This is a genomic window from Streptomyces sp. NPDC006551 (genome assembly GCF_040611675.1).
GTDB lineage: Bacteria > Actinomycetota > Actinomycetes > Streptomycetales > Streptomycetaceae > Streptomyces.
In genome coordinates this window covers 57,415-112,321 of record NZ_JBEXOT010000020.1, presented here as the reverse complement: position 1 = coordinate 112,321, position 54,907 = coordinate 57,415, and the positions used below count along the sequence as shown (strand labels likewise).

General features: G+C 71.7%; 53 protein-coding genes, 2 tRNA genes and 2 pseudogenes (1 of these 57 cut by a window edge). 26 read left to right on the top strand and 31 right to left on the bottom strand.

Going from position 1 to position 54,907, the window contains the following annotated elements; all coding sequences use genetic code 11:
- On the bottom strand, positions 1–1,316 hold the 5' portion of the coding sequence (locus ABZY12_RS19680) for a M1 family metallopeptidase (protein ID WP_356891953.1). The gene continues 43 nt to the left of window position 1, outside the view; only the first 1,316 of its 1,359 coding nucleotides appear in the window; its start codon is at positions 1,314–1,316; the stop codon falls past the left edge of the window.
- A 171-nt stretch (positions 1,317–1,487) separates the two neighbouring features.
- Positions 1,488–2,027, bottom strand: a complete 540-nt coding sequence (locus tag ABZY12_RS19675; RefSeq protein ID WP_356891917.1) for a heme-binding protein — start codon at positions 2,025–2,027, stop codon at positions 1,488–1,490.
- A gap of 159 nt (positions 2,028–2,186) precedes the next feature.
- Here ABZY12_RS19675 and ABZY12_RS19670 point away from each other — a divergent pair, with 159 nt between their 5' ends.
- From ABZY12_RS19670 to ABZY12_RS19655, 4 genes are all read left to right on the top strand, one after another.
- Complete coding sequence (locus ABZY12_RS19670; protein ID WP_356891951.1) at positions 2,187–3,395, top strand: sensor histidine kinase; 1,209 nt, start codon at positions 2,187–2,189, stop codon at positions 3,393–3,395.
- On the top strand, positions 3,392–4,021 hold the full coding sequence (locus tag ABZY12_RS19665; RefSeq protein WP_356891915.1) for a response regulator transcription factor: 630 nt from the start codon (positions 3,392–3,394) through the stop codon (positions 4,019–4,021). Before ABZY12_RS19670 ends, ABZY12_RS19665 begins: the two co-directional genes overlap by 4 nt.
- 64 nt (positions 4,022–4,085) lie before the next feature.
- Complete coding sequence (locus tag ABZY12_RS19660) at positions 4,086–5,417, top strand: FAD-dependent monooxygenase (RefSeq protein WP_356891913.1); 1,332 nt, start codon at positions 4,086–4,088, stop codon at positions 5,415–5,417.
- Positions 5,418–5,595: 178 nt separating this feature from the next.
- Positions 5,596–6,096, top strand: coding sequence for a hypothetical protein (locus ABZY12_RS19655; RefSeq protein ID WP_356891911.1), 501 nt, complete (start codon positions 5,596–5,598; stop codon positions 6,094–6,096).
- Positions 6,097–6,194: 98 nt separating this feature from the next.
- Here ABZY12_RS19655 and ABZY12_RS19650 read toward each other — a convergent pair.
- Positions 6,195–6,865, bottom strand: a pseudogene (locus ABZY12_RS19650) (pentapeptide repeat-containing protein).
- A gap of 108 nt (positions 6,866–6,973) precedes the next feature.
- On the opposite strand from ABZY12_RS19650, the gene ABZY12_RS19645 reads away from it, so the two are divergent.
- Positions 6,974–8,149, top strand: a complete 1,176-nt coding sequence (locus tag ABZY12_RS19645) for an NAD(P)-binding protein (protein ID WP_356891909.1) — start codon at positions 6,974–6,976, stop codon at positions 8,147–8,149.
- Between the two features lie 80 nt (positions 8,150–8,229).
- Positions 8,230–9,255: a zinc-binding dehydrogenase gene (locus ABZY12_RS19640; RefSeq protein ID WP_356891907.1), complete on the top strand. Its 1,026-nt coding sequence runs from the start codon at positions 8,230–8,232 to the stop codon at positions 9,253–9,255.
- 58 nt (positions 9,256–9,313) lie between these two features.
- On the opposite strand, the gene ABZY12_RS19635 is transcribed toward ABZY12_RS19640, so the two are convergent.
- Positions 9,314–9,784: a GNAT family N-acetyltransferase gene (locus ABZY12_RS19635; protein WP_356891905.1), complete on the bottom strand. Its 471-nt coding sequence runs from the start codon at positions 9,782–9,784 to the stop codon at positions 9,314–9,316.
- A gap of 18 nt (positions 9,785–9,802) precedes the next feature.
- Positions 9,803–10,699, bottom strand: coding sequence for an aminoglycoside phosphotransferase family protein (locus ABZY12_RS19630; protein ID WP_356891949.1), 897 nt, complete (start codon positions 10,697–10,699; stop codon positions 9,803–9,805).
- A 198-nt stretch (positions 10,700–10,897) separates the two neighbouring features.
- Between ABZY12_RS19630 and ABZY12_RS19625 the strand changes: the two genes are divergently transcribed.
- Positions 10,898–12,289: an FAD-dependent oxidoreductase gene (locus ABZY12_RS19625; RefSeq protein WP_356891903.1), complete on the top strand. Its 1,392-nt coding sequence runs from the start codon at positions 10,898–10,900 to the stop codon at positions 12,287–12,289.
- A 255-nt stretch (positions 12,290–12,544) separates the two neighbouring features.
- Here the strand turns inward: ABZY12_RS19625 and ABZY12_RS19620 are convergent, their stop codons facing one another.
- The 3 genes from ABZY12_RS19620 to ABZY12_RS19610 form a co-directional block, all read right to left on the bottom strand.
- Positions 12,545–12,832 carry a DUF3303 family protein gene (locus ABZY12_RS19620; RefSeq protein WP_356891901.1) on the bottom strand — a complete coding sequence of 96 codons (288 nt, stop codon included), beginning with the start codon at positions 12,830–12,832 and terminating at the stop codon, positions 12,545–12,547.
- A gap of 204 nt (positions 12,833–13,036) precedes the next feature.
- Positions 13,037–13,116: transfer RNA gene (locus ABZY12_RS19615), tRNA-Thr, on the bottom strand.
- 454 nt (positions 13,117–13,570) lie between these two features.
- Positions 13,571–14,335 (bottom strand): hypothetical protein, encoded by a 765-nt coding sequence (locus ABZY12_RS19610; protein ID WP_356891899.1) that lies wholly within the window; start codon positions 14,333–14,335, stop codon positions 13,571–13,573.
- A gap of 864 nt (positions 14,336–15,199) precedes the next feature.
- On the opposite strand from ABZY12_RS19610, the gene ABZY12_RS19605 reads away from it, so the two are divergent.
- Positions 15,200–15,700 (top strand): tyrosine-type recombinase/integrase, encoded by a 501-nt coding sequence (locus ABZY12_RS19605; RefSeq protein ID WP_356891947.1) that lies wholly within the window; start codon positions 15,200–15,202, stop codon positions 15,698–15,700.
- 68 nt (positions 15,701–15,768) lie between these two features.
- On the opposite strand, the gene ABZY12_RS19600 is transcribed toward ABZY12_RS19605, so the two are convergent.
- Positions 15,769–15,845: transfer RNA gene (locus tag ABZY12_RS19600), tRNA-Thr, on the bottom strand.
- A 182-nt stretch (positions 15,846–16,027) separates the two neighbouring features.
- Between ABZY12_RS19600 and ugpC the strand changes: the two genes are divergently transcribed.
- The 3 genes from ugpC to ABZY12_RS19585 all read left to right on the top strand — a co-directional run bounded on the left by ugpC (position 16,028) and on the right by ABZY12_RS19585 (position 18,539).
- Positions 16,028–17,125 (top strand): sn-glycerol-3-phosphate ABC transporter ATP-binding protein UgpC, encoded by a 1,098-nt coding sequence (gene ugpC, locus ABZY12_RS19595; protein WP_356891897.1) that lies wholly within the window; start codon positions 16,028–16,030, stop codon positions 17,123–17,125.
- Positions 17,126–17,354: 229 nt separating this feature from the next.
- Positions 17,355–17,768, top strand: coding sequence for a hypothetical protein (locus ABZY12_RS19590; RefSeq protein ID WP_356891895.1), 414 nt, complete (start codon positions 17,355–17,357; stop codon positions 17,766–17,768).
- Between the two features lie 54 nt (positions 17,769–17,822).
- Entirely contained in the window at positions 17,823–18,539 is a 717-nt protein-coding gene (locus tag ABZY12_RS19585) for a nucleotidyltransferase family protein (protein ID WP_356891893.1), read from the top strand.
- Between the two features lie 296 nt (positions 18,540–18,835).
- Here ABZY12_RS19585 and ABZY12_RS19580 read toward each other — a convergent pair whose 3' ends face one another.
- The 6 genes from ABZY12_RS19580 to ABZY12_RS19555 all read right to left on the bottom strand — a co-directional run bounded on the left by ABZY12_RS19580 (position 18,836) and on the right by ABZY12_RS19555 (position 25,287).
- On the bottom strand, positions 18,836–20,431 hold the full coding sequence (locus ABZY12_RS19580) for a DoxX family membrane protein (protein WP_356891891.1): 1,596 nt from the start codon (positions 20,429–20,431) through the stop codon (positions 18,836–18,838).
- A gap of 145 nt (positions 20,432–20,576) precedes the next feature.
- Positions 20,577–21,536 (bottom strand): 23S rRNA (guanosine(2251)-2'-O)-methyltransferase RlmB, encoded by a 960-nt coding sequence (rlmB, locus tag ABZY12_RS19575; protein ID WP_356891889.1) that lies wholly within the window; start codon positions 21,534–21,536, stop codon positions 20,577–20,579.
- 94 nt (positions 21,537–21,630) lie between these two features.
- Positions 21,631–23,031 carry a cysteine--tRNA ligase gene (cysS, locus tag ABZY12_RS19570; RefSeq protein ID WP_356891887.1) on the bottom strand — a complete coding sequence of 467 codons (1,401 nt, stop codon included), beginning with the start codon at positions 23,029–23,031 and terminating at the stop codon, positions 21,631–21,633.
- 128 nt (positions 23,032–23,159) lie between these two features.
- Positions 23,160–23,657: a 2-C-methyl-D-erythritol 2,4-cyclodiphosphate synthase gene (gene ispF / locus ABZY12_RS19565; RefSeq protein ID WP_356891885.1), complete on the bottom strand. Its 498-nt coding sequence runs from the start codon at positions 23,655–23,657 to the stop codon at positions 23,160–23,162.
- Positions 23,647–24,396, bottom strand: coding sequence for a 2-C-methyl-D-erythritol 4-phosphate cytidylyltransferase (gene ispD, locus ABZY12_RS19560; RefSeq protein ID WP_356891883.1), 750 nt, complete (start codon positions 24,394–24,396; stop codon positions 23,647–23,649). Before ispD ends, ispF begins: the two co-directional genes overlap by 11 nt.
- Positions 24,397–24,804: 408 nt before the next feature.
- Positions 24,805–25,287: a CarD family transcriptional regulator gene (locus tag ABZY12_RS19555; protein ID WP_003953493.1), complete on the bottom strand. Its 483-nt coding sequence runs from the start codon at positions 25,285–25,287 to the stop codon at positions 24,805–24,807.
- A 711-nt stretch (positions 25,288–25,998) separates the two neighbouring features.
- Between ABZY12_RS19555 and ABZY12_RS19550 the strand changes: the two genes are divergently transcribed.
- Positions 25,999–26,613 carry a DUF461 domain-containing protein gene (locus tag ABZY12_RS19550; protein WP_356891881.1) on the top strand — a complete coding sequence of 205 codons (615 nt, stop codon included), beginning with the start codon at positions 25,999–26,001 and terminating at the stop codon, positions 26,611–26,613.
- A 105-nt stretch (positions 26,614–26,718) separates the two neighbouring features.
- On the opposite strand, the gene ABZY12_RS19545 is transcribed toward ABZY12_RS19550, so the two are convergent.
- On the bottom strand, positions 26,719–27,399 hold the full coding sequence (locus ABZY12_RS19545; protein WP_015035162.1) for a response regulator transcription factor: 681 nt from the start codon (positions 27,397–27,399) through the stop codon (positions 26,719–26,721).
- On the bottom strand, positions 27,396–28,661 hold the full coding sequence (locus tag ABZY12_RS19540; protein WP_356891879.1) for an ATP-binding protein: 1,266 nt from the start codon (positions 28,659–28,661) through the stop codon (positions 27,396–27,398). The genes ABZY12_RS19545 and ABZY12_RS19540 overlap by 4 nt, the downstream gene beginning before the upstream one ends.
- 263 nt (positions 28,662–28,924) lie before the next feature.
- Between ABZY12_RS19540 and phoU the strand changes: the two genes are divergently transcribed.
- Together phoU and ABZY12_RS19530 are read left to right on the top strand one after the other, a co-directional pair.
- Positions 28,925–29,605: a phosphate signaling complex protein PhoU gene (gene phoU / locus ABZY12_RS19535; protein WP_356891877.1), complete on the top strand. Its 681-nt coding sequence runs from the start codon at positions 28,925–28,927 to the stop codon at positions 29,603–29,605.
- A 98-nt stretch (positions 29,606–29,703) separates the two neighbouring features.
- Positions 29,704–29,853, top strand: coding sequence for a hypothetical protein (locus ABZY12_RS19530; protein ID WP_356891875.1), 150 nt, complete (start codon positions 29,704–29,706; stop codon positions 29,851–29,853).
- Between the two features lie 83 nt (positions 29,854–29,936).
- On the opposite strand, the gene ABZY12_RS19525 is transcribed toward ABZY12_RS19530, so the two are convergent.
- Positions 29,937–30,404: a GNAT family N-acetyltransferase gene (locus ABZY12_RS19525; protein WP_356891873.1), complete on the bottom strand. Its 468-nt coding sequence runs from the start codon at positions 30,402–30,404 to the stop codon at positions 29,937–29,939.
- Between the two features lie 81 nt (positions 30,405–30,485).
- A complete protein-coding gene (locus ABZY12_RS19520) occupies positions 30,486–31,151 on the bottom strand; it encodes a DUF1326 domain-containing protein (protein WP_356891871.1) in 666 nt (221 codons plus the stop codon).
- 256 nt (positions 31,152–31,407) lie between these two features.
- Between ABZY12_RS19520 and ABZY12_RS19515 the strand changes: the two genes are divergently transcribed.
- On the top strand, positions 31,408–32,208 hold the full coding sequence (locus ABZY12_RS19515) for a DUF2182 domain-containing protein (protein ID WP_356891945.1): 801 nt from the start codon (positions 31,408–31,410) through the stop codon (positions 32,206–32,208).
- A 60-nt stretch (positions 32,209–32,268) separates the two neighbouring features.
- Here the strand turns inward: ABZY12_RS19515 and ABZY12_RS19510 are convergent, their stop codons facing one another.
- Positions 32,269–33,027, bottom strand: a complete 759-nt coding sequence (locus tag ABZY12_RS19510; RefSeq protein WP_356891869.1) for a phosphoglyceromutase — start codon at positions 33,025–33,027, stop codon at positions 32,269–32,271.
- A gap of 126 nt (positions 33,028–33,153) precedes the next feature.
- On the opposite strand from ABZY12_RS19510, the gene ABZY12_RS19505 reads away from it, so the two are divergent.
- Positions 33,154–34,515 (top strand): MFS transporter, encoded by a 1,362-nt coding sequence (locus ABZY12_RS19505; protein ID WP_356891867.1) that lies wholly within the window; start codon positions 33,154–33,156, stop codon positions 34,513–34,515.
- On the opposite strand, the gene ABZY12_RS19500 is transcribed toward ABZY12_RS19505, so the two are convergent.
- From ABZY12_RS19500 to mshA, 3 genes are all read right to left on the bottom strand, one after another.
- Entirely contained in the window at positions 34,505–36,169 is a 1,665-nt protein-coding gene (locus ABZY12_RS19500) for a glycosyl hydrolase family 28-related protein (RefSeq protein WP_356891865.1), read from the bottom strand. The genes ABZY12_RS19505 and ABZY12_RS19500 overlap by 11 nt on opposite strands.
- A 119-nt stretch (positions 36,170–36,288) precedes the next feature.
- The gene (locus tag ABZY12_RS19495; RefSeq protein WP_356891863.1) at positions 36,289–36,789 is read right to left on the bottom strand and encodes a YbjN domain-containing protein; all 501 of its coding nucleotides are present in this window, start codon (positions 36,787–36,789) and stop codon (positions 36,289–36,291) included.
- Positions 36,782–38,167, bottom strand: a complete 1,386-nt coding sequence (gene mshA, locus ABZY12_RS19490) for a D-inositol-3-phosphate glycosyltransferase (protein ID WP_356891861.1) — start codon at positions 38,165–38,167, stop codon at positions 36,782–36,784. Before mshA ends, ABZY12_RS19495 begins: the two co-directional genes overlap by 8 nt.
- 204 nt (positions 38,168–38,371) lie before the next feature.
- Between mshA and ABZY12_RS19485 the strand changes: the two genes are divergently transcribed.
- The 3 genes from ABZY12_RS19485 (at position 38,372) to ABZY12_RS19475 (ending at position 41,949) form a co-directional block, all read left to right on the top strand.
- Positions 38,372–39,196, top strand: a complete 825-nt coding sequence (locus tag ABZY12_RS19485) for a class I SAM-dependent methyltransferase (protein WP_356891859.1) — start codon at positions 38,372–38,374, stop codon at positions 39,194–39,196.
- 212 nt (positions 39,197–39,408) lie between these two features.
- The gene (locus ABZY12_RS19480) at positions 39,409–40,485 is read left to right on the top strand and encodes a C40 family peptidase (protein WP_356891857.1); all 1,077 of its coding nucleotides are present in this window, start codon (positions 39,409–39,411) and stop codon (positions 40,483–40,485) included.
- A 219-nt stretch (positions 40,486–40,704) separates the two neighbouring features.
- The gene (locus ABZY12_RS19475; RefSeq protein WP_356891855.1) at positions 40,705–41,949 is read left to right on the top strand and encodes a fused response regulator/phosphatase; all 1,245 of its coding nucleotides are present in this window, start codon (positions 40,705–40,707) and stop codon (positions 41,947–41,949) included.
- Positions 41,950–42,121: 172 nt separating this feature from the next.
- On the opposite strand, the gene ABZY12_RS19470 is transcribed toward ABZY12_RS19475, so the two are convergent.
- From ABZY12_RS19470 to ABZY12_RS19460, 3 genes are all read right to left on the bottom strand, one after another.
- Positions 42,122–42,463, bottom strand: coding sequence for a DUF2516 family protein (locus tag ABZY12_RS19470; RefSeq protein WP_356891853.1), 342 nt, complete (start codon positions 42,461–42,463; stop codon positions 42,122–42,124).
- A 114-nt stretch (positions 42,464–42,577) separates the two neighbouring features.
- Positions 42,578–43,168, bottom strand: a complete 591-nt coding sequence (locus ABZY12_RS19465) for a hypothetical protein (RefSeq protein WP_356891851.1) — start codon at positions 43,166–43,168, stop codon at positions 42,578–42,580.
- A 20-nt stretch (positions 43,169–43,188) separates the two neighbouring features.
- The gene (locus tag ABZY12_RS19460) at positions 43,189–43,605 is read right to left on the bottom strand and encodes a helix-turn-helix transcriptional regulator (RefSeq protein ID WP_356891849.1); all 417 of its coding nucleotides are present in this window, start codon (positions 43,603–43,605) and stop codon (positions 43,189–43,191) included.
- A gap of 108 nt (positions 43,606–43,713) precedes the next feature.
- On the opposite strand from ABZY12_RS19460, the pseudogene ABZY12_RS19455 reads away from it, so the two are divergent.
- From ABZY12_RS19455 to ABZY12_RS19445, 3 genes and pseudogenes are all read left to right on the top strand, one after another.
- A pseudogene (locus ABZY12_RS19455) lies at positions 43,714–43,822 on the top strand (VOC family protein); the annotation flags it as partial.
- 356 nt (positions 43,823–44,178) lie between these two features.
- Positions 44,179–44,616, top strand: a complete 438-nt coding sequence (locus ABZY12_RS19450; protein WP_356891847.1) for a helix-turn-helix transcriptional regulator — start codon at positions 44,179–44,181, stop codon at positions 44,614–44,616.
- Between the two features lie 9 nt (positions 44,617–44,625).
- Positions 44,626–45,042 (top strand): VOC family protein, encoded by a 417-nt coding sequence (locus tag ABZY12_RS19445; RefSeq protein WP_356891845.1) that lies wholly within the window; start codon positions 44,626–44,628, stop codon positions 45,040–45,042.
- A gap of 42 nt (positions 45,043–45,084) precedes the next feature.
- Here ABZY12_RS19445 and ABZY12_RS19440 read toward each other — a convergent pair whose 3' ends face one another.
- Positions 45,085–45,618 carry a hypothetical protein gene (locus ABZY12_RS19440; protein WP_356891943.1) on the bottom strand — a complete coding sequence of 178 codons (534 nt, stop codon included), beginning with the start codon at positions 45,616–45,618 and terminating at the stop codon, positions 45,085–45,087.
- Between the two features lie 432 nt (positions 45,619–46,050).
- On the opposite strand from ABZY12_RS19440, the gene ABZY12_RS19435 reads away from it, so the two are divergent.
- Together ABZY12_RS19435 and ABZY12_RS19430 are read left to right on the top strand one after the other, a co-directional pair.
- On the top strand, positions 46,051–46,536 hold the full coding sequence (locus ABZY12_RS19435; protein WP_356891843.1) for a MarR family winged helix-turn-helix transcriptional regulator: 486 nt from the start codon (positions 46,051–46,053) through the stop codon (positions 46,534–46,536).
- 98 nt (positions 46,537–46,634) lie between these two features.
- A complete protein-coding gene (locus ABZY12_RS19430) occupies positions 46,635–48,125 on the top strand; it encodes an MFS transporter (protein ID WP_356891841.1) in 1,491 nt (496 codons plus the stop codon).
- Between the two features lie 28 nt (positions 48,126–48,153).
- On the opposite strand, the gene ABZY12_RS19425 is transcribed toward ABZY12_RS19430, so the two are convergent.
- The 3 genes from ABZY12_RS19425 to ABZY12_RS19415 are packed head-to-tail and all read right to left on the bottom strand — an operon-like array spanning position 48,154 to position 51,597.
- On the bottom strand, positions 48,154–50,175 hold the full coding sequence (locus tag ABZY12_RS19425; RefSeq protein ID WP_356891839.1) for an AAA family ATPase: 2,022 nt from the start codon (positions 50,173–50,175) through the stop codon (positions 48,154–48,156).
- Between the two features lie 52 nt (positions 50,176–50,227).
- Positions 50,228–50,833 carry a TetR family transcriptional regulator gene (locus ABZY12_RS19420; protein WP_356891837.1) on the bottom strand — a complete coding sequence of 202 codons (606 nt, stop codon included), beginning with the start codon at positions 50,831–50,833 and terminating at the stop codon, positions 50,228–50,230.
- Entirely contained in the window at positions 50,830–51,597 is a 768-nt protein-coding gene (locus ABZY12_RS19415; protein WP_356891835.1) for a TetR/AcrR family transcriptional regulator, read from the bottom strand. Before ABZY12_RS19415 ends, ABZY12_RS19420 begins: the two co-directional genes overlap by 4 nt.
- 110 nt (positions 51,598–51,707) lie before the next feature.
- Here ABZY12_RS19415 and ABZY12_RS19410 point away from each other — a divergent pair, with 110 nt between their 5' ends.
- Positions 51,708–52,703, top strand: coding sequence for an ATP-binding cassette domain-containing protein (locus tag ABZY12_RS19410; protein WP_356891833.1), 996 nt, complete (start codon positions 51,708–51,710; stop codon positions 52,701–52,703).
- Positions 52,696–53,451: an ABC transporter permease gene (locus tag ABZY12_RS19405; RefSeq protein ID WP_356891831.1), complete on the top strand. Its 756-nt coding sequence runs from the start codon at positions 52,696–52,698 to the stop codon at positions 53,449–53,451. The genes ABZY12_RS19410 and ABZY12_RS19405 overlap by 8 nt, the downstream gene beginning before the upstream one ends.
- 7 nt (positions 53,452–53,458) lie before the next feature.
- Here ABZY12_RS19405 and ABZY12_RS19400 read toward each other — a convergent pair whose 3' ends face one another.
- Complete coding sequence (locus tag ABZY12_RS19400) at positions 53,459–54,703, bottom strand: GNAT family N-acetyltransferase (RefSeq protein WP_356891829.1); 1,245 nt, start codon at positions 54,701–54,703, stop codon at positions 53,459–53,461.
- Between the last annotated feature and the right edge of the window lie 204 nt (positions 54,704–54,907).

The following is a 54,907-nucleotide window of genomic DNA, read 5'->3' as shown; positions in this document are numbered from 1 at the left end:
TCCCACAGCTCACTCAGGTCCTCACCCGCCACGTCCTCCACATACGCGGTGAAGTCCTCCGTGGAGGCGTTGCCGTGCCGGTGCTTCGCGGGCCAGCCCGCCAGGATCTCGTAGAAGGTGTCGTCGCCGACCGTCTGCCGGATCTTGTGCAGCACCATCGCGCCGCGCTGGTACACCGGCGGGTCGAACAGGTTCTCCGCCGACGGCGGTTCGGCGGGCGGGAAGGCCCAGTTGGCCTGCTCGGCGAAGGCCGTCTCGAAGCTGCGCTGGGCCGGGACGTTCTCGAAGTCCTCCGCGTACAGCCACTCCGCGTACGTCGCGAAGCTCTCGTTGAGCCACATGTCCCGCCAGGTCGCGGGCGAGACGGAGTTGCCGTACCACTGGTGCGCGAGCTCGTGGACGAGGGTCGAGGCATCGAAGGAGTCCTGCGGGAAGACGGGCCGGGTCTGGGTCTCCAGGGCGTAGCCGACGTCACCGGCCGCTTCGACGATCGCGCCGGTGGAGGTGAAGGGATAGGGCCCGAAGTTCTCCTGCTGCCACTCCAGGATCTCGGGGATGCGGTCGAGCAGCGCGGAGCTGTCGGCGGCGACGGAGGGGTCGACGGCGGTGTGCACGGCGACGCCGGAGGGGGTCGTGGCGGTCCTCGTCTCGTACCGGCCGATCGCGACCGTGGCGAGGTAGCTCGCCATCGGCTCGGCGCTGTGCCAGACGGCGGTGGTCCGGCCGCCGGCCGTCCGTTCGCTGCGCAGGGTGCCGTTGGAGACGGCCCGCAGTCCCGCCGGGACGGTGAGGGTGATGTCGTACGTCGCCTTGTCGGACGGATGGTGGTTGCCGGGGAACCAGGCCATGGAGCCGACCGGTTCGCCGAGCGCGAGCGCCCCGTCCTTCGTCCTCAGCCAGCCCTCCCCCGCCCCGTCGGCGTCGGTGATCTTCCGCGGTACGCCGGAGTACGTGACCGTCGTCCGGAAGATCTTTCCCTTGCCGATCTCCTCGCGGGGCCGGAGCGTCAGTTCGCCGCCCGCCCGGTTGACGGCGGCCGGGGCGCCGTCGACGGTGGCGCGGCCGACGGTGAGACCGGAGAGGTCGAGGTTGAAGGCGCTCAGGTCCTGGGTGGCGCGAGAGGTGATCTCGGCGGTGGCTTCGAGGCGGCCGCTCGCGGGGTCGTAGTCGAGCGTGAGGGCGTAGTGCCGGACGTCGTAGCCGCCGTTGCCGAGCTTGGGGAAGTACGGATCGCGCAGCCCCGCGGCGCCGGGGGTGCCGTCCACCGGCCCGCCCGTCTCACCGGTGCAGCCGGCGGAGCCGACGAGGAGCAGCAGCGTCGCGGCGGCTGCCAGGGCGGCTCGGGTACGTCTCTCCACGGAACGATCTTAGGCGGGGGTACGAATCCGGTGGCGCCCGGCGGGGGCCCGGGCGCCACCTCCCCCGCACCGGGAGGCTGTTGGGGGCCGGGGGTGATACGCCTGGGTCCCGGACAGGACCTACAGGACCTAGTTGTCGAGCGCCTCGGCGCCGGCGCGGGCGAACTTCTCGTCCAGGTCGCCGCTGGGCGCGCCGGCCACGCCGATGCCGGCGATCGGGGCGCCCTTGGCCGTGACGGGGACGCCGCCGCCGAGGAACAGGGTGCCGGGGATGTCCTTCAGGTTCGGGGCCTGGGCCAGGCGCCCGGCGAGGACGGAGGTCGGGGCGTTCCAGGAGACCGCGGTGAACGCCTTGCGCTCGGCCGACTCGTAGGACTGCGGGCCCGCGCCGTCGCCGCGGAGGGTCACGACGGTGTTGCCGTTGCGGTCCACGACGGCGACCGTCACGCGCTGGTTCTCGGCCTCGGCGGCGTCCAGGGTGGCCTGCGCGGCCCTGGTCGCGGCGTCGATCGTCAGGTGCGTGGTCTGCTGGAGGTTCTTGTTCGAGGCGTCGGCCTTGACGGCGGCGGCGGGGGCGGCGGCCGGAGCGGAGGCGTTCGCGGAGACGGCGCCGAAGGTGCCTGCGGCGAGGGCGGCGGCCGCGGTGGCGCCGATGAGCATCTTCTTCATGGTGAACTCCCTGGGATGGCTGCGTGAGTCGCTCTGCCATCGATCCTCCGGCCGGATCCGGTCCCCCACCGTCGACGGAGCGGCTGCCTCCGCCGCGCGGTACGGATGACACGCGGGTCAGCCGATCGGTTGATGCCCCTGTGGTCCCCCAGGGCCACCATGGAGACGTACACCCAGGTCAGGACCCGTACGGAAAGGCATGTGATGGAGCAGGACCCGGACGCCCGCTGGCTGGCGCGGGTCATGCACGTCGCCTTCTTCCTCCTGCTCGGCGCGTCCCTGGTCCGCTTCCTGCTGCGGCACCCGTGGGAGGACCGCGGCCCGTGGATCGTCGCCCTCTCTGGCGCCCTCGCCTCCCTCTACGTCCTCGGCCCGGTGCTCGGCACCCGCGCAACCCCCCGCCGGATCGCCTGGCTCTTCACCGTCGTCGCCGTCTGGGTGCTGCTGGTCGTCCTCGCGCCGAGCTTCGCCTGGTGCGCGGTCCCGCTCTTCTACACCGGTCTGCGCACCCTCCCGCCGCGCGCCGCCCTCGTCCTGGTCGCGCTGCTGACGGTCTTCGTCGTGGCCGCCCAGGTCCAGCTCTCGCACGGCGGCTGGGACCCGAACCTGATCATCGCCCCGCCGGCCGTCGCCGCCATCGCCACCGCCGTCTTCGTGCACGCGCAGCGCCAGGCCGACCGGCAGCGTGCGCTGATCGACGACCTGATCCGGACCCGCCGCGAACTGGCCGCGATCGAGCGTCGCGAGGGCACTCTGGCCGAGCGCCAGCGGCTCTCGATGGAGATCCACGACACCCTCGCCCAGGGCCTGTCCAGCCAGCAGATGCTGCTCCAGGCCGCGGACCGCACCTGGGACAGCGACCCGGCGACCGCCCGCCGCCACGTCCGTACCGCCGAGTCCATCGCCGAACGCAACCTCGCCGAGGCCCGCCGCTTCGTCCACGATCTCGCCCCCGCCGACCTCGCCGAGGGCGGCGGCCTGGAGGAGGCGCTGCGCACCCTCGCGGGCCGCGAGTCCGCCGCGTTCCGGGTCGACGGGGTGCCGGTGCCGCTGCCCGACCGGGTGCAGTCGGCGCTGCTGCGCATCGCGCAGGGCGCCCTCGCCAACGTCCGCGAGCACGCCGCCGCCACCTCCGCGGCGCTGACCCTGACCTACCTCGACGACCAGGTCGTCCTCGACATCGCCGACGACGGCCGCGGCTTCGACCCCCCGGCGTCCCCGGAACCGGGGGTACGCGGCCACGGCCTGCCCGCCATGCGGGTGCGTGCCCAGCAGCTCGGCGGCACGCTCACCATCGAATCCACGCCAGGCGAGGGCACGGTGCTCTCGGCCGCGATCCCCCTCGCACCCCCTCTGGAGACCTCATGACGGCGGTACGGATCCTGCTGTGCGACGACCACGCCGTCGTACGCGCCGGGCTGCTCGCCCTGCTCGGCAGCGCGCCCGACATCGAGGTCGTCGGCGAGGCCGGCAGCGGCGAGGAGGCCGTCGCGATGGCCGCGAAGCTGGCCCCGGACGTCGTCCTGATGGACCTTCAGCTCGGGCCGGGCATCGACGGCGTCGAGGCGACCCGCCGGATCGCGGGGTCGGGCGCCGGCGTCCACGTCCTGGTCCTCACCACGTACGACACGGACGCCGACATCACCCGCGCCATCGAGGCGGGCGCCACCGGCTACCTCCTGAAGGCCGAACGGCCCGAGGAGCTGTTCGCCGCGATCCACTCCGCCGCCCAGGGCCGCACCACCCTGTCCCCGCCCGTCGCCAGCCGCGTCATGGACCGGATGCGCGGCGCGGCCGGGCCCACGCTCACCGACCGCGAGCGGGACATCCTCGGCCAGCTCGCCCACGGCCTGGGGAACCGTGAGATCGCCCGCGCGCTCTTCATCAGCGAGGCGACCGTGAAGACCCACCTCGGCCGGATCTACGCCAAGCTCGGCGTCGACACGAGGGCGGGCGCCGTGGCCGTGGCCAAGGAACAGCGCCTTCTGCCCTGAGCCTCCCCCTCCTGCTACGCTTCGCTACCGTTCCATCACACGGTGTGAGACAACGGGAGGGCGCGTGAAGATCGCCTGCGTCGGCGGCGGGCCCGCCGGCCTGTACTTCTCGATCCTGATGAAGCGACAGGACCCGTCCCACGACATCACCGTCTATGAACGCAACCCCGCCGGCTCCACCTACGGCTGGGGCGTCACCTACTGGGCCGGGCTCCTCGACAAGCTCCGGGCCGGCGACCCCGAGTCCGCCGACGCCATCAGCGAGGCGTCCGTGCGCTGGACCGACGGCGTCGCCATCGTCCGCGACGAGCGGACCGTCCACCGCGGCGACGAGGGTTTCGGCATCGGCCGCCGCCGGATGCTCGCCCTCCTCGCCGAGCGGGCCGAAGCCCTGGGCGTACGGGTCGAGTTCGAGCACGCCATCACCGGCGAGGACGCCCCAGAACTCGCCGGCGCCGACCTGATCGTCGCCGCCGACGGGGTCAACAGCGTGCTGCGCGAGGCCCACAGCGACCACTTCGGCGCGGAGGTGACCACCGGCCGCAACCCGTACATCTGGCTCGGCACCACCAAGGTCTTCGACTCCTTCAGCTTCGCCTTCAAGGAGACCGAGCACGGCTGGATCTGGTGCTACGCCTACGGATTCAGCGGTGAACAGTCCACGTGTGTCGTCGAATGCTCCCCGGAGACATGGGCCGGCCTCGGCCTCGACACGCGGGGCGAGGCCGACAGCCTGAACCTGCTGGAGAAGTTCTTCCACGACCTCCTCGACGGCCATCCGCTGATCGGCCGGTCGCAGGCAGACGATGCCGCGCGGTGGCTGCACTTCCGCACCCTGACCAACCGCACCTGGCACCGGGGCAACGTGGTCCTCCTCGGCGACGCCGCCCACACCACCCACTACTCCATCGGCGCGGGCACCACCCTGGCCCTGGAGGACGCCCTCGCCCTCGCGGACGCCCTGCGCGACCTGGAGGCCCGGCGCGATCCGGACGCCCTGCGCGATCCGCGCGAGCCTGGGGGCCAGGCCGGGGCGGCCGGGGCCGGCCGGGACCTCGACGGGGCGCTGAGCCGTTACGGCCGGCGGCGGCGCGCGGAGCTTCTGTCGGCCCAGAGCGCGGCCCGCTACAGCGCTCGCTGGTACGAGAACCTCCCCCGCTACATGCACCTGGAACCGGCCCGGATGTTCGCCCTCCTCGGCCAGCGGCACTCTCCTCTGCTGCCGCACATCCCGCCCCAGCTCTACTACCGGATCGACAAGGCGGCCGGGCAACTGGAAGCGCTGCGCCGCCTCAAGCGCTGGCTGGGCCCCCGCCTCGCCCGCACCGTCCACGCCAGGACCGTCCACGCGAGGACCGGCACCCGAACCCCTACGCGTACCCGTACGGGCGCCTGACGGCACAAGGGCACCCGGGCCCACGCCCGACCCCGGCCCGGCCCGTCGCCTCCCCGGCCTCGCACGAACGCCTGACGGCGCCGGCAGACCCACCCCCCGACCCGCGCCCGCAGTCGCCCCCGCACCGGCCGCCGCCCGGCCCGGCCCATCGCCTCCCCCGGCGTGGGACCATCGACCCGTGCTCGACATCGGCTACTCCCTCTCCCGTCGCTTCCCCGATCCCCCGCAGACCGACTACCGCCGCGCGGACGTCCACGCCCTGCGTCACGACCTCTTCTGCGGGGACGTCTACCTCGCCGACCCCAAGGCCGACCGCGAGCTGTCCACAGCCTGGGGATGGGTGCCGGTGCTCGACTTCGCCTGGGCGCTGTGCGACATCGTCGAGCAGCTCGACCGCGACCCGCGCGGCAACCGGTCCGCGCGTCCCCAGTACGCCGAGCTCGACTTCACCGAGTCCTCCGACCGCATGCTCTTCGAGCGCCGCTTCGGCTGGGTGGACGTCGAGGCCGACTGGATGCCCGGCGACGAGCCCCCGCTCACCTTCAACCACCGCGAGCTGCGCCGCGAGGCCCGTGACTTCCTGCACGACCTGATCGCCGACCTCACCGACATGCACGAGGGCCTCGGCGACAACCCCGCGATCTGGGACCTCCAGGCCCGCTTCCCCCGCCTCCCCTGACGCCGGCACCCCCTAGTCCTCCACGCGCACCCCCAACTGGGCCCGCGATCTGGGACCTCCAGGCCCGCTTCCCCCGCCTCCCCTGACGCCGCCACCCCCTAGTCCTCCACGCGCACCCCCAACTGGGCAGCGAACACCGGCGCCAGGTCCAGCAGCTGGCCCGTACTGATCACCGCGCCCGACAAGGCGTCCACCCCGCGCGCGATCTCCAGCCGCTCGACCGTCCGCAGGTCCACGTCCTTCATCCGGGCCCCGCCGAAGTCCGCCCCCTTCAGCACGCAGTCGCGGAACTCCACCCTCTCCAGCCGCGCGCCGCCGAAGTCCGGCTCGCTCAGCACGCAGCCTTCGAAGACGACGTCCTTCAGCTTCGCCATCCGCAGATTCAGATAGTCGATCTTCCCGCCCCGCACCACGACCCTTTCCAGCACCGCCCCGTGCAGCTGCGTCCCCCCGAGCCGCGCGTCCAGCACCTCCACGTCCCGCAGCGACGCCCCCGCCAGGTCCGTCCCCACACCCCGTATCCCGCTCAGGACACAGTCCAGCACCCGCGCCGACGTCAGCCGCGTCTCGTCCAGCGCGCACTCCCGCAACGCGCAGTCCATGAACCGCGCGCCCGCCCCCTCCTGCCCCGCCAGATCGAGGCCGGTGAACTCGAGGCCGTCATAGTCCCCGTCCGGCTCGAGCCCCCTTCGTACGCCGTCAGCGGCGGCAGCCGCACCTCCGCCCGCCGCACGGCGGCCACCGCCTTCTTGCCGTTCCGTGTCGCCATGCCCCCATAGTGACGTGCGCCACTGACAACGCCCCGATGTCACAACCCACACCCCCGCGTCCGTCCCCTCCATGAGACCGACCCAGGGACAGGGACAGGGAGCGTCACATGCAGCGGAACAGGCAGCACATCACCGTCGTCGGCGGCGGATTCGCCGGACTCACCGCGGCCCTCACCGCCGCCGAGGCCGGGACCAAGGTCACCCTCCACGAGGCCCACGACACCCTCGGCGGCCGCGCCCGGACCGCCGATGGCCCGTACCGCACCAACGAGGGACCCCACGCCCTCTACAACGGCGGCCCCCACTGGACCTGGCTCAAGCAGCGCGGACTCCTCGGCCCGCTCGCGCCCCTCCCGCCGCTGGAGGCCGCCCGGTTCCGCTTCCACCGCGACGGCGCCCTGCGCCGCACCCCGCCCCTCGGCTTCCTGCGCCACACCCTCCGTACGGCCGAACAGGCCCCCGTCGACCTCGACTTCCTCACCTGGGCCACCCGGGTCGCCGGCCCCCGGGCCGCCCGCGACGCCGCCGCGTACTCCGGTGTCGCCCTCTACCACCACGACCCGGGCTCGCTCTCCGCCCGCTTCGTCCAGGAACGGCTCCACCGGGCCGCCGCACTGCCTCCCGAGGCCCACTACATCCGCGGTGGGTGGGGAGAGCTGATCGACCGGATGGCCGCCCGGGCCTGGGACCTGGGCGTACGGATCGAGACCTCCTCCCGCCTCGACGCGCTGCCGCTCGCCGACGGGCCGGTCATCGTCGCCACCTCCCTCGCCGCGGCCGCCCGCCTCCTCGGCGACCCCGGCCTGACCTGGGAGAGCGGCCGCACGGTCCTCTTCGACCTGGCGCTGCGCCGCCGCACGGGAGACCCGTTCGTCATCTCCGACCTGGACGCCCCCGGCTGGATCGAACGCTTCAGCGCACAGGACCCGTCCCTCGCCTCGGCCGGCGAACAGCTGATCCAGGCCCAGCTGCCCATCGGCCCCGACCGGTCCAAGGCCGACGGCGTCGCCCACGCCGAACGCCTCCTCGACCTCGGATTCCCCGGCTGGCGCGACCGTACGGTCTGGCGCCGCGAAGCCGTCTCCAACGGCCGTACGGGGGCGGTCGACCGCCCCGGCACCACCTGGCGCGACCGCCCGGCGATCGACCGCGGCGACGGCGTCTACCTCGTCGGCGACCAGGTCGCGGCGCCCGGTGTGCTCTCGGAGGTCTCCTTCACCAGCGCCGTCGAAGCGGTGTCGCTGGCTCTGCGCGCCACCCGCCTTGACCTCAAGCGCGCTTGAGGTTGAAAGCTGGGCTCACCGAACGATCACGCGCCGAAACGATCAGGCGCCGTACGACCACGCGACCCGGGGAGCCCGCCATGCACGCCATCCGCCTCCACGCCTTCGGCCCCGCCGAGAACCTGACGTACGAGGAGATCCCCGACCCCGTCCCGGGCCCCGGCCAGGTGCGCGTCGCGGTCACCGCGGCCGGCGTCCACCTCCTCGACACCGCCCTGCGCAGGGGGCAGTCGGGCCCGTTCCCCGCCCCCGCCGAACTCCCCACGATCCCCGGCCGCGAGGTCGCCGGCACCGTGGACGCGCTCGGCGAGGGCACCGACCCGGCCTGGCTCGGCAAGCGGGTCGTCGCCCACCTCGGCCTCGCCCCCGGCGGCTACGCCGAACTCGCCGTCGTCGACGCCGCCAGGCTCCACGAGCTCCCCGACACCCTCGGCGACACCGAAGCCGTCGCCATGATCGGCACCGGCCGCACCACCCTCGGCATCCTCCAGTTCACCGAGCTCGGTCCCGACTCGGTCGCCGTCGTCCCGGCGGCCGCCGGCGGCATCGGCACGCTCCTCGTCCAGTACGCGAAGAACGCCGGCGCCACCGTCATCGGCCTCGCCGGCGGCCCCGAGAAGGTCGCCCTCGTCCAGGACAACGGCGCGGACCTGGCCGTCGACTACACGCTCCCCCACTGGCCCGACGAGGTCCGCGCCTTCCTCGGCCGCCTCCCCCGGACTCCGTCCGGGGGGACCCCCATGGCCACCGTCGTCTTCGACTCCGTCGGAGGAGACACCGGCCGCGCCGCCGTCGACCTCCTCGGCAAGGGCGGACAGCACCTCGTCTTCGGCTGGTCCGGCAAGGGCCCCCACGACGGCGAACCCCTCACCTTCACCGAGGAGGAGCTCGCCGCCCGGGGCATCACCTCCGAGAGCGTCCTCGGCCCGGTCATGATCCAGAAGGCCGGCGGCGACATCCGCAACCTCGAACTCGCCTCGCTCGCCGCCGCCACCGCTGGCCACCTCCGCCCGGCCGTCCACCCCTTCCCCCTCGCCGAGGCGTCCACCGCCCACCGGGCACTGGAAACCCGCGGCACGGTGGGCAAGGTGGTCCTGATCCCGTAAAGCCGTGCGGAGCCCCTGAACGGGAGAACCGCCCGAGCCCCCGAACCGCAGTGCCCGCTTACGCCCCCAGCGACGCGAGCGCCTCGTCGGTCAGCCGGTACACCGTCCACTCGTCCTGCGGCTTCGCGCCCAGCGACTTGTAGAAGTTGATCGACGGGGTGTTCCAGTCCAGGACCGACCACTCCAGGCGCTCGTACCCACGCTCCACACAGATCCGCGCCAGCTCCCGCAGCAGCGCCTTCCCGTACCCGCCACCCCGCAGCGACGGCCGCACGTACAGATCCTCCAGATAGATCCCGTGCACCCCGCGCCACGTCGAGAAGTTCAGGAACCACAGCGCGAAGCCGGCCACCTCGCCCTCGTCCGTCTCGGCGATGTGCGCGAACGCGGCGGGGCGCTCACCGAACAGCGCCTCGCGCAGTTGGACCTCGCTCGCGCGGGCCTCGTCGAGCGCCTTCTCGTACTCGGCGAGCTCACGGACCATCGCGTGGATGACGGGGACATCGGCAGGAGTGGCAGTACGAATCATGCGCTCAGCCTGCACGGGTCACCGCGTGCGTGCCAGTAGTGTCCGGGCGATGGACACCTGTTCCTCGTCCAGCGCCGGCTCCCCGTCCTCCACGTCCCACAGCCCGTTCTGCAGCACCCGCCCCAGCGTCCAGGCCGCCGCCCGCCCCCGATCGAGCCCCAGCACCTCCGTCATCAGGTCGAAACGCCACAGCGTCTCCGCCGGATCCGGATCGAAGGCGCTCGTCAGCGCCGGCAGCAGATCGAATCCCGGGTCCCCGGCCAGCGGCTTCGGGTCGATCGCCAGCCACGGCTCCCGGTCGGCCGCCAGGATGTTGTCGACATGCAGATCCCAGTGGAGCAGTCGGTCCCCCGGCTCGCCCACGACCTCCCGTACCGCCGACGCACAGTCCCGCAGCAGCCGCGCGTCCGCCGCCCCGAGCCGTGCCACCGCCTCCGGCACGCCCTCCAGCATCCGCGCCGCGATGTCGCCCAGCCCGCGCACCCCCTCCGGCGCGGGCACCGCCACGAGGCGGGCGAGCACGTCCGTCAGGATCCGCGTCGCCTCCCGCGTGTTCTCCACCGTCGACAGATGCCGGCTCTCGTCCAGCCGCTCCAGAAGCAGCGTTCCCGTCTCCGGATCGTCTTCGAGGAGACGGACGGCCCCGGCCCCGCCCCACGCCCGCAGCGCGACCGCCTCCCCCGCGCTCTCCTCGTCCAGGAGTTGCATCTTGAGCGCGGCCCGCGCACCGTCGGCAGTCCGCGTCACCGGCAGGACCAGCGACGCCACTCCGTACATCGACGGCCCGGTCGGCCGCAGCCCCCAGCGGTCCAGATAGTGCGCGGCCCGCTCGGGCAGCGCGGCGACGAACGCGCGCCCGGCGTCGCCGTTGAACCGCGCCTGGGACTCCGCGAGTTCCTCCGGCACATGGATCAAATGGAAAGGCACACGGCGATGCTAGGCACCGGCGTTCTTCGGCACACGCGAATAAGCGGCCGCGTCGTCCGGGGCGCCCCCGGCAGGTCCTGGAACGGGACGGCCGCCGCCGGCTCTCGCCCTCGCGCCGGAACGCCCGTATCCACAAGGGCGACGGCTCCAGTAACCTCCCGCCCACACCCCAGGGAGAAGGGCACCATGAGCAGCACGGTCAACGGCGGCATTTCATTCTGGTACGCGCAGGAAGGCACCCCCGCCCCCCGCGAACCTCTGCCCGGGGACGCCACGGCCGACGTCTGCATCGTCGGCGGCGGCTACACCGGCCTGTGGACCGCCTACTACCTCAAGAAGGCCGTCCCCTTCCTCAACATCACCGTCCTCGAGGCCAAGTTCTGCGGCTACGGCGCCTCCGGACGCAACGGCGGCTGGCTCTACAACGGCATCGCCGGCCGCGACCGGTACGCCAGGCTCCACGGCCACGACGCGGCCGTCCGCCTCCAGCAGGCGATGAACGACACGGTCACCGAGGTCATCCGCGTCGCCGCCGAGGAAGGCATCGACGCCGACATCCACCAGGGCGGCGTCCTCGAGGTCGCGACCTCCCCCGCCCAGCTCGCCCGCCTCAAGGACTTCCACGCCGTCGAGATCGCCTTCGGCGAGAAGGACCGCGAACTGTTCGGCGCCCGCGAGACCGCCGACCGCGTCCGCGTCACCGGCGCCGTCGGCTCGACCTGGACTCCGCACGGCGCCCGCCTGCACCCGGTGAAACTCGTCAAGGGCCTCGCCGCGGCCGTCGAAGCCCTCGGCGTCACCATCCACGAGTCCACGCCGGTCACCGAGATCAAGCCCAAGCACGCCATCACGCCGTACGGCACCGTCCGCGCCCCGTACGTCCTGCGCTGCACGGAAGGCTTCACCGCCTCCCTCACCGGGCAGCGGCGCACCTGGCTCCCCATGAACTCCTCCATGATCGCCACGGAGCCCCTCACCGACGCCCAGTGGGAGACCGTCGGCTGGAACGGCCTCGAAACCCTCGGCGACATGGCCCACGCCTACATGTACGCGCAGCGCACCGCCGACGGCCGCATCGCCCTCGGCGGCCGCGGGGTCCCCTACCGCTACGCCTCCCGCACCGACAACGACGGACGCACCCAGCCCCAGACCGTCGAAGCCCTCCGCGAGATCCTCATCCGCTTCTTCCCGTCCCTCGCCGGCCTCGGCATCGCCCACGCCTGGTCCGGCGTCCTCGGCGTCCCCCGCGACTGGTGCGCCACGGTCACGCTCGACCGCTCCACCGGCCTCGGCTGGGCGGGCGGTTACGTCGGATCGGGCGTCGCCACCACCAACCTCGCGGCCCGCACCCTCCGCGACCTCATCCAGCAGGACTCGGGCCAGTCGGGGCCCACCGACCTGACGGCGCTCCCCTGGGTCAACCACAAGGTCCGCAAGTGGGAGCCGGAGCCCTTCCGCTGGCTCGGCGTCCAGACGATGTACGCGGCCTACCGCACGGCCGACCACCGCGAATCCACCACCCACACACCGACGACGGCCCCCCTCGCCACCCTCGCCAACCGCCTCTCGGGCCGCTGACGGCCCTGCCCTCGCCCTACAGACCGCCGCCCACCAGATCACACCGCGGTCCCGGGCCGGGCACGCGAGGGAGACGAACCTCGTCGGTGATCCGGCGGTGGCGGGCTGCCTCAGCCGTGGCCCCGCCGAGCTGCTGCGCGTCACGTGATCCGACACGAGCGCCGTATGAGGCTCCCGAGCCCGCAGTCGGCCGCCGGGGATGTCAGGCTGCCCCTCGATGCGAACAACGAGGGGCGATCGCTGAGGTCAGTTCGGCTACTTCAGGGCAGCAAGGCCCTTCTGCAAATCGTCGAGGTTCATGACGGGCTCGAAGGTGACTTCCGCGCCCATCTCCTGGAAGAACGGATCCGCGATGGCGGGCAGCTGCGAGCTGTCCTTCATGTCGAACACGAGAATCATGGAGCGTCCGCCCTCAGGAGTGAAGTAGGCGGCCTCCGGCTTCAGCCGCTCGATGGTCGACTTCAGCGACTGGGGCATCGCTCCGCCCTTCGTCACCTGATTCGACATCTGGGTGTCCATGCGGGCCTTCATCATCATCCGCATCGCACGCTCTCCTCGCGCACCGCGACCTGCGCGGTTCCGTCCGCGCTCACTGGGATCCGGTGCATCCCGCTCAGCTTCACCCCCCTCGATCACGGTCCGCAACATTTCATACGCTCTACGTGACACCGGGTTGGGGCGCGGCCGCGTATCGCCCCCTTCAAACACCAAAGGCCCCGGACCATGATCGGTCCGGGGCCTTCCGCCTGGAGCCCCCTGTCGGGTTCGAACCGACGCCCCCCGCTTTACAAGAGAGGGAAGGCAGGGCCATGCCTGACCTGCACAAACACTGCGAGAGCTGACCGTCACCCCGGAGCCCGACAACGCCCCTCATTCTCCGAGGCTTCCCGCACGATCTGGCACGGATGTGGCACGGTCTTCCCCGCGGTCTGTCAGGGCCTCGGGATAGCGTCCACCTGCGCGTGGTCGGCTTCCGAGGTGTTCAGCTCTGTAGTGCAGCTGCATCCCTGACTTTGTCCGGGGGCGGCCCGATGCAAGCCCGGGACCCAACCGACGGTCAGGCTCCGCCGATGGCCAAGAGTGCCCTGTCAGCGCCGGCCGCGCGCACGCTTTCCAAGTCTGTTGGCGCTCTTCAGGGGCCCATGCATTCGTCAGTGTCCACTCACGTTCGGCTGCTGGCGGTGTCACGGCTCTCGGCCCTCCATGAACTACCCCGGACAGTGCCGAACGAGACGGAAACTGAGACGGAGCCCAGCGGAAGTGGTGGCGGGCGGGAAGCCTTCAGAAGGGGGGAGCGGTGTCGTAGCCGTCCTGCGACTCGACACCCCAAGGCTGAGGCTGGGATTCGGCGTCACAGAAGGCATATCGCTCCTGCAGGACCTCCAACCCGGTGGTGTCATGGCCCCAGGTTGCCAGCGCATCGATCGCCCTCTCCTGGTACTTCCATGCCTCACTCGTAGCCAAGACGTCGCGCAGCATGGGGGCCAGGGCGTCTCGCAGGTGAATGAGAAGAGGGTCGTCGAGCAGCGGGATACAGGCGGAGAGAGCCGCTGCGCGTACGTCAGTGTCGGGATCATCGAGGAACGCGGAGACGGCGTGGAAGAGCTGCGGCCGAATCCGGCAGATCGCGACGAACGGCGGGTACTCCTCGGGCGGGAACCCGAAACGCCGACTGGTGGCCGCGGCCTCGTCGTCTGCTGCATCGGCGACGGAGTCAAGCCACCCCAGCAACTCGGCGCGCATCGGTCCAGAGAAGCCGTTGGACCCCTTCTCGACGGCTTCGAGGGTTCGGGCATCGCCGAGGATGCCCGCCACGTACATGGCAGCCGGCGCCGTGGCGGTGTACAGGGTGTTCTGGTGGTGCACCACGTGATGCAGACGGCTCAATGACTCTGACCTCACGCGCAGATCGGTGTCCATGAGACCTTGCAGCATCTGCGGTACGTCCTGAGCCGTTCCGTAGGCATGCTCCAGAGTGCTCCATGCTGTTCTGGACAGCACCTCTGCGGGGTCTATCGGCTCGACTGTCTCCTGGGGGAGGGGCACGCCGCGAGTATGGCGCAGGGCCGACGAGTACGAGCCGTCGGCCCTGTGCCTTCTGTTCCGTAGCTCTCGCCGGAGCGGTCAGTGGCGGCCATTCCGGCCGCTATGGGGCCCGGGAGGGACGCTACCGAACGGGGTCGGTTGCTGGGTTGCGGTACTGCGCTGCTGTACAGCTCACGGCCCGCTAGGTCGGCTCATCGACTCCGTTGGCGGGTTGTCCGCGAAGAGCCGCGACTGCGTCGCGTCAGCTGCGGGATGTCACCCGCCATCCGCCGCTCCCGGAGAAGGCGAACCGCGTGCGCAGCGGAAGCGATCAGCATGAAGAGCAGAGCGGTGGCGTAGAGAATTCGCCGCCATCCCCCATCCGAGAAAGCGGCTTCTCCCCCGCACCACAGGGCTACGAACAGCCACCCGGCGCGGGCTCGCCAGTCGCGCCGCCGCCTTTCGACCACCGACAGGCCACCTCTCCTGGAGCGACTGGAATCCTGTGGACCGCTATCCGACCACGCCGTGCCCAGGCGCCTTGGCCTGGGGTCTAGTTTGGAAGATCCCGGATGCGGATTCCGGCTGACCTGCACGTTCACTGACCTGCGGCGGAGCGGGTGCACTGACCATCGTTCCCCGTGGCTACCCTCTGCTTCCCCACTGATCGGGCACGCAAGGGGCACGCGTGCAGGATGCCGGGATGGTGCGATCACATGCTGCTTGGGAGAAGCGCGTACGGGACCTCCTCGCGTCCCTGATGGGGCCCGGCTCGGAGCCGCTGCGTGGCCACGTGCTCGACTTCCTCAGGGCTGGTGAGCATGGACTCGCCATCGAAACACTGGCTGACTGGATCGGGGACCTTAAAGACCCCACGCTCGTTGCATCCGCCGACCGCGCACGAGTTCTCGATCTGGCCTCGGACTTCCCCGAGGAGACACGCAGAACAGCACGCTGGCCGACAAAGCTCCGAAGTCCGCCGCCGGTGTCCGCCCGGTCGCCTTCCCGGCCGAACTCGTCCCCGAGCTCGCTCACCGCCTGGAGCACTTCGCCGGTGCCGGACAGGACGGTCACCTCTTCCAGGGCCCCCGCGGCGGGCTCCTGCGCCGCAGCAACTTCCGGGACGACTGGACGACCGCCCGCACCAAGGCCGGCATCTCCGGGGACGTGCACTTCCACGATCTCCGTCACACCGGGAACACCCTGGCCTCCAGCGCGGGGGCCAGTACGCGCGAGCTCATGACGCGGATGGGGCACAGCACCACCCGGGCCGCCCTGATCTACCAGCACATGACGAGCGACCGTGATCAGCACATCGCGGGGAAGCTCGGAGAGATGATCCGCCAGGCCCGGAAGGACAGCGATCCGCCGCCTTCTGGCACGTAGGTGGCACGGCCGTGATCATGCGAAAGGGCCGGCGCCGGGGAAACGTCCCCCTGCGCTGGCCCTTTGCGTGGAGCCCCCTGTCGGGTTCGAACCGACGACCCCCGCTTTACAAGAGCGGTGCTCTGGCCAGCTGAGCTAAGGAGGCAGCGAGTGCAGTGTAACCAACGACCCACCCACCCCGGTCGGAAATATCACCGCCCCTGGACTGCTGACAGATCCGCCGCCGCCGGGTAGCGTCAGCCGGAGTTCACTCCGGTGGACTACACCACATCCTTCCTTCCACTCGGATCGTCCGGCACGTTCCTGCCGGTGAAGGGACACATCACCATGGCTTCTGTCACGTTCGACAAGGCGACCCGGCTCTACCCGGGGTCCGACAAGCCCGCCGTCGACCAGCTCGAGATCGAGATCGAGGACGGCGAATTCCTCGTCCTCGTCGGCCCCTCCGGCTGCGGCAAGTCGACCTCCCTGCGCATGCTCGCCGGCCTGGAGGACGTCAACGGCGGCTCCATCCGCATCGGTGACCGCGACGTCACGCACCTGCCGCCGAAGGACCGGGACATCGCCATGGTGTTCCAGAACTACGCGCTGTACCCGCACATGACCGTCGCCGACAACATGGGCTTCGCGCTCAAGATCGCCGGCGTCAACAAGGCCGAGATCCGCGCCAAGGTCGAGGAGGCCGCGAAGATCCTCGACCTCACGCCGTACCTCGACCGGAAGCCGAAGGCGCTCTCCGGTGGTCAGCGCCAGCGCGTCGCGATGGGCCGCGCCATCGTGCGTGAGCCGCAGGTCTTCCTCATGGACGAGCCGCTGTCGAACCTCGACGCCAAGCTCCGTGTCTCCACCCGTACGCAGATCGCCAGCCTCCAGCGCCGGCTCGGCATCACCACGGTGTACGTCACCCACGACCAGGTCGAGGCCCTCACCATGGGCGACCGCGTCGCCGTGCTGAAGGACGGTCTGCTCCAGCAGGTCGACTCGCCGCGCAACATGTACGACCGTCCCGCCAACCTCTTCGTCGCCGGCTTCATCGGCTCCCCGGCCATGAACCTGGTCGAGGTCCCGATCACCGACGGCGGCGTGAAGTTCGGCAACAGCGTCGTCCCGGTCTCCCGTGAGGCGCTCTCCGCCGCCACCGCCAAGGGCGACACGACCGTCACGGTCGGCATCCGCCCCGAGCACTTCGACGTCTCGGGCGCCACCAGCAAGGAAGGTCTGGCCGTCTCCGTGAACGTCGTCGAGGAGCTCGGCGCCGACGGTTACGTCTACGGCTCCTCCCGCGTCGGCGGCGAGGACAAGGACCTGGTCGTCCGCGTCGGCGGCCGCGCCGTGCCGGAGAAGGGCTCCACGCTGCACGTCGTGCCCCGCGCCGACGAGCTGCACGTCTTCTCCACCTCGACGGGCGAGCGTCTCTCCGGCTGACGCCGGGACCGGCACCCCGGCCGGCCGCCGAGAGGCCCCGTTCCCGTTTGCGGGCGCGGGGCCTCTCGCGTACCCCCGTATTCCCCGCCGCGCCTGCCGACAAATACCCCGGCAGACCCTCCAATTCGGGCACCCGCGTCAACACGGAATTCGAAAAGCCGCCTCGAACCATCCCCCGCGAGAGTGACTAAATGTCTCCCTATCACTACCGACCGCTACGCTCGCCTGCGTGACGCACACTGCCCGCCGTATCGGCCGCTCTCTCGCCCTCGTCCTGCCCGTCGTCCTGGTGCTCTCCGGCACGCTCGCGGTGTCCGCCGTTCCGTGGGCCGGCCAGGGCTCCGGGACCCAGATGCTCACCGCATCCTCCGAGGACGTCTCCGTCCCCGCCAAGCCCCGTGCCCCGCAGGATGTTCTCCGCGACCGGCTCCTCGCGGAGCTTCAGGAGAAGGACCCCGGAACGGCTCTCACCCACCTCCAGCGCGAGGTCGAGAACCGCCCGTCCCTCGCCAAGCACTGCATGTCGATCGCCCGCGCCCTCGGCCGCGCCGCCGTCCAGCACTACGGCCCCACGCGCGCCCAGTCCTACTCCCGCCCGGTCTGCGACACCTCGTTCGCGTCCGGCGTAATGTACGCGAGCTGAGCCGGCACGCCGATCGACGATTCAGCCTCGAGAGGGACGCATATCGTTCCCGGTATGCACACCACCCCCACGCAGGCCGTGGTCCTGGCAGGCGGCCAGGGCTCGCGCCTGCGCCCCTACACCGACGACCGCCCCAAGCCGATGGTCGAGATCCCGGGCACCGGGACCCCGATCATCGGCCATCAGCTGTCCTGGCTCGCCGCCGAGGGCGTCACGGACGCCGTGATCTCCTGCGGCCATCTCGCCGAGGTGCTCCAGGAGTGGCTGGCCTCCGCCGTCCTCCCCCTGCGCGTGACGACGGTCGTCGAGACGGAGCCGCTGGGCCGCGGCGGCGGTCTGAAGTACGCGGCGGCGCATCTGCCCGAACCGGGGCAGCCCTGGTACGCCACCAACGGCGACATCTGGACCCGCTTCTCCCTGCGTGAGATGGCCGGGTTCCACGCGGAGCGCGACGCCACCGCCACCCTCGCGCTCGCCCGCCCCCGGATCCCGTGGGGCGCCGTCGAGACCGACACCTTCGGGCACATCACCGACTTCATCGAGTCGCCGCCGTCGCCGTATCTCATCAACGCGGGCGTGTACGTCTTCTCCGCGGCCTTCACGGACCTTCTGCCGGACCGGGGCGACCACGAGCGCACCACCTTCCCCCGTCTCGCCCGTGAGCGCCGTCTGGCGGGCTTCCCGCTGCCCCAAGGGGCGTACTGGCGGGCCATCGACACCGCGAAGGACCTCACGGAGGCGGCGAAGGAGCTGGGCTCCCAGGGTCCCTGACAGCTTGCCGGGCCCAGGAGTGGCTCCGGAGCGGTTCTGGGCAAGGCCCTCCTGGAAGACCCGGAAGGCCCCGCACCGGCCCGGAGTGGCTCTGTACAGGCTCCCGAAGTGGCTCTCCCCACGGGCCTCCCGGACAGCCAGGCCCCGGACAAACCCCCCGCACGCAGCCTCCCGACAGCTTCCGACAGCCCCGCACGCCGCCTCCCGACAGCTTCCGACAGCCCCGTACGCAGACGAAAAGGGCGGCCCCCCGCTTCCACGCGGGGGGTCGCCCTCTGCGTATGGCCGCCGGTACGTCAGCCCAGCAGGCCACCGATCGGGTTGCGGTTGCCGCCCGTCGTCGAGCCGCCGTCCGTGGACCCGCTGCCGCCGCCGGAGTCGGAGCCGCCCGAGCCTCCGCTGCCCCCGCTGCCCCCGCCGGTGCTCGTCGGGCCGGAGCTGGTGGTCGGGGCCGGCCTCGACTGGCTCGGGGAGCTGTCGGTGCCTCGGGTGGCGGTGGGCCGGCTCTCCTCGACGCGGCCGGTCTCCCGTGCGGTCTCGCTCGGCGAGGCGCTCTCCTCCTCGCGCTCCCCGCTCGCGCCGGCGGTCTCCGACGGCGTGGGGCGGATGGAGGCGGACTTGGACGGGCTGCGCTCGCCGGGCTCCTGCGGGAGGGGCCGGCCGGGGAGGTGGTTGATCGGGTCGTCGTTCGGGCCGGGCACCGTGACCATCTCGGTGGAGCGTACGGCTCCGCCGAGCATCGAGCCGATGAGCAGGGTCAGACCGACGACGACGGAGGTGACGACGGCCCCGCGGCGCAGGACGCGGCGGCGCAGGTCCCACAGTTCGGAGCGGGGCCCGAGGGTCCGCCAGGCTTCACCCGCGAGGCGGCCGTCGATGGAGTAGACGGGGGCGCCGGCGATGACCAGCGGGGACCAGGCGGCGAGGAAGATGATGTCGGCGGAGTCGTAGACCGGGACGCTCTTCCAGCTGACGGTGAGGATCAGCGCGGCGGAGAGCAGGGCGCCGATGACGGCGGCGACCCGCTGCCAGAGTCCGAGGACGGTGAGGACGCCGACGACGACCTGGAGGAAGGCGACGGTCAGGCCGGCACCGACGGGGTGCTGGAGGGCGGAGTCGCGCAGGGGCTCGGCGAGGGCCCAGGGGTGGAGCGAGTTGAGCCACTTGACCATGGAGCCGCGTTCGCCGCCGTCGAAGTAGACGGGGTCGCACAGCTTGCCCATGCCGGCGTAGATCGAGATGAAGCCGAGGAAGACGCGCAGCGGGAGCAGCACGACGCCGAGGTTCATCCGGCGCCCGGGGTAGTAGGCGTGCCGGACCGGGTCGGCGCCGTGGCGGTGCGAGCGGGCGCGGTCGTCGTCCCGGCCGGCGTCCCCGTCGTCGTACGACGGGCCGTAGGGCGGCTCGTACGACGCGGCATGCGGCGTGTCGTAGGCACCCTCGGCGCGCCGCATGGAGGGCAGCAGCGGGGGCCCGTCCGTGGTGCCGGGGACGACGGGGGTCCGCATGGTGTCGTCGATGCGCGGGATGGCCTGCGTCGCCCCGGCGTCGAGAGACCCGGGGGGTTCGAGGGTGGAGACGGAGGACTCGCGCATGGCCTGGAGGAGTCCGGTCGCTCCGGGGTCGCCGGGCGAGGACTTTCCGGTCCAGACGACGGGGCGGCGGCGGCCCGCCGCTCCCACGGCCGCGGCCGCACCCACGGCGGCTCCCCCGCCGAGTGCGGAGAGGCGGGGGGAGGCGGCGAACTTCGGCTGCTGGGCGGTCGGCGCGAGCCGCACACGGAAGCTGGCGTGGTTCACGATGACCTGCGCGGGGTCGGAATCCACTTTGACCATGCTCAGCGCGGGCTGATCGTCGAACCCCGGCCGGGGCGTTCTGGTGTCCACACTCATCTAACCGAGTGACGCGGGGTTAGGACACTGCCTTGACGGGCTCGGAATGTCCGAGACCCGTCAAGATCGCCCGATGCGGGAAAGGGCCCAGCTCAGCGAGGTGGGCCCGTTCCCTGTGTACGCCGTACGAGGGGCGTACGGAGGGTCAGCGCGCGCGGCGGCGGGCGACCTCGTAGAGGACGATGCCCGCGGCGACGCCCGCGTTGAGCGACTCGGCGCCGCCGGGCATGGTGATGCGGACGCGGTAGTCGCAGGTCTCGCCGACGAGCCGGCCGAGGCCCTTGCCCTCGCTGCCGATGACGATGACGACGGGGCCGTCGAGCGCCTCCAGGTCCTCGACCGTGTGCTCGCCGTCGGCGGCGAGGCCGACGACCGTGAGGCCTTCCTTCTGGAAGCCCTCCAGCGCGCGGGTGAGGTTGGTGACGCGGGAGACGGGGGTACGGGCGGCGGTGCCGGCCGAGGACTTCCAGGCTCCGGCGGTCATGCCGGCCGCGCGGCGCTCGGGAACGACGACGCCGTGGCCGCCGAAGGCGGAGACGGAACGGACGATCGCGCCGAGGTTCCGGGGGTCGGTGACACCGTCGAGGGCGACGATCAGCGGGTCCTCGTGGGCGTCGTAGGCGGCCGCCGTCAGGTCCTCGGGGTGCGCGTACTCGTACGGCGGGACCTGCAGGACGACGCCCTGGTGGTTGAGCCCGTTCGTCATCCGGTCGAGCTCCTGGCGCGGGGCTTCCATCAGGTTGATGTTGCCGCGCTCGCCGGCGAGCTTGAGGACGTCGCGTACGCGCTCGTCGTTGTCGATGAACTGCTGGACGTACAGCGTGGTCGCCGGGACGCCGTCGCGCAGCGCCTCGAAGACCGGGTTGCGGCCGACGACCATCTCGGAGGTGCCCTTCGGTCCGCCGCGGCGGGGTGCGGGGCGGCGGGCGGCGGCGTGCTTGGCCTGGGCGCTGGCGATGCGGTTCTTCTTGTGACCCTTGCGGGCGGAGGCGGGCGGCGTGGGGCCCTTGCCCTCGAGGCCCTTGCGCCGCTGGCCACCGCTGCCGACCGTCGCGCCCTTCTTGTTGGACGTGCGACGGTTCCTGCGCTGGCTGTTCCCGGCCATGACTACCTGTTTTCCTCGACTGCGTACATAAGTCTGTAGATGAAGTGTGCCGCCCGGCTCGCCGAGCGGCACATCAGTGGGTGCCGCGCCCGCCTCAGCGGGAGCCGAGCGTCCAGCGAGACCCGTCCTGGCCGTCCTCGATGACCAGGCCGGACTGGGTGAGCTGATCGCGGATCGCGTCCGCGGTCGCCCAGTCCTTCCGCTCGCGGGCCGACTCGCGCTGCTGGAGCACGAGGCGTACGAGTGTGTCGACGACGCCGTGGAGGTCCTCGCCGCCGCCGGCCTCGCCGGCCCACTGGGGGTCGAGCGGGTCGAGGCCGAGGACGCCGAGCATGGCGCGGACCTCGGCGAGGCGGGCGATGGCCTCGTCCTTGTCGTCGGCGGCCAGCGCGCTGTTCCCCTGGCGGACGGTGGTGTGGATGATCGCGAGGGCGTGCGGGACGCCCAGGTCGTCGTCCATGGCGTCGGCGAATGCGGGCGGCACCTCGGGGGCGGGCGGGACGGTCTTGCCCGCCTTCTCGGTGACGCGCTGGATGAAGCCCTCGATCCGCGCGAACGCGGACTCGGCCTCGCGCAGCGACTCCTCGCTGTACTCGATCATCGAGCGGTAGTGCGGGGTGCCGAGGTAGTAGCGCAGGACGATGGGGCGCCAGTTCTTGACCATCTCGGAGACGAGGACGGAGTTGCCGAGGGACTTCGACATCTTCTCGCCGCTCATGGTGACCCAGGCGTTGTGCACCCAGTACGAGGCGAAGTCGTCGCCGAACGCCTTGGCCTGGGCGATCTCGTTCTCGTGGTGGGGGAAGATCAGGTCGAGCCCGCCGCCGTGGATGTCGAAGGCGGAGCCGAGGTACTTGTGGGCCATGGCCGAGCACTCCAGGTGCCAGCCGGGGCGGCCGCGTCCCCACGGGGTCTCCCAGTCGGGCTCGCCCGGCTTGGTGGCCTTCCACATCGCGAAGTCGCGCGGGTCGCGCTTGCCGGTGATGCCTTCCTCGGCGGGCTGGCGCAGGTCGTCGATGTCCTGGTTGGACAGGGCGAGGTAGCCGGGGAAGGAGCGCACGTCGAAGTAGACGCTGCCGTCGGCCTCGTAGGCGTGTCCGCGCTCGATGAGGCCGCGCATCATCTCGACCATCTCGGTGACGTGACCGGTGGCGCGGGGCTCGTAGGTGGGCGGCAGGCAACCGAGGGCCTGGTAGCCGTCGTTGAAGGCGCGCTCGTTCTCGTAGCCGATGGACCACCAGGGGCGGCCCTGGTCGGCCGCCTTGGCGATGATCTTGTCGTCGATGTCGGTGACGTTGCGGATGAACGTGACGTCGTAGCCGCGGTACTCGAACCAGCGGCGCATGATGTCGAAGTTCAGCCCCGACCGGATGTGGCCGATGTGCGGGGCGGCCTGCACGGTGGCGCCACAGAGGTAGATCGAGACGCAGCCCGGTGTGAGCGGGGTGAAATCACGGATCTGCCGGGCGCTGGTGTCGTACAGGCGAATAGTCACCACTCCAGGGTAGTGGGCGTGTGGTAGTGCCCCGCGACCGATTCCCGGCCGCGGGGCGTCTTTTTCACCGTCGTTACGGGCTTCCAGGGGTGTGTGCCGCCGATCGGGCCGGATCGGCGAGCGACCACCTACGGCCGTACGCGGACGACGAGCGCGGTCGCGATGGCCGCGAGGCCCTCGGCGCGGCCGGTGAGACCGAGGCCGTCGGTCGTCGTGCCGGAGACGGAGACGGGGGCGCCGACGGCTTCGCTCAGTGCCTTCCGGGCCTCGTCGCGGCGCTTGCCGACCTTCGGCCGGACGCCGATGACCTGGACGGCGACGTTGCCGATCTCGTACCCCTCGGCGCGGACGATGCGGGCGGCCTCGGCGAGCAGGGTGACGCCGGAGGCTCCGGACCACTCGGGGCGGGAGGTTCCGAAGTGGGCGCCGAGGTCGCCGATGCCGGCGGCGGAGAAGAGGGCGTCACAGGCGGCGTGGGCGGCGACGTCGCCGTCGGAGTGCCCGGCGAGGCCGTACTCCTCGTCCGGCCACAGGAGGCCGGCGCACCACAGGTCGCGGCCGCGCTCGAAGGCGTGGACGTCGGTGCCGATGCCGACCAGCGGCAGCTTCAGGGGCTCAGAAGCCATCGTTGGCCCTCCTGCGGGCGAGAACGGCCTCGGCGAGGACGAGGTCGAGCGGACGGGTCACCTTGAACGCCTCCTCGTGGCCGGGCACGACCACGACGGGCGCGCCGAGCCGTTCGACCATGCCGGCGTCGTCGGTGGCGCCATCACCCATGAGGGCGACGGTGGCGTGGGCGTTGACGAGCGTGTCGTAGTCGAAGCCCTGCGGCGTCTGGACGGCGCGGAGCCGGGAGCGCTCGGGGGTGGCGACGACCTTCTCGGCCTCGCCCTTGTTCTCCGCGGGCTCGACCTCCTTCACCGTGTCCGCGAGCGGCAGGGCCGGGACGACGGCGACCGCACCGTCCCGTACGGCCTCGATGACCGCGTCGACGGTGTCGACGGGGACCAGCGGGCGGGCCGCGTCGTGGACCAGGACGGTCGTGATGCCCTCGGGGAGCGCTTCGAGGCCGAGCCGTACGGATTCCTGGCGGGTCTCACCGCCCGGGACGACCAGATAGTCGGTGCGCTCGGGCAGCGCGTGCGTGTCGAGGAGGTTCTTGACCTCGGCGGCGCCGTCGGAGGGGGCGACCACGACGACGAGGGAGACCGCGCGGGAGGCGGCCATCGCGCGGACGGCGTGGATCAGCATGGGGGTGCCGTTCAGCGCGCGGAGCGCCTTGGGGGCGCCCGGGCCGAGGCGTACGCCCCGGCCGGCCGCGGGGATCACCGCGGCGGTACGGACAGGACGCGCTTCGTCTGACATCGGTTGCACTCCGGCAGGTTTGTTTCCTCGGCCGACGTGGGTAGGCCCTCACCGTGCCGGACGCGACGCGTCGACCGGGCCCTTTCCGTGACGACGGTCGGGCGTAGCGCGACGGGCACAGGGGATGTGGCGCGAGGGGACTGGGACTACGGGTCTCTTCGTGTGCTGGGTGGGCTTTCGTGGACGCCTACGGCCGTACGGCGGGATGTGCGCCGTACGGTGACGGTTGCGTGCCTGCGGTGACGCGTGCGTCCTGTGCGTCCGTGAGGTGCACGAGGTGGTGCGCGTGCGGGGCGTGAACGGCCCGCGGGGCGTGAAGGACGTGCGGGGAGACGAAATGCCGCAGCGCCCGGCGACGGCACTGTGGTGTTTCACAGCACGTCAGCGGGCACCGCGGCATCGCTGCACTCAGGACGCGAGGACCTCGTCGAGGAGAGCCTCGGCCTTGTCCTCGTTCGTGTTCTCCGCGAGGGCCAGCTCGCTCACCAGGATCTGCCGAGCCTTGGCGAGCATGCGCTTCTCACCTGCGGAAAGTCCGCGCTCGCGCTCCCGGCGCCACAGGTCACGCACCACTTCGGCGACCTTGATGACATCGCCGGAGGCGAGCTTCTCGAGATTTGCCTTGTAGCGCCGGGACCAGTTCGTGGGCTCTTCGGCGTACGGTGCGCGCAGCACCTCGAAGACCCGGTCCAGCCCGTCCTGACCGACCACATCGCGAACTCCGACGAACTCCGCATTGTCCGCCGGCACCCGAACCGTCAGGTCGCCCTGGGCGACCTTGAGCACCAAGTAGGTCTTGTCCACGCCTTTGATCTGGCGAGTTTCGATGGCCTCGATCAGCGCGGCCCCGTGATGGGGATAGACCACGGTGTCGCCAACCTTGAACGTCATGTGACAGGTACCCCTTCCGTGGCTATCCAGGGTAACACGGATACGGCTTCTTCTGAATGGCGTTTTCGCAGGTCAGGGCATATCTCGGGGCTTGACAACAGCAACACGAACGTGCTGCGACAGGCTTCCGGGAGGGGGTATTCGCAGGTCGGAGCGGCTGTACGGACGGACGGAAACGCGCGCGTCACACCCGCGCGAGACCCCCCGAAGAAGGAGTGATGTACCGGTTTGCCGGGTTCCGGACGGACCTCTTCATGTACTCCGTTCGAGGATCGGTCACCCGTACGGACGCATCCCGGATCGAATCCCGAATTGATCACCGGACGGCGGTGCGGGTTTTTCCGCGGATGCGGGTTCGCGAAATGCGTGGTCGGTCGGCGAATTGATCACGACGGTTATGTGAACGGCGCGTCACGCGCGGTCAATGGGGTTGTCATCCGGCCACTGCGGCGACGGGCGGACCGGGGGGCCGGACGCGGGGCCGGCTGCGGAGCCGGCTGCGGAGCCGGAGGCGACTGGAACGGGCGCCGGTGGCGGGGGCCGGAGTGCACGCGCGGGCCGTAGGGGCGGGTCGGGTGCGGGCCGGAGAGTGCGGCTCGGTAACCTAAGCGCGCTGACGCACCTTTAGCTCACCCTTAGCCGGTTGATCACAGCTCGACCTCAGCCGGCTTGTCCATCGCCCGTCCGAACGTCCTAGGAGTTGCCGCCGCCGTGAGCCGCAGCCTTCGACGCGGCGCCCTCGCCGCCACCGCCATCGTGTTCTCGATCGCCTCGCTGTCCGCCTGTGGGGCGGGCAATGACGCGCAGACGCTCGGCGTCCGGCCGGACAACGCCGCCGTATCGGTGGACGACGTCAAGATCCAGAACGCGCTCGTGATCACCCAGCCGGACTCCACCGTGAAGGGCCCGGCCGTCGTCTCGGCCACGGTCTTCAACAACGGCCGCACGCCGCAGACCCTCGACGCGATCACCCTGCCGGGCACCAAGGCCACGGTGCAGCTGAAGGCCGCCACGGGTGCCGGCCCGATCACCGTCCCCGCGGGCGGCTCGGTCATCATCGGCGGCAAGGGCAACGCCTCCGCCACGATCGAGAACGGCAGCGAGGCCGCCAAGGTCGGCGACGCCCAGCAGGTCGTCTTCAAGCTGAGCAAGACCGGCGACGTGAGCCTGGAGGCGTTCGTCGTCCCCGCGACCAGCTACTTCAAGGACTTCGGCCCGGTCGAGGTCCCGAAGCCGCCGGGCGCCACGCCGACGGCCTCCGCGACGGCCACTCCGACGGGTGAGGCCGCACACGGGGACGAGGACGACCACGGGTCCGGTCACTGACGGAGCGCGTCACGACGCGGAAAGGGGCGCCCCGCCGGAGAGATCCGGCGGGGCGCCCCTTCGTCGTCCGCGCGATGTACGGCTCGAAACGTGAGCCAGGCCGGTTTACGGCTCGAACTTGTAGCCCAGGCCGCGGACCGTCACCAGGTAGCGCGGCGCGCCCGGATCCGGTTCGATCTTGGCGCGCAGACGCTTGACGTGCACGTCGAGGGTCTTGGTGTCGCCGACGTAGTCCGCGCCCCAGACCCGGTCGATGAGCTGCATACGGGTCAGGACGCGGCCCGCGTTGCGCAGCAGCATCTCCAGGAGGTCGAACTCCTTCAGCGGGAGGTCGACCTTGCCGCCCGCGACGGTGACGACGTGACGGTCCACGTCCATGCGGACCGGGCCGGCCTCCAGGGCCGCCGGGGTGACCTCCTCCGGCTCGCCGCGCCGGCGCAGCACCGCGCGGATGCGGGCGACCAGCTCCCGCGAGGAGAAGGGCTTGGTCACATAGTCGTCAGCCCCTATCTCCAGGCCGACGACCTTGTCGATCTCGCTGTCCTTGGCGGTCACCATGATCACCGGGACGTTCGAGCGGCCGCGCAGCTGGCGGCAGACCTCGGTGCCGGGCAACCCCGGCAGCATGAGGTCGAGGAGGACGAGATCCGCTCCGTTGCGCTCGAACTCGTCGAGGCCGTCGGGCCCGGTCGCGGCGACCGCGACCTCGAAGCCTTCCTTGCGGAGCATGTACGACAGGGCGTCGCTGAAGGATTCCTCATCCTCGACGACGAGCACTCGGGTCACGGAAGGACCTCCGGGGCAGGGAGCGGTTCGGTCATGAGATCAGGGGTGGGAGAGGCGGAGGAGGCTCCGGAGCCGTGGCCGGCGCCGTTGCCGGACGAACGGCGGTCCCGTACGGCGCCCGCCTCGGGCAGCCGCAGGGTGAAGGTGGAGCCCTGGCCCTCGGTGCTCCAGACGGTGACCTCCCCGCCGTGCGAGGCGGCCACGTGCTTGACGATGGCCAGGCCCAGGCCCGTGCCGCCGGTGGCGCGGGAGCGGGCCGGGTCGACGCGGTAGAAGCGCTCGAAGATCCGCTCGCGGTCCTTCTCGGAGATGCCGATGCCCTGGTCGGTCACGGCTATCTCGATCAGGTCGCCGCCCGGGGCCGTCACGCGGCGGGCGGCGATGCCCACCCGCGTACGGGCCGGTGAGTAGTTGACGGCGTTCTCGACGAGGTTGCCGAGGGCCGCGGCGAGCTGGCCGCGGCTGCCCCAGACGTACAGGTCGGCGGTGCCTCCGGAGGCCATGGTGATCTGTTTGGTGGAGGCGGTGTGCCGGGAGCGGTCGATGGCCTCGGCGACCAGCTCGTCCACCCGTACGGGCTCGGAGTCCTCCAGCGGGTCGTCGTTCTGCACCCGGGAGAGGTCGATGAGCTCTTGTACGAGGTTGGTGAGGCGGGTCGCCTCGATCTGCATACGGCCGGCGAAACGGGTGACCGCCTCGGGGTCGTCCGAGGCGTCCATGACGGCCTCGGAGAGCAGGGAGAGCGCACCTACGGGAGTCTTGAGTTCATGGCTCACGTTGGCGACGAAGTCGCGCCGTACCGCTTCGATACGGCGGGCCTCGGTCAGGTCCTCGACCAGCAGCAGCACCAGGCGGGAGCCGAGCGGCGCGACGCGGGCGGAGACGGCGAGGGCCTCGCCGCGTCCGGTGCCACGCCGGGGCAGGTCGAGCTCCACCTGGCGTATCTCACCGTCGCGGCGGGTGTCGCGGGCCATGTTGAGCATGGGCTCGACGGCCAGCTTCCCGCCGCGTACCAGGCCGAGGGCGTACGCCGCCGAGCTGGCCTTGACCACCGAGTCGCTCTCGTCGAGAACGACAGCGGAGGAGCGCAGCACGGACAGCACGGTGTCGACACCGGGCGGGAGCACGGCGTCGGTGTGCAGAGAGGTACGGGTGGGCCGCGCCTGGTCGCGCTCGCTCCAGCGGAACGCCAGCATGGCGATCACGCCGGTGCACACCCCGGCGATCGCGGCCAATGCGGCGACCGCCGCGTTCACGTCCATGCCATCCAGGTTATGCGGGGTGACGGACACTCTCCCAGCCGTCCGAGTGGCTGCTCGAACAGTCGTCGCCCAGAGTTCACCATGGGGATGGTGGTGGTTCATTTGCCCCGCTCGGGACGTTGACGTGCGTCGCCCAGAGTTCACCGAGGAGAAAGGGCCGGTTCATTCGGGGTGGAGGAGCCGGACGCGTACGGGGCCGAACGTGGGAGCGTGGGGGTCCGAGCCCCACCCGGACCCCGGACGCTTGTGAGAGAGGGACATCCATGCGGGACGCGTACCACGAGGAACTGGACTCGATCGGCGAGAGCCTGGTCGAGATGGCCCGTCTTGTCGGGTCGGCGGTCGGACGCGCCACGACGGCGATGCTCGACGCGGACCTGAAGCTCGCGGAGAGCGTGATCGCGGCGGACCAGAAGGTCGACGATCTGCAGCACGATCTGGAGGCCCGGGCGATAGCACTGCTCGCCCGGCAGCAGCCGGTGGCGACGGACCTGCGGATCGTGGTGACCTCGCTGCGGATGAGCGCGGACCTGGAGCGGTCGGGCGACTTGGCGCAGCATGTGGCGAAGCTGGCGCGGCTGCGGTTCCCGGAGACGGCGGTGCCGCGGGACCTGCACTCGACGATCCTGCAGATGGGTCAGCTGGCGCAGCGCCTGATGGCGAAGGCGGCGGAGGTCATCATCACGAAGGACGTCGACCTGGCGCTGCAGCTGGAGCACGACGACGACGAGATGGACCTGCTGCACCGGACGCTGTTCCAGCACCTGATGGACGACCGGTGGAAGCACGGCATCGAGACGGCGGTGGACGTCACGCTGCTCGGCCGCTACTACGAGCGCTTCGCGGACCACGCGGTGTCGGTGGCGAAGCGGGTCGTGTACCTGGTGACCGGAGAGCACGCGGACGAGCTGCACCAGTCGGACGCGCCGGTGGAGGGCGCGTAAGCCCTGCGGGGGGGCCGCACTTCTGTGCGCCGTTGATGCGCCGGGATGGGTGGGCATGCAATGGGGAAAGGCGACCCACGCCTTCGAGGAGGGACCCCATGGCTGATTCCGCCACGACCGATCCCCAGCAGGAGGCCCCGCGCGACGCGGTGTTCCTGCCCGTCCTCGGCGCCTGCGGGTGCGGCTCCGGCTGCGGCTGCGGCTGCCAGTCCGGCGGGCCGTGCCAGTGCGGGGGCTGCTCCGGCTAGGCGATGACGAAGGGCCCTGTCCGGCGATCCGAGGATCGGGACGGGGCCCTTGGCCATGTCGTTGCCGTCTTGCCGGGCCGCGCTCAGAGGTCCAGGACGCCGACCGGCTGGCCGCCCGTCGTCTCGCCGGTGGGCCGGAAGCCGAGCTTCAGATAGAACTCCTCGGGGCTGTGCTCGCCCGGCTCCCAGGACACGTACACCTTGCTGCCCCCGGTGCGGCGGACCTCGGCGATGACGGACTCGACGGCGAAGCGGCCGTACCCCCGGCCCTGCCGGTCTGCGGCGATGTTGAGGCGCCACAAGCCGCTGCGGCGGTCGTTCGGGTCCTTCTTGGGCGCCCACTGGATGTCGACGAAGGCCATCAGGAACCCGACCAGCTCGTCTCCGTCGAAGATCAGCCGCGGCCAGGCGTTGTCACCGAAGGCGTACGCCTCGGCGAGCGAGGTCGCGACGGACGCGACGTTCTTCTCCTGCTCGGGCCGGACGCGCAGCTCCAGGGCGGCGTCCACGTTCTCGGGGGTGATCTTCTCCAGACGGAGCGACGAAGTCATGGCCAGGACCGTACCGACCGTTCGTGATCTTCGCCCGTGAATATGGACGGTGCGGAGGCCGCGCCCCGCACCGTCACGCGTTCAGTCGGGCCCCGCCCAGTCGAAGGTGATGTGCTTGCTGGACTGGCCCTCGCGGCTCCACATGAAGCCGTACGCGTCGGCCCGGTCGGCCGTCGCGCGGCCCCAGGTCGCGACTTGGCCCGGTCCCGTTTCGGAGCCCGGCAGGTTGGTGCTCTGGACCCGTGCGCCCTCCGGGGTCGTCGGGCCGGTGAGCGCCTCGGCCCGCGCCTCGACGCGGCCGGGGATCGCGGCGCTCCAGGAGCCCAGGTCGTCGTCGATCTGGAACTCGATGGGGGCGAATTCCATGCCCCGCACCTCCATGGCGGAGATCCTGGCGAATTCGGCGGGCCAGCTGCCGGCCTGGCCACCGAAGATCATCTGGATGGCTCCGCGCTGCGCCTCGTCGGCTCTCTCGTCGATGAAGAGGGCGGCGTACGCGTCGGAGTGCTGCCGCGCCCAGACGTTGCCGGTGAACGAACCGAGTATCAGCACGTTCAGGCCGTCGAGGGCGACGTCGCCGTAACTCCCTTCACGGATGTGCCAGACCATCACGCCCTCGCAATCACCGAACGTGGGTAGCTGCGCGAAGGTGCAGGGGCACGGCACATTGCACTTGCAGGTGTCGAACCAGTCGCCCGCGACGTGCCAGCGGGGAATGGTGGTGGTTGTCTCGGCCGTGTCAGTCATATCCGGACCTCCTCCTGATCCACGCACCGGGCGGGCGGAGGGGACAGGGCGGCCGACTGTTCAGGCATCACCGATATCGCTCGGTTGCGTGGCCTCGTTTCCATCCTGCACCCGCCACCGATCGCGGGGCCAGGGCCACGGGTGCACGGCATGCCGAGGCGTGCTGTCCTGGAAGGGGATCTTCCAGCCCGGGCGGCCCAGCCCGGGGAGGAGCGCCGTGAACCACTCCCGGCCCACCGCCGCGTACCACCGCCGGATGGCCACCGAGCCGCCGCTGCGGCCGGGGAATCTGCTTCCGCCTCGGGTGCTCGTGACGGCCTGGTCGCTGCTCGTGCTGATCGCCGTCCTCGCGTGGGTGCTGACCGTCGGGCAGGCCCGCGACATGGGGATCGAACCGGGAACGATGGGGATGGGCATCCCTCTCTTCCTGCTGCTGTGGCTGGCGATGATGGCTGGCATGATGCTGCCGTCGGTCGCTCCGGTGGCGATCACCTGGGCGCGGGCCATCGGCCGTCGTTCGACGGGAGCGAGGCGGGCGGCACGGACGGCCGGCTTCATCGGGGGCTATCTGCTCGTCTGGACGGTGTTCGGACTCCTCGCCTACGGGGCGCTGAGCGCCACCGGCGAGCTCGTCCAGGATCATCCCGGCGCGGGCCGCTGGATCGGCTTCACCGCGTTCCTGCTGGCCGGGCTCCAGCAGCTGGGGCCGCTGAAGAACGTCTGCCTGCGGCACTGCCGCAGCCCGATCAGCCAACTGATGCGTTACGCGCAGTTCCGGCCATGGGCCCGGGATTTCCGGGTGGGGGCGCACCACGGGCTGTACTGCGTGGGCTGCTGCTGGGGCCTGATGGTGGTCCTGATTCCGCTCGGCGTCATGAACATCGCGGCCATGGCGGGGGTGGCGACGGTGATCTTCATCGAGAAGCTGTGGCGGCTGGGGCCGGTGTTCTCGACGGCGGTGGGGGTCGGCTTGCTGGTGCTCGCCGGTCTGACACCCTTCCATGACTGGCTGCTGCCGGGGCTGCAGCCGCCCGACGCCCCGATGCACATGCACTGACGGACGACCCCCCGCCCGCTGGGAACCAGCGGGCGGGGGGTCGTCGTGTGTCGGGGTGCGCTACTTCTTGCCCTGGTTCTTCACAGCCTCGATCGCGGCCGCCGCCGCGTCCGGGTCCAGGTACGTGCCGCCCGGCTTGAGCGGCTTGAAGTTCTCGTCGAGTTCGTAGGCGAGCGGGATGCCCGTCGGGATGTTCAGGCCCGCGATGTCCGCGTCCGAGATGCCGTCCAGGTGCTTGACCAGGGCGCGCAGGCTGTTGCCGTGGGCGGCGATCAGGACCGTGCGGCCGGTCAGGAGGTCCGGGACGATGCCGTCGTACCAGTACGGCAGCATGCGGTCGACGACGTCCTTCAGGCACTCCGTGCGGGGGCGCAGCTCCGGCGGGATCGTGGCGTAGCGCGCGTCGTGCGCCTGCGAGAACTCGTTGTCGTCGGCGAGGACCGGCGGCGGGGTGTCGTACGAGCGACGCCAGAGCATGAACTGCTCCTCGCCGAACTCGGCCAGGGTCTGCGCCTTGTCCTTGCCCTGGAGCGCGCCGTAGTGACGCTCGTTCAGACGCCAGGAGCGGTGGACCGGGATCCAGTGGCGGTCGGCGGCCTCCAGCGCGAGCTGCGCCGTGCGGATGGCGCGCTTCTGGAGCGAGGTGTGCAGTACGTCGGGCAGCAGGCCGGCGTCCTTGAGCAGCTCACCGCCGCGGACCGCCTCCTTCTCGCCCTTCTCGGTGAGGTTGACGTCCACCCAGCCGGTGAACAGGTTCTTCGCGTTCCACTCGCTCTCGCCGTGGCGGAGGAGGATCAGCTTGTACGGTGCGTCGGCCATGCGCCCGAGCCTAATCGACGCCCGGCGCCCGACGCTCCCCGTCAATTCACTGGCGCCCACGAAGCCTCTCCCCGTAAGTTACGGATCGGGATAGGGACGCTTACATACGTTGGGGGCCGGCCACACATGTCCATCGACTCGCTCAGACGATCAGCCGTCGCGACCGTCTCCGGTCTTCCCCGCGGATTCTGGTGGCTCTGGCTCTCCACCCTCGTCAACCGCACCGGCGCCTTCGTCCTCACCTTCCTCTCCCTCTACCTCACCCAGGAGCTCGGGCACTCGGCCTGGTTCGCCGGACTCGTCGTCGCCCTGCACGGCCTCGGCGGGGTCGCCGGATCACCCCTCGGCGGCACGCTCACCGACCGGTGGGGCCGGCGGCCCACCATGGTCACGATGCACCTGGCCGCGGCCGCCTGCGCCGCCGCACTCGCGTACGTCACCAGCGCGTGGGCCATCGCCGTCGTCGTCCTTCTCATGGGCGTCGCCATGCAGGGCGTACGGCCGTCCATCAACGCCACCATCGCCGACATGGTCCCCGAGAACGACCTGCGCCGGGCGTACGCGCTGAACTACTGGGCCCTCAATCTCGGCTTCGCCATCGCCGCGCTCGGCGGCGGTGCCGCGATCTTCCTCGGCTACCGCAGCCTCTTCGTCGTCGACGCCGTCGCCACCGTCCTGTGTGCCCTGATCGTCTTCCTCCGGCTCCCCGAGACGCGCCCCGAGGCCCGTCGGGACACCGCGGGCAAGGTCGTCCAGGAGAAGCGCGTGAGCGTCCTCACCGTGCTGCGCGACGCCCCCTTCCGGACCCTCGTCCTGCTCAACCTCCTGGTCTGCCTGGTCTTCACCGCCCCCTGGATCGGCCTGCCGCTCTCCATGGCGGAGCAGGGCCTCTCCCCCGCCTCGTACGGTGCCGTCATCGCCGTCAACGGCGTCGTGATCGTCGGCTTCCAGCTCCTGGTCAACAAGGTGACCGACAAGCGGTCGCCGGCCATGCTCCTCACCGTCTCCTCCCTGCTGTTCGCCTTCGGCACGGGAGCGACCGCCCTCGCCGGTTCGCCGGTCGCCTTCGCCGCGACCGTCGTCGTCTGGACGATCGGCGAGATGGTCCACGTGCCGACCAACGCCGCCGCCACCGCCAGGCTCGCCCCCGAGCACGCCCGTGGCCGCTACCAGGGCGTGATGGGCATGTCCTGGGCCGTGGCCGGCTTCGTCGCGCCGATCCTGGCCGGCTGGGTCGTGGACGGCCCCGGACCGGATGTGCTGTGGGCGGCCTGCGCGGTGATCGGCTCGCTCGCGGCGATCGGCTACACCACCCGGCTGCGCAAGGCCCTCACCGAGGACGAGCCGAACGCGCCGAAGGCACAGACGGCACCCGACGCACCCAGCGCACCGGCCGACTCGTCGGCCGACCAGCCGGCCGACGAGTCCCCCGTGCCCGGCAAGGACGAGTCCGCCCCGCCGGACCGGACGCCCGCCGTCAGCGCCTGACGTTCCGCTGCGCCTCGTACAGGTTCCGGGGGCGCACCGCCCCCGGACTCCCGTACGCCTCCACGCGCGCGTGGAGGTCGCCCGTGAAGTCCGGCACGTCGATCTGGTCGAACTCGCGGACCTCGCTGATGCCCACGCTCGCGCTGTACGGCGCGACCGTGTCGATCTTGACGCAGCCCGCCCGCCCGTTGGTGACCGTCACGTTCCAGTGCGCGAACCGGGCCCCGTACAGCGGGCCCGCCGACGCGTCGCCGCCGTGCCGGCCGTTGTTCTCGACGGTGATCTGCGTCCGCACGTTGGCGAAGGGCATTCCCCGGTGCGTGTCGAAGGTGCCCATCTCCATCACCCCCCGCGACCAGACGTTGTGGCTGGACAGGCCCTCCACGTTGATGCCGTGCAGCTGGGTGCCCGGCGGCGCCGGGACCGTACGGGCGGCGATCCGGAAGTCCTCGACGAGGTTGTCGTGCGCTCCCTCGCGGCAGAAGTACGGGTGGTGCGCGCCGCGCCCCTCCACGCGCGTGTGGCGCAGGGTGCAGGCGGAGGCGGCGACGAGACCGAAGCCGTTGTCGACATGGCGGACGACGACGTCGTCGGCCCAGCAGTCGTAGGCGCACTGGAAGGTGACGCCGTTGAAACCCTTGTCCAGCAGGTGCGGGGCCTGGGGCGTCTCGACCGCCTCCAGGGTCAGTCCCTCCACCCCCGCGTCGGTGAGCGGCTCCGCGAGCGTGGTCAGGCGAGGGTCCCATTCCGGACGTACGTCGAGCGGGAGCGGGCGCTCGAAGGTGACCTTCCGGCCGCGTACGGACGCGATCCGCACCGGCCACTCGTAGGGGACGTAGGACGTCAGCTTGGTCTTGTCGTCCCAGACGTACGACTCCGCTCCCGGCCCGCCGCCCGCCATGTGCTCCAGGAGTGTGTGACCGGCGTCGTCGGCCAGCCGGAGGAGAACGATCCGGCCCCGGTGCAGGGCTGACGGGTCGTCGACCGTGACCGTCCAGTCGCCGCGGCGGGCCGGGCGTACGGCCGTGAGGGAGGTCCACTCGTCGCGCCCGTTGCCGGTCCAGCCTTCGAAGGGCCAGGCCCGTTCCCGTATCGCGGCGACGAGGGAGGCGTGCCGGGCGCGCGGGGCGAGCCAGATGAGGCCGCCGGCCCAGGACCAGGAGGACTTGTCGCCGCCGTAGCGGGAGCCGTACGGGCCGATCAGCTCGGTGAGGTGTTTCGTCGCCACCAGTTTCGTACGGGCGGATCCCGCACCGCGCAGCACGACTCCGCTGTGGCCGATGTGGATGAGGCCGTCGATCCGGTACGTGCCGGGCGGGACGAGCACCGTCCCGCCGCCGCGCTCCCCCGCCTCGGCGAGGGCCCGGTTGAAGGCGGGGGCCGAGTCCGCCGAGCCGTCGGGGGTGGCGCCGTGGGAGAGGACGTCGGTGACGACCCGGGGCCGGGCGAGGACGGTGGCGCCGCGGCGAGCGCCGGCGCGGCCCACGTAGGGGATCTGGGGGTGGGTGTACGGAGCGGCCTCGAACTCCTTCCAGAGGGTGGAGGCGGACGTCACGGGCTCCGGGGCGAACCCGGTCGTCGTCGCGGCCGCCGCCACCGCGACCGCGCCGCTCACGAACTGCCGTCTGCCGAGTGCCCTGCCGCTGGGTGCCATACCCCGAGCCCCTTTCACGTACATGAATGGTGTTCAGATCCGCGCCGGGCGTGAGCATGGCACGGCCGAGGCAAGTGGGGAAGGGGTCTAGATGAGGTCTTACGGGGCGTGACCGGCAGTCAGCGAGAAGGCTTCTTGGTCAGGTGAGTGAACGCGTCGAGGTTGCGTGTCGACTCGCCGCGCGACACCCGCCACTCGTACTCGCGCCGGATCGCGCTCGCGAATCCCAGCTCCAGAAGGGTGTTGAAGGAACCGTCGGCCGCTTCGAGCACCGAGCCGAGCAGCCGGTCCAGCTCCTCGGGCGTGACGGCCGCCAGCGGGATCTTGCCGGTCAGATAGATGTCGCCGAGGCCGTCGACGGCGTAACTCACGCCGTAGAGCTTGAGATTGCGCTCCAGGAGCCAGCGGTGGACGCCCGCCTCGTTCTCGTCCGGGTGGCGGATGACGAAGGCGTTGAGGGACAGCGAGTGCCGGCCCACCCGGAGGGAGAGGGTGGTGAAGAGCTTGCGCGTACCGGGGAGCTTCACGACGTACGAGCCGGGCTCGGGGGACTCCCACTCCAGCTCGGCGTCCTTGAAGGTGTCCTCGATGACCCGCTGGGCACGTACGACGTCAGCCATGGTGCGAGCGTACGCGACGGCGCTGATCATGAGCCCGGTGATCCCGCCCGTGCTCCCGCGTCCGGTGGTCGTGCATCGCCGCCGTGTACACGTCCGCCGTGCCCGAGGCCGCTGTGTCCCAGCCGAAGGAGCCGGCGTGCCGGGCGGCCGCCTCGCCCATCCGGACGGACAGCGCCGGATCGTCCAGGAACCGGCCGAGCGCGCGGGCGTAGTCGGCCGGGTCGTGCCCCTGGACCAGGAAGCCGGTGACGTCGTCGCGCACCGCGACCGGGAGGCCGCCGACCGCCGCCGCGACGACCGGCGTCCCGGTCGCCTGCGCCTCCAGGGCGACCAGGCCGAAGGACTCGCTGTACGAGGGCATGACCAGCACCGAAGCCGCGCGGAACCAGTCCGCGAGCCGCTCCTGGCCGACCGGCGGGTGGAAGCGGACGACGTCCGCGATGCCGAGCCGCGCGGCGAGCTTCTGCAGCCCCTCGGGCTTGGCCAGGCCGCTTCCGCTCGGGCCGCCGACGACCGGTACGACCATGCGGGAGCGCAGCGAGGGGTCGCGGGCGAGCAGGAGCGCGGCGGCCCGCAGCAGGATGTCGGGGGCCTTGAGCGGCTGGATCCGGCCCGCGAAGACCGGGACGAAGGCGTCGGCGGGCAGCCCGAGGCGGGCCCGGGCAGCGGCGCGGCCGTCCGCCGGGCGGAAGCGGTCGAGGTTCACACCGGGGTGGACGACGGCGACCTTGCCGGGATCGGCGTCGTAGAAGCGGACGAGCTCGTCGGCCTCCTCGGCGGTGTTGGCGATCAGCCGGTCGGCGGCGGAGACGATCTGGGTCTCGCCGATCACCCGGGCCGTGGGCTCGGGGGTGTCCCCCTCCGCCAGCGCCGCGTTCTTGACCTTGGCCATCGTGTGCATGGCGTGCACGAGCGGGACGCCCCAGCGCTCGGCGGCGAGCCAGCCGACATGGCCGGAGAGCCAGTAGTGCGAGTGGACCAGGTCGTAGTGGCCGGGGCGGTGGCCCGCCCAGGCCTGCATGACACCGTGCGTGAAGGCGCAGAGCTGGGCCGGCAGCTCCTCCTTGGCCAGGCCCTCGTACGGTCCGGCGTCCACATGCCGCACGAGGACACCGGGCGCGAGCTCGACGACCGGGGCGAGGCCGCCGGTGGTGGCCCGGGTGAAGATCTCGACCTCGATGTTGATCGCGGCGAGCCGCTTGGCCAGCTCGACGATGTAGACGTTCATGCCTCCGGCGTCGCCGGTTCCCGGCTGGTGGAGGGGTGAGGTGTGGACGCTGAGCATGGCCACCCGGCGCGGGGCGCGGTGACGGCCGGGGAGCCGGAGCCTGGACGATGACGTCAGGGAGCCGGCGAGCCGGGACACGTACTGGCTCACGTCGACGGTCCTTCCGCTCGGAGCGAGGGCATGACGGGCAGAGCAGGGACGACGTGCCCGGCGGACAGAGGACGGCGGGCACGGCGAACCGGACGGCGTACTGCGCCCTCCAGGCGGCACAACACCGGAATGTCGTCATCCATTTCCGTTTTGCCAATTCATTGCCGTGCGGGAACGGCGTGGCGCGCCCCTTACCCTCGTTCCATGGCCCCGCGCACCACCCGCCCCGCCGGGACCCGCCCCGTCGGCACGACGACCCGCGGGACCACCAACCCCAATCGACTCCGCCGCATGGACCGCTGGATCGCCGCCGTCCACGGCCCGGCCCTGCGCCGGTCGCCCGCCCCGCCCGTCGCCGTCGACCTGGGGTACGGCGCCGCTCCCTGGACGGCCGTCGAACTGCTCGCCCGGCTGCGCACGGCGGACCCGCGCACCGAGGTCGTCGGCATCGAGATCGAGCCGGCCCGGGTCGCCGCCGCCCAGCCGTACGCGCGCGAGGGCCTGGACTTCCTGCACGGCGGCTTCGAGGTCCCGGTGGCGGGGGAGGTCGCGCTGATCCGGGCCGCGAACGTGCTGCGCCAGTACGACGAGGACGAGGTCGCCGCCGTGTGGGAGCGCCTGTGCGGGCGGCTCGCGCCGGGAGGCCTGCTGGTGGAGGGGACCTGCGACGAGATCGGGCGCCGGCACGTATGGGTGGCGCTCGACCGGTCCGGGCCCCGGACGGTGACGTTCGCGACCCGGCTGGGTTCGCTGGAGCGCCCCTCGGACCTCGCGGAGCGCCTGCCGAAGGCGCTCATCCACCGCAACGTGCCGGGCGAGCCGGTGCACGCGTTCCTGCGGGACTTCGACCGGGCGTGGGCGGCGGCGGCTCCGTACGCCTCGCTGGGCGCGCGGCAGCGCTGGATCCGGGCGGTACGCTACCTGGCGGCGGACTGGCCGCTGACGGACGGCCATCGGCGGTGGCGCCAGGGTGAGGTGACGGTGCGGTGGGAGGCACTGGCGCCGGCTCCGACGTCGGCCGGTCGGTGAGGTCGGCGGGGGCGGTCTCGGGAAAATCTCGCCACGGGGGAACGCGACGCCCCGGACGCTCGTCCTCGACGGGGGAAGTGACCCGACAAGCCCAGGTTTCCCCTGTTGCTTTCACGTTCCGCATGGCACTATCGCCAAGGTCACCAGCAAGTTACTGACGGTAAATCAGATACGGGACGCAAGGCCGTCCAGGGCCGTCCGAGGGGGAGATTGTGAACCGACGCCGCTGTGCCACCGCCGCGATCACCGTGGTCTGCGCCCTGACGGTGCTGGCTTCACCCGCGTTGACCCTTTCCGCCGCGGCGGCACCCTTCCCGCCGGCGCCGCCCGCCGCACCGGCCGCGCCCGCCGGACCGAAGAAGACCCTCGAAGAGGTACGCAAGGAGATTGACGCCCTGTACCGCCAGGCCGCCGTCGCCACCGACGCGTACAACCTCGCCGAGGAGCAGACCAAGGAGCAGTCCGAGGAGATCGTGAAGCTGGCCCGGATGATCGTGGCCGGCCGCGAGAAGATCGACCGGCTCAAGGCCCAGGCGGGTGCCGCCGCTCGCGCGCAGTACCGCAACGGCGGGCTGCCCGACGGCGCCCAGTTCGTCCTCACCGACGACCCGCAGCTCTTCCTGGACAACGCCGGACGGCTCCAGCAGGGCCAGAAGGCCACGAAGGACCTGCTCTCCGAAATGAGCCAGGTTCAGGCGGAGTTGACCTCGTACGCCAAGGACGCGGGCACCAACTGGACCAAGCTGGAGGCCAACCGCGTCAAGCAGGCCGAGGCCAAGAAGGACATCGACGGCAAGATCGCCGCGGCCAGGAAGCTCGAGTCCGAGCTGGAGGCCGAAGAGCTGGAGCGGCTGCGACACCTGGAGCAGCAGGAGCAGTACCGGGCGCAGACCGCCTGGCTGGGCACCGGCGTCCTCAAGGGCCTGGACGGGAAGGCGACCGCGCGCGGAAAGCAGGCGGTCGAGTTCGCGACGGCGCAGATCGGCAAGCCGTACGTCTGGGGCGCGGAGGGTCCGGGTTCGTACGACTGCTCCGGCCTGACGCAGAGCGCGTGGGGCGCGGCGGGCCGCGCCATTCCGCGCACCTCGCAGGAGCAGTGGCGGCTGCTGCCGCGCGTGGACATCAAGGACATGCGGCCGGGCGACCTGATCGTCTACTACCAGGACGCCAGCCACATCGGGATGTACATCGGTGACGGAGCGATGGTGCACGCGCCGCGTCCCGGCCGGAACGTGACGATCGCGGGGGCGGGCTCGATGGAGATCCTGGGAGTCGTCCGCCCGGAGTGACGCCGCTCACGGCCGTCGCCGGGCGCCCCGTGGCGTGATGTTCGTCATGGCCGGGACGTCAACAACCTCCCCATGCGCGGCATATGCCAACGCCACTTCGGCGCCCGTGTGGTGATCACCATTCCGTTGCCCGCCGGGGTGACGCTATGGTCCCCGTCTGGCGGGACGTCGTTCGTCGCCCTGCCGCGCCCTCGGGGGGAGGGAAGGAAAACAAGACCGATGCCCGTACCCGTACCGCGACAGAGAATCGTCTCTGCTGCGGCGCCCGGCGCTGCCACCGCGGCGACAGGCACCGATCTCACCCTTCTGGTCGTCGAGGACGACCCGGCGGGTGCCCTCGCCGTACCCGAAATGCTCGACGCGGACGGGACTCGCGTCCGGATCCGTACCGCCCGAAACCTCACCGAGGCGGAGCGGCTGCTCACCGACGACGTGCACTGCGTCCTGGTCGACCTGGCCCTGCCGGGGCCCCGTGCGGCCGGTGACGACCCGCTGGCCCCGCTGCGGCACGTCCTGCGCCTCGCGCCGCGCCACGCCGTTCTGGCGCTGGCGGCCTCGGCCGACGCGGAACTGGCGGCGGAGGCGGTACGGGTGGGGGCGCAGGACCACCTCTTCCGCGAGGAGCTCGACGGACGGCTGCTCAGCCGGGCGATCCGGTACGCGGTCGAGCGCAAGCGGGCGGACGCGGTGCAGGTGAAGCTGGCCGAGTCGCGGCTGCGGGCGCAGGAGAACGCCCGCCTGGAGCGCGGCCTGCTGCCCACCCCGCTGCTGGAGGGCTCCGACCTGCGGTTCGCGGCCCGCTACCGGCCCGGCCGCTCGCGGGCGCTGCTCGGCGGCGACTTCTACGACACCGTGCGCACCCCCGACGGCACGGTCCACGCCATGATCGGCGACGTCTGCGGGCACGGCCCGGACGAGGCGGCGCTGGGTGTGGAGCTGCGGATCGCGTGGCGGGCGCTGACCTTCGCCGGCCTGTGCGGGGACGAACTGCTCTCCACGCTGCAGCAGGTCCTGGAGCACGAGCGGGAGAGCGACGAGATCTTCGCGACGATCTGCACGGTCGACATCGCGCCGGACGGGCGCCGGGCGGGCCTGTGCCTGGCCGGGCACCCGTCGCCGCTGATCGCCCGGCAGGGCAGGGCGGCGCAGCTCCTGCCGTACGAGGACGGCGGCCCGGCTCTCGGTCTGCTGCCGCGGGCCCGCTGGCCGCGGCGCCAGGTGGAGCTGGGCGGCACGTGGAGCCTGCTGATGTACACGGACGGCCTGATCGAGGGTCGCTCGGCGGGTCCGGGCTCGCCGCGCCTGGGCCAGGACGGGATGGTCGAGATGATCAACCGGCAGCTGGCGGAGGGCCTTCGGGGCGAGGAGCTCCTGGAGGCGGCGGTGACGGAGGTCCGGGCGCTGAACGGCGGGGAGCTGACGGACGACGTGGCGGTCCTCGCACTGGAAAGGGCCCGGGGATAGCCCCCGGACCCTGTCCGTACGTGCTCGTCGTGCTCGGCCGCTGTGACCACCGGCGGCCGTTGTCGCGGTCACCGGCCGCGGTGGTCGCCGCTATCGGCCGTCGTTGCCCCGGCCCCCGCCCGCGGTGGTCGCGACTATTGGCCACGGGTTGCCCCGGCCGCGGTGGTCGCCGCTATCGGCCGCCGTTGTAGGGGCCGTACGGCCCGTCGCTGCTCGATCCACCGCGACGGCCGCCGCCACCACCCGAGATCTGCCGAATGGCGGGCCGGACGTCGACCATGAAGACGATGGCCGCGATGAGGCCGGCGATCTGGAGGAAGAGCATCGGCAGCAGCAGGTTGAGGGCGAGGTTGATGCCCAGGATGATCAGCCAGAACTTCTTGGTCTGCTTGTCGGCCGCGCGGTAGGCGTCCTCGCGCGCCATCGCCGCGAAGACGAGCGCGGTGACGGCGAAGCCGATGAAGACCAGGCCGATCACCAGCCAGATGATGGAGTCGAATCCCGCGCGCAACATGCGTAGCACCGCCTCGTGAGTGGATGGAGCGCCTCGCGGTCAAGGTACCCGGTTCAACGCTCCGGGCACCTTGATTGGTGCCCGGGCTTACTTCTCGGTGATCGGTGCCCGGGCTTACTGCTCGGTGGCGGACGCGGGCTTCTTCGCGGCCGGCTTGCGGGCCGTGGTCCTGCGGGAGGGCTTGGCGTCCTCGGCCGTGACCCCTGCCGTGGCGTCGGCCTTGGCGTCGGCCGTCTTGGCCTGAGCCTTGGGCTGGACCTTGGGCTCCGGGTCGGGCTCGACGGCGATGGCGATCTCGGTGATCTCCTCGGCGGCCTCACCGCGCCAGGCCTTGACGGCCTCCTCGCCGTGCGCGGCGACCTCTTCGTACTTCTCCCGCGCCTTGACCGCGTACTCGGCGGCGACCCCGACCCCGCGCAGGGCCAGGTCCTGGGCCGTCTCGCCCAGCTTCTTCAGATCGGTGTCCAGGCTGCCCACGACCTCGGCGAACTTCGACTGAACGGTGACCTGAGCCTCCTTGGCCCGCTCCGAGACCTTCTCCTGCACGGCCTTCGGGTCCGTCTTGCGTACGGCCTCGATCCGCGCGGGCGCCTCGGCGGCGATCTGCTCGATCAGCCCGGGCACCTTCTTGGCCTGCTGGACGGCGAGGTCGGCGGTGCCGGCGGCGAAGTAGAGGGGGGTACGCAGTTCTTCGATGATGGCCATGGTGGTGGTCCTCCCGGATGTCACGTACTGGTTCGAGGGTCGTCGTGCGAGGGTGGTTCGGCATCGCTGTCGACCGCGGCCTCGGCGGCCTCGGCCGCGTTCTCCTTGCGGAAGGAGTCGTAGATCTGGAGCAGCACCTGCTTCTGCCGCTCGTTGATCGAGGGATCGGCCAGGACGACGGCGCGCGTCTCCAGCTCCTCCCGCTCCTTCTCGTCGAGAATCCCGGCGCGGACGTACAGCGTCTCCGCGGAGATCCGCAGCGCCTTGGCGACCTGCTGCAGCACCTCGGCGCTGGGCTTGCGCAGTCCGCGCTCGATCTGGCTCAGATACGGATTCGACACCCCGGCGGCATCGGCGAGCTGCCGCAGGGACAGCTGCGCGGTGCGCCGCTGCTCGCGGAGATACTCGCCAAGATTGCCGACGTTGAGTGATGCCATGCTCCGACCCTGCCACCCCTTGCTAACTATTGCAAGCACCCGCTTGCAATAGTGTCGTGTCTCACGGGGCCCGGACGGCCGCACGGGACGCGCCACTACGGTGGACCGATGTCGTCGATCAAGCAGTTCCAAGTTCGACTGCGCGGAACCTGAGCGCGTCGCTCGTTTCTGGTGCGAGGTGTTGGGGTACGTCGTACCGCCGCCGCCGGAGGGGTTCGTGTGAAGACCGGCGATGCGGCCTCCCACGTGAATCCGTCCGGGTCGGTGAACGACCCGGACGCGCCATTGATCGCCGGCCGGTGCGATCCGGTCCCGGCGGGAGAGACGCCGACGACCTCGGCGAGGGCACGGTGCCTGTGGAGCGCCGGCTTGACGGGGTTCGGTCCGGAGGCGAACTCGAGGTAGACGCGGCCGAAGCTTTTGGCCACGGCGAGGCCCTGGTCGACGTAGTACCGCTTGCTCGCGGCGACGTCCGTGGCTCCGAGCTCCCCGAGGCGACGGAGCACGGCGAGCGGTGAACCTCGCCACCCCGGTCCCGCGACGCGCGGGTCCGTCGCGTGCGATGCTGGGCGCGTGATGCTGGAGGACCTGGTGCGGCTGCGGCGCGCCCGGGACACGATGGACCGCGACTACGCGCGGCCGCTGGACGTTCCGACGCTGGCCGCCGTCGCCCTCATGTCGCCCGGGCACTTCTCCCGCAGTTTCCGCGCCGCCTTCGGCGAGACGCCGTACAGCTATCTGATGACCCGCCGTGTCGAGCGGGCGAAGGCGCTGCTGCGGCGCGGGGACCTGAGCGTGACGGAGGTCTGCTTCGCGGTCGGCTGTACCTCGCTCGGGTCGTTCAGCTCGCGCTTCACCGAGCTCGTCGGCGAGACCCCCAGCGCCTACCGGGCCCGCAGTCACGAGGCGGGCGCCGCGATCCCCGCGTGTGTCGCCAAGGTGCTGACCCGACCGGTCAAGACCGGCACACCGGTCAGGATCGGAGAAGCGGAATCCGAGGGCCGGCCGTAGCGTCGAGGCATGGAAATCAAGCTTTCCCAGTGCTTCATCGCCGTCGACGACCCTGACAAGGCGCTCGCCTTCTACCGCGACGTCCTCGGCCTGGAGGTGCGCAACGACGTCGCCTTCGAGGGGATGCGCTGGGTGACCATCGGTTCGCCCGCGCAGCCGGACGTGGAGATCGTCCTCGAACCGCCGCTCGCCGATCCCGACGCCTCGCCGGCCGACCGGCAGGCGATGTCCGAACTCCTGGCCAAGGGCGTCCTGCGTGGGGTGATCTTCTCCACCGACGACTGCGACGCCACCTTCGAACGCATCCGGGCGGCCGGCGGCGAAGTGCTCCAGGAGCCGGTCGACCAGCCCTACGGCGTCCGCGACTGCGCCTTCCGCGACCCGGCCGGCAACATGCTGAGGTTCGCCCAGCCCCGCACCCCGTGACGACGATCCCGTAGGGGCGCCGGAGCCCCTACGGGACGCGGGTCAGTGCTGGGACAGCCAGTCGGCGAGGACCTCGAAGTCGGCGGCTGTCAGGCCGAGTCCGGGTTCCACGCGGTGGAGCAGGGCGGGGGCGGGGTGATGTGCGGAGACCCAGGAGCGGTCGGCGTCGGTGATCTCGTCGTCGACCCAGGCGAAGGGCCGCCCCGCCGCCCACGCGAGGAGAGGACGGGTCTTCCAGTGGAGGCCGTACCACTCGTCCTCGGCGGACCGGCCGACGTCGAGAGCCGGACCTGGACGTGGTCCCGCGCCCGGACGTGGTCCCGCGCCCGGACCTGACCCTGTGTCCAGACCTGACCCTGTGTCCAGACCTGACCCTGTGTCCGGACCTGACCCCGTGTCCGGACCTGACCCCGTGTCCGGCCCCCGCCCCGTGTCCGGCCCCCGCCCCGTGTCCGGCCCCCGCCCCGTGCCCGGACCCCGCCCCGTGCCCGGACCCCGCCCCGTGCCCGGCCCAAGCAGCACGGGCAGCTCCGGCAGGCCGAGCCGGGGCGCGACGGTGTCGTTCGCCTCCGACATCCAGGTCGTGGCCCACACGAGCTCGCACGACAGGGCCGCCAAGCGGGGACCGTGCCCGGGGTCGATCCTGTTCAGGAGGGGGTGCGTGGCGTCGGCCGGGCCGTACGTCGGGTAGCCGGCCGGATGCCAGGGCGGCGGCGCGCCGAACGGGATCAGCGGCCCGTCGACGTCGAGGAACAGCAGCGGCCGCAGCGGCGCCGTGCCACCCCGCCCGCCCCCGTCGTCGCCGCTTCGCGCAGGTCTCATACCCCCACCCTGCCAGCGCCGGGCAGCCGGTGGTGAACCGTCTCCCCGTACGGTGAGAAGCCCGCCCGACCGCTCCGCGCACGCGCGCCCGGGGTGACGGTCCCGGAGCGCTTGGGTGGCACCCGCCGCCCAGTCGTCCACTTCCTGATAATCCGCGACGGATCGACCTTCGTTACCCTTGCGGACATGACCGCCATGGCACCCACGCGCACCGAACCGGACCTGTCCTTCCTCCTGGACCACACCAGTCACGTCCTGCGGACCCGGATGAGCGCGGCACTCGGGGAGATCGGGCTCACCCCGCGCATGCACTGCGTCCTCGTCCACGCCCTGGAGGAAGAGCGGACACAGGCCCAGCTCGCCGAGATCGGAGACATGGACAAGACCACGATGGTGGTGACCGTCGACGCCCTGGAGAAGGCCGATCTGGCCGAGCGGAGGCCGTCGAGCACCGACCGGCGGGCGCGGATCATCGCCGTGACCGAGAAGGGGGCGAAGGCCGCTCAGGAAAGCCAGAAGATCGTCGATCACGTCCATGAGAGCGCCCTCGGATCCCTGCCCGACGACGAGCGCGAGATCCTGATCCGCGCGCTGAACCGGCTGGTCAAGGGGCATCTGGAAACACCCGTCGACGGCCCCCGGCCGGCCCGCCGGGCACGCCAGAAGGGGTGACGCACGTACACACAACCCTCGTTCCGTAAAAGATAGTCTGCAACAAAACTATCTGCTACGGTCCTTCCTGTTGCCTCCCAACGACAGGAGAGACCGCCATGCCGCCCACCGATATCCCCTCGCGCTCCCACCGGCTCGCCCTCGGGGTCCTGGCCACCGGAATGCTGATGACGGTCCTCGACGGCAGCATCGTCACCGTCGCCATGCCGGCCATCCAGAGCGACCTCGGCTTCACTCCGGTCGGGCTGAGCTGGGTCGTCAACGCCTACCTCATCGCCTTCGGCTCGCTGCTTCTCCTCGCCGGCCGGCTCGGCGATCTCATCGGCCGCAAGCGGATGTTCCTCGCGGGTACGGGAGTCTTCACGGCCGCCTCCCTCCTGGCCGGCGTCGCCACCTCCCCCGGTGTCCTGATCGCCGCACGCTTCCTCCAGGGCGTCGGCAGCGCGACGGCCTCCGCCGTCAGCCTCGGCATCCTCGTCACGCTCTTCACCGCACCGCGCCAACGGGCCAAGGCCATCGCCGTGTTCAGCTTCACCGGAGCGGCCGGCGCCTCCCTCGGGCAGGTCCTCGGCGGTGTCCTCACCGACGCGCTCACCTGGAACTGGATCTTCTTCATCAACCTGCCGATCGGCATCGCGGTCCTCCTCGTCGCCCTCCCCGCCCTGCCGGGCGACCGCGGGCTCGGCCTGAAGGCCGGAGCGGACGTCCTCGGCGCGCTGCTCGTCACCTCCGGCCTGATGCTCGGCATCTACGCGGTCGTCAAGATCGAGGAGTACGGCGCCGGTTCGGCCCACACCCTGGGCCTCGGCGGCCTCGCGCTCGCCCTCCTCGCGGGGTTCGTCGTCCGCCAGGCCACCGCGAAGAACCCGCTCATGCCGCTGCGGATCTTCCGCTCGCGCAGCGTGGCCGGCGCCAACCTGGTGCAGATGCTGATGGTCGCCGCGCTCTTCTCGTTCCAGGTCCTCGTCGCGCTCTACCTGCAGAAGGTGCTCGGTTACGGCGCCGCCGAGACCGGCCTCGCGATGCTGCCGGCCGCCGCCGTCATCGGCGCGGTGTCCCTCGGCGTCTCGGCCCGCCTCAACGCCCGCTTCGGCGAGCGCACGGTGCTGCTGGCCGGTCTCGTCCTCCTCGTCGGCGTGCTCGGTCTGCTGACCCGGGTGCCCGTGAACGCCTCGTACGTCACCGACCTGCTGCCCGTCATGCTCCTCGCCGCCGGGTTCGGCCTCGCGCTGCCGGCCCTGACCTCGCTGGGCATGTCCGGTGCGAAGGAGGAGGACGCGGGGCTCGCCTCCGGCCTGTTCAACACCACCCAGCAGATCGGCATGGCCCTCGGCATCGCGGTCCTCTCCACCCTGGCCGCCTCCCGCACCGAGTCCCTCACCGCCGCGGGCCGCCCCGCCGCCGAAGCCCTGACGGGCGGCTACCACCTGGCGTTCGCGGTCGGCACCGGACTCCTCCTCGCCGCCCTGGCCGTCGCCGCCACGGTCCTGCGCCGCCCCCGACGGACCCCGGCCCCGTCACCGACCCCCGCCCCGGTCCCGGCCCCCGGCACGGCGGCCACGCGCGAGGCCCGCCTCACCGCCCCCTGACCCCGTGACCCGCTGGGCCGATGACCCGTCAGGCCGCCGCGCCACCGAGGCAGTCGGGCAGGGGCTCGCTGTGGACGAGGTCCAGGCGGGAGACGGCCCGGGTGAGGACGACGTACAGCCTGTGGTGGCCGCGCGGCTCGGCCGCGACGATCGCGGCGGGCTCGGCCACCACGACGTGGTCGTACTCCAGCCCCTTCGCGAGCGTCGCGGGGACCACCGCGACCCGCCCGTCGGCTTCGATCCCGATCGCGGCCAGGGCCCGCGCGACGGGGGCGACCATCGGCTCGGCTGCGATGACACCGATCGCCCCCTCCCTGGTCAGCGCCTTGGCGACCGCCTCGACGACCCCTTCGACCAGGCTCTCCACCGCGGTGCAGGTCACCTCGCCGCCGGCCCGCAGGGAGGCGGCCGGTGCCACGTCCGCGCCCAGGGTGGGCAGCAGTCGGTTGGCGAGGGCCACGATCGCCTCCGGGACGCGGTAGCCGATGGTCAGCGGCACCACCTCGGCGTCCGGCTTGCCCAGATGGACCAGCTGCTCCCGCCAACCGCCGGCCGCCCACGGGGTGGTGCCCTGGGCCAGGTCGCCGAGCACGGTCAGCGAGCCGAACGCGGCGCGGCGGGCGATCGCCCGGCACTGCATCGGCGACAGGTCCTGCGCCTCGTCGACGACGACATGGGCGTAACCCTCGGGCCGCTCGATCAGCCCGGCCAGTTCGTCGAGGAGTACGAGGTCGGCGGCCGTCCACTTCGCCGAACGGTACGAGCGGGGCGGCCGCGCCCACCGGATCGCCTCCCGCTCGTCCGAGGTCAGCGCCTCGTCGCGCGGGTCGGTGAGCACCTCGGCCAGCACCTCCTCGGGCGTCACCTTCGGCCAGCAGCCGTCCACGAACGCCGACACCGGACGCGCCCGCTCGATCCTCCGCGCCCATGCCCCGCCCAGGGGCCCGGCCCGCCGCTCGGCCTGGAGCTGGAGGGCCCGGACGACCCGGTCGCGCACCCGTTCGCGCCCGGTCGCGTACGGCGGCGCCTCCTCCCGTACCGCCGTGACGATCCGCGCCAGTTCGTCCGCTGTGAGCCGCCAGTGGTACGAGCCGTCGCGGACCGTCAGCGGTACGGCGGGGGCGGTGTCGACCCGTGCGTACAGGGCCGTGCGCAGCACTCGCGCCATTCGCGCGTCGTGCTTGACCAGCGCAGCCGCCTCGCCGTCCACCGCGCGCACGCCCTGCCGGGCGATCTCCTCGTCGACCGTCGACTGCCGGATCCCGCTCTCACCGAGCGCGGGCAGCACCTCGGAGATGTACGACAGGAAGGTCCGGCTGGGCCCGAGGACGAGGAGGCCGGAGCGGCGGACGCGCTGCGGGTGGGTGTAGAGGAGGTACGCGGCCCGATGCAGGCCGACGGCGGTCTTGCCGGTGCCGGGGGCGCCCTGGACGCACAGGGAGACGGCGGGCCCCGACCGCACGAGGTCGTCCTGTTCGGGTTGGAGGGTGGCGGCGATGTCCCGCATCGGGCCGGTCCGGGGGCGCTCGATCTCCTGGGTGACGATCTCGCCGGCCGTGCCGGTCCCGGAGCGGAGGTACTCGTCCTCCAGGCCGGTCAGATCGGCCGAGTCGCCCTGGCTGTACGGGGCCCAGCCGAAGCGACGCCGCCGGACCACGCCCTGGGGGTCGTGGGCGCCGGCCTGGTAGTAGGCGCGTGAGACGGGGGCGCGCCAGTCGATGACGAGGGGCGGGGTGGCCGGGTTCTCGGCGATGCGGCGGCGGCCGATGTGAAGAATCTGGCCGTCCTCGCGGTCGAGGCGCCCGAAGAAGAGGGGGCCCGGGGGCTGTTCGCCGAACTCCTTGGCGCGGCTGCGCAGGTGGTAGCCGAGGGCTTCGGCGTCGGCACCGGAGGCGGCGACGTCCTCGCCGGTGACGACCTGCTCGGCCACGTCCTCGGCCATCCGGGCCAGGGCGGCGCGGCAGGCGTCGTGATGGTCGCGTTCGCGGGCGAGTTCGAGGACCGGTTCGAAGGCCGGCTCAGTGGCCGGCTCAAGGTCGGGTGACGTCATTCCGACAAGCATAGAGGAATGGCGTTACCGAGTTACATATTTTACTGAGTCGCTAAAGCGCGAGCCCTTCCCGCAGGCTCCTGAACGCGAGCTCGGCTGCCGCGACGGCCTCCGGGTGCACGGCGTCGGCGCTCTCGCCCGCCGCCATCCGGCGCACGTTCTCCTCCGCGAGGACCCGCAGGACGGCGACGATCTGAGCGGCGGCGAGGCGGCCCGGCAGCGGCTCGCCCCCGAGTGTCCGCGCCAGCGCCGCCTCCGACCGGGCCTGGTAGCCGTGGAGCCGGGCGACCAGCGCCGGGGTGCCGTAGAGGAACCGCTGGAAGGCGAGGACGTCGGGGTGGTCGCAGAGCCCGGTCACCGGGTCGCGGCGGTCGAGCCCCCGCAGGACGTGCGCGTACAGGGCGTCGAGCGGCCCGACGCTCGCGGGGCGGGCGGCGACGACCCGGGCGGCCTCGTCCTCGTGATCGGCGAACCGGTGGAGGGCCAGGTCCTCCTTGGCCGGGAAGTAGCGGAAGAGCGTCGGCTTGGAGACCTCCGCGGCGGCCGCGACCTCGGCGACGGAGACGGCGTCGAATCCCTTCTCCAGGAACAGGGCGATGGCGGTGTCGGAGAGGAGCTGCCGGGTCTGCCGCTTCTTGCGCTCGCGCAGCCCGCTCACCCCTTCCCCGCCTCCCCGTCCACCAGGACCGCGACCCCGTCGAGGACCCGCGCGAGACCGAAGCGGAATTCGTAGTCCGGCTCGTCCGCCTCGTCGAGCACGCCCGAGTCGAGCATCCGCGCCACCGCCGGGAAGCGGGCCGGGTCGGCGAGCCGGCGCAGGGTATGGCTGTAGCGCGCCATGACGACGCCGGGCTCCTCGTCACTCGCACCGATCGCGGCGGCGAGGTCCGCGTTCATCAGTGCGTCGCTCTTGACGAATCCGCCCACCAGCAGGGTCACGGAGATCTTGTTCCCCTCGTCGAGGCCGGTGCCGCCGAGGGCGACCATGGCCTTCTCCCACCAGGCGACCGCGTTCGGCGTCGCGGGCGGGCCGGAGACGGGTACGCGGAGCAGCCAGAGGTGGCGCCGGTAGACCTCGCGCAACGCCCAGGCCCACGCCTCCATCGCCTCACGCCAGCCGGCGCCGGGCGGGAACAGCTCCGGTGGGGCGCCCGTGGCCGCGTCCTGCATCAGCACGTACAGCTCGCTCTTGGCGCCCACATAACGGTAGAGCGACATGGGGGAGACACCGAGCTCCTTGGCGATCCGCCCCATGGAGACGGCGTCGAGGCCCTCCGCCGCGGCGAGGCGTACGGCCGTGTCGACGATCCGGTCGAGGGTGAGGCCCGGCTTAGGCCCCTTGCTTGGCCGCTCCCGCAACCCCCAGGCGGCCTCGATGCTCGGCGGCAGGAACGTCCCGCCACCGCCCTTGTCGTCCGCCATGAGCCGCCGCCTCCACATTTCGCGCTTGACGGCCATCCTAGTAATGCGTAACCCTTACACAGTACCGCGTAGGGCATACGCAGTAAGAGGTCCGACCTCAAGGAGCCGCGATGCGACCCACCACAGAAGCCGCCACCCGAACCAGAGCCCGAGCCGCCGACGGCACCGGGGGCGAAAGCGCCGTCGAAGCCGTCGGCCTGCGCAAGGCCTACGGGACCCTCCCGGTCCTGGACTCGCTCGACCTCCGCGTCGAACGGGGCACCGTCTTCGCCCTCCTCGGCCCCAACGGCGCGGGCAAGACCACCACCGTCCGCGTCCTCGCCACCCTCACCCGGCCCGACGCCGGGCACGCGCGCGTGGCCGGGCACGACGTCGTCGCCCACCGCTCGAAGGTCCGCCGGGCCATCAGCCTCACCGGCCAGTTCGCCGCCGTCGACGACATGCAGACCGGCCACGAGAACCTCCGGATGGCGGCCCGTCTCACCGGCCTGTCCCGCCGGGCCGCCGACCGGCGCGCCACCGAACTCCTGGAACGCTTCGGCCTCGCCGAGGCCGGCCGCCGCCTGGCCAAGACGTACTCCGGAGGCATGCGCCGCCGCCTCGACCTCGCCGCGGGGCTCGTCCGCGACGCCGAGGTGATGTTCCTGGACGAGCCCACCACCGGCCTCGACCCCCGCAGCCGCCAGGAGCTCTGGCAGACCGTCCGCGAGCTGTCGGCCGGCGGCACGACCGTCTTCCTCACCACCCAGTACCTGGAGGAGGCCGACCGGCTCGCCGACCACATCGCCGTCATGGACTCCGGCCGGATCGTCGCCGAAGGCACCGCCGACGCGCTCAAGTCACGCGTCGCCGGCCACCGCCTCGACCTGGTCCTCGCCGACGAGCGCGCCTACCTCCGGCTCTCCGGCCGGGCGGTCCACCACTCCCCCGAGACCCTCACCCTCGGCGTCCCCACCGACGGCAGCGCCGCCCACGTCCGGGCACTCCTCGACGAACTCGACCCGGAGCGCGTGGACATCGCGCACTTCACCCTGCACACCGCGACCCTCGACGACGTCTTCCTGACCCTCACCGCACGCGCCCCCGAGGAGCCCGCCCATGTCTGACGCGCTCACCGCGACCGGCACCCTGACCGGTCGCGGCATCCGTCTCAGCCGCCGCAACCTGGACGCCGTCATCACCTCGATGATGCTGCCCGTCATGCTGATGCTGATCTTCGTCTACTTCTTCGGCGGAGCCATCGACACCGGTACGCGCTACGTCACGTACGTCGTCCCCGGCGTCCTCCTCCTCTGCGCCGGATTCGGGTCGGCGAGCACCGCCGTGTCCGTCAGCGAGGACATGAAGGGCGGCATCATCGACCGGTTCCGGTCCCTCGACATCGGCGGTACGCCGATCCTCGCCGGCCACGTCGGCGCCAGCGTGGCCCGCAACCTCCTCGCCACCACGCTGGTCTTCGGCGTCGCCTTCCTGATCGGCTTCCGGCCCTCGGCCACCCCCGTCGGCTGGCTCGCGGCCATCGGGCTGCTCCTCGCCTTCATCACCGCCATCTCCTGGCTGTCGGCGGCGGCCGGACTCCTCGCCAAGACACCCGAGGCGGCGGGCGGGTTCACCTTCTTCATGATGTTCCTGCCGTACCCGAGCAGCGCGTTCGTACCGATCGAGACCATGCCCGGCTGGCTCCACGGCTTCGCCCGGCATCAACCGGTGACCCCGGTGATCGAGTCCCTGCGCGGACTGCTGCTGGACCAGCCCGTCGGCAACGCCCCCTGGATCGCGCTGGCCTGGTGCGCCGGCCTGCTCACCCTCGCGGTCGCCGCGTCGGGAAGCCTGTTCCGGCTGCGTACGAGGTGATGAGCGCTCAGAAGATGTCCGGGCACCAGGGCCGGCGCGGGCTCCTCAGCAGGGTGTCCGCGAGGGCGGCCGCGCCCGGGGTGAGCTCCTCGACCCGGCCCAGGGCCACGAGCCGTACCACCGATTCGTCACCGAGCGACAGCGTGCCCAACTCCGCGATGTCGAGGGCGAGATCGGCCGACTCGGTGGTACGGGTACAGCCGGCGCCCTCCGGGGAGGCGTCGAGCCGGTAGCGGCCGGCCGCCGGACCGCCGGCGTCGCGCAGATCGAGGACCAGGCTGCCGGAGGCACCGTACGTACGGCCCTCAAGCACCTTGGCGACGTCCAGGACCCGGACCCACAGCATGTCGGCCTGCGTGGTGACACGGGCGGCCCGAGGGTCGGGAAGCAGCAGCGGGAGGAGGTCGTCGGGGGCGCGGTAGCCGGACTTGACGGTGGTGACCCAGTCGAGCGAGCAGAGGAAGTGCCACAGCGCGCGCTCCGCGGCCGGGGTGACGGCGATCAGATCGCGGACGGTGGCCGTGTTCAGGGGCTGCTTGCCGTCCTCCCACTTGTCGTCACAGGTGTAGGCGGCGTAGCCCTGGGGGCTGCCGTCCTCGTCGCGGTAGACGGCGTAGAACGGCTCGGTCCAGGGATGGCTCTGGTAGGCGACGCCGGTGCCGACGTCCCAGCGGCGGGCGTCCCGTTCGACCATTCCGGCACGGACGGCGGCCAGCCGGCGGTACAGCTCGGGACCGATCTTGCGGATCTCCTCGCCGTCGGTGAAGTCGATACGGCCCCCGTCCTCGGGGCGGCCGGAGCGACGCGGATCGAGGCCGGCGCGGGGGACGTGGACGGTCCACTCGGTGGTCCAGGTGGCGGGGCCGAAGCCGTACCGGCCGTAGATCGGGTACTCGGCGGCGATGAGGGTCGCGACCGCGTCGCCGCGCTCCCTGGCGGCGGCCAGATCGGTCGCCATCATGCGGCTGAGCAGCCCGCGCCGGCGGTGGGTCGCGGAGACGGTGACCCCCGAGACGGCGTCGGCGACGAGCGTGCCGCCGCCGACCGCGCTCAACTCCTGTGTGAACGAACGGAAGGTGGCGACGACCCGGCCCTGGTCGAAGACCCCGAGGACACGCGAGAGGTCGGTGTGCGGCAGCCGGTCGGCGACCTCCTCGTCCGCCACGACCGGCGGTCGCAGGAAGCCGCTGTGGACCGCCCGCAGCCAGTCGGGGTACTCGGACTCGGCGACCGTGCGCACCTCAAGGCTCATCCCACGAGGCTATGCGGGGGCCCGACGGGCCCGCATCCCGGTTTTCACGGCACTCGTCCCCCCGGCGCCTCGCCCTCCCGGGCGTCAGGTCAACAGGTGGTCCACCCTGCGCCTCGCCCTCCCGGGCGTCAGGTCAACAGGTGGTCCACCCTGCGCCTCGCCCTCCCGGGCGTCAGGTCAACAGGTGGTCCACCCTGCGCCTCG

Excerpts from the sequence above, each read along its gene's own strand:
- ABZY12_RS19635 (WP_356891905.1), bottom strand. The coding sequence starts at position 9,784 with ATGATTCGTACTGCCACTCCTGCCGATGTCCCCGTCATCCACGCGATG.
- ugpC (WP_356891897.1), top strand. The coding sequence starts at position 16,028 with ATGGCTTCTGTCACGTTCGACAAGGCGACCCGGCTCTACCCGGGGTCC.
- ABZY12_RS19640 (WP_356891907.1), top strand. The coding sequence starts at position 8,230 with ATGCACGCCATCCGCCTCCACGCCTTCGGCCCCGCCGAGAACCTGACG.
- ABZY12_RS19665 (WP_356891915.1), top strand. The coding sequence starts at position 3,392 with ATGACGGCGGTACGGATCCTGCTGTGCGACGACCACGCCGTCGTACGC.
- ABZY12_RS19415 (WP_356891835.1), bottom strand. The coding sequence starts at position 51,597 with ATGGCGGACGACAAGGGCGGTGGCGGGACGTTCCTGCCGCCGAGCATC.
- ABZY12_RS19625 (WP_356891903.1), top strand. The coding sequence starts at position 10,898 with ATGAGCAGCACGGTCAACGGCGGCATTTCATTCTGGTACGCGCAGGAA.
- ABZY12_RS19485 (WP_356891859.1), top strand. The coding sequence starts at position 38,372 with ATGGCCCCGCGCACCACCCGCCCCGCCGGGACCCGCCCCGTCGGCACG.
- phoU (WP_356891877.1), top strand. The coding sequence starts at position 28,925 with ATGCGGGACGCGTACCACGAGGAACTGGACTCGATCGGCGAGAGCCTG.
- ABZY12_RS19440 (WP_356891943.1), bottom strand. The coding sequence starts at position 45,618 with ATGTCGGAGGCGAACGACACCGTCGCGCCCCGGCTCGGCCTGCCGGAG.
- rlmB (WP_356891889.1), bottom strand. The coding sequence starts at position 21,536 with ATGGCCGGGAACAGCCAGCGCAGGAACCGTCGCACGTCCAACAAGAAG.
- ABZY12_RS19525 (WP_356891873.1), bottom strand. The coding sequence starts at position 30,404 with ATGACTTCGTCGCTCCGTCTGGAGAAGATCACCCCCGAGAACGTGGAC.
- ABZY12_RS19555 (WP_003953493.1), bottom strand. The coding sequence starts at position 25,287 with ATGACGTTCAAGGTTGGCGACACCGTGGTCTATCCCCATCACGGGGCC.
- ABZY12_RS19405 (WP_356891831.1), top strand. The coding sequence starts at position 52,696 with ATGTCTGACGCGCTCACCGCGACCGGCACCCTGACCGGTCGCGGCATC.
- ispF (WP_356891885.1), bottom strand. The coding sequence starts at position 23,657 with ATGGCTTCTGAGCCCCTGAAGCTGCCGCTGGTCGGCATCGGCACCGAC.
- ABZY12_RS19425 (WP_356891839.1), bottom strand. The coding sequence starts at position 50,175 with ATGACGTCACCCGACCTTGAGCCGGCCACTGAGCCGGCCTTCGAACCG.
- ABZY12_RS19500 (WP_356891865.1), bottom strand. The coding sequence starts at position 36,169 with ATGGCACCCAGCGGCAGGGCACTCGGCAGACGGCAGTTCGTGAGCGGC.
- ABZY12_RS19430 (WP_356891841.1), top strand. The coding sequence starts at position 46,635 with ATGCCGCCCACCGATATCCCCTCGCGCTCCCACCGGCTCGCCCTCGGG.
- ABZY12_RS19460 (WP_356891849.1), bottom strand. The coding sequence starts at position 43,605 with ATGGCATCACTCAACGTCGGCAATCTTGGCGAGTATCTCCGCGAGCAG.
- ABZY12_RS19410 (WP_356891833.1), top strand. The coding sequence starts at position 51,708 with ATGCGACCCACCACAGAAGCCGCCACCCGAACCAGAGCCCGAGCCGCC.
- ABZY12_RS19670 (WP_356891951.1), top strand. The coding sequence starts at position 2,187 with ATGGAGACGTACACCCAGGTCAGGACCCGTACGGAAAGGCATGTGATG.
- ABZY12_RS19515 (WP_356891945.1), top strand. The coding sequence starts at position 31,408 with ATGGCCACCGAGCCGCCGCTGCGGCCGGGGAATCTGCTTCCGCCTCGG.
- ABZY12_RS19465 (WP_356891851.1), bottom strand. The coding sequence starts at position 43,168 with ATGGCCATCATCGAAGAACTGCGTACCCCCCTCTACTTCGCCGCCGGC.
- ABZY12_RS19470 (WP_356891853.1), bottom strand. The coding sequence starts at position 42,463 with ATGTTGCGCGCGGGATTCGACTCCATCATCTGGCTGGTGATCGGCCTG.
- ABZY12_RS19505 (WP_356891867.1), top strand. The coding sequence starts at position 33,154 with ATGTCCATCGACTCGCTCAGACGATCAGCCGTCGCGACCGTCTCCGGT.
- ABZY12_RS19400 (WP_356891829.1), bottom strand. The coding sequence starts at position 54,703 with ATGAGCCTTGAGGTGCGCACGGTCGCCGAGTCCGAGTACCCCGACTGG.
- ispD (WP_356891883.1), bottom strand. The coding sequence starts at position 24,396 with ATGTCAGACGAAGCGCGTCCTGTCCGTACCGCCGCGGTGATCCCCGCG.
- ABZY12_RS19645 (WP_356891909.1), top strand. The coding sequence starts at position 6,974 with ATGCAGCGGAACAGGCAGCACATCACCGTCGTCGGCGGCGGATTCGCC.
- ABZY12_RS19540 (WP_356891879.1), bottom strand. The coding sequence starts at position 28,661 with ATGGACGTGAACGCGGCGGTCGCCGCATTGGCCGCGATCGCCGGGGTG.
- ABZY12_RS19580 (WP_356891891.1), bottom strand. The coding sequence starts at position 20,431 with ATGAGTGTGGACACCAGAACGCCCCGGCCGGGGTTCGACGATCAGCCC.
- ABZY12_RS19435 (WP_356891843.1), top strand. The coding sequence starts at position 46,051 with ATGACCGCCATGGCACCCACGCGCACCGAACCGGACCTGTCCTTCCTC.
- ABZY12_RS19675 (WP_356891917.1), bottom strand. The coding sequence starts at position 2,027 with ATGAAGAAGATGCTCATCGGCGCCACCGCGGCCGCCGCCCTCGCCGCA.
- ABZY12_RS19585 (WP_356891893.1), top strand. The coding sequence starts at position 17,823 with ATGCACACCACCCCCACGCAGGCCGTGGTCCTGGCAGGCGGCCAGGGC.
- ABZY12_RS19510 (WP_356891869.1), bottom strand. The coding sequence starts at position 33,027 with ATGGCCGACGCACCGTACAAGCTGATCCTCCTCCGCCACGGCGAGAGC.
- ABZY12_RS19520 (WP_356891871.1), bottom strand. The coding sequence starts at position 31,151 with ATGACTGACACGGCCGAGACAACCACCACCATTCCCCGCTGGCACGTC.
- ABZY12_RS19530 (WP_356891875.1), top strand. The coding sequence starts at position 29,704 with ATGGCTGATTCCGCCACGACCGATCCCCAGCAGGAGGCCCCGCGCGAC.
- ABZY12_RS19445 (WP_356891845.1), top strand. The coding sequence starts at position 44,626 with ATGGAAATCAAGCTTTCCCAGTGCTTCATCGCCGTCGACGACCCTGAC.
- ABZY12_RS19475 (WP_356891855.1), top strand. The coding sequence starts at position 40,705 with ATGCCCGTACCCGTACCGCGACAGAGAATCGTCTCTGCTGCGGCGCCC.
- ABZY12_RS19620 (WP_356891901.1), bottom strand. The coding sequence starts at position 12,832 with ATGCGGATGATGATGAAGGCCCGCATGGACACCCAGATGTCGAATCAG.
- ABZY12_RS19495 (WP_356891863.1), bottom strand. The coding sequence starts at position 36,789 with ATGGCTGACGTCGTACGTGCCCAGCGGGTCATCGAGGACACCTTCAAG.